Below are 57,671 nucleotides of genomic sequence, written 5' to 3'. Positions count from 1 at the left end.
ATGGATGAGGCCGTGGAACGGGTCGGCAAGGGTGAGCTTGCGCCTCGCTGCACCCATTGCGCAGGACTGCTCAAGCCCGCCACCGTTTCCTTCGGCCAGTCGCTTCCCCTGGAAGTGCTGGACCGGTCCCAGCGGGCCGCCCGGGCCTGTGAAGTCTTCCTGGCAGTGGGCTCCTCCCTGGTGGTGGAGCCGGCTGCCTCCCTTCCCCTTCTGGCCAAGCAGTCCGGGGCCAGACTCATCATCCTCAACCGGACCGAGACCCCTCTGGACGGCTTGGCCGACCTGGTGATCCGGGACGAAATCGGACATACCCTGCCCCGGTTGGTGGAACCGCTTTCCTGAAGCACCCCGTTTCTTGCTTTGTACGATCCGTACCGTCGCATTGGGCGGGGGTGCGACTAGGTGAGTAGTGGAGAGTGGAGAGTGGAGAGTGGAGAGCTGTTTGATCGACACGCAAAGCATCTTGTCGGTCTCGGCGCATTCCTTCAAATACGTGCCGCCCCAGCCCCGACGACGGGGCGGAGCATACGAGAGTGGAACATCGAACCTTCATGTCAAATCAGGAACAAGGACCCTTTTCCGTTTGCACGTTGTTCTCCCTATTGAACATCGATGCACAGGATGCACAGGATTAACGGGACAAGAGCTTCCAGCACGAGAGGCCAGCTCAGGCGATGATCCGGTGCGGTTTTGCGGATTCCCGGCATGAAGAGCTAGCCGTTTCCTGAAAAAAATCCTGTATATCCTGTGCATCGATGTGAATAAAAAATTTGCCCATGCTCGACTTTGAACCGGTTTCCAGCCACTAGGCGCCAGCGTTTGTTTCAGGTAAGCGCAGACAGTTCATAATCTGCCAGCTCGTCCCCGAAACCCACGGCTGACAACTCTTCACTCTCCACTCTCCACTGGTCCGAAACACCCCTGTTTCAGTCCGAATTAATCGCGGCGTCCGGGGGCCCGCAGGTTGGTCCCGGCTCATTCCCGGGGCGTCTGGTCGTTGAAGACCTGGGTTCGCTTGAGGAGACGGCGCTCCCGGCCGGGAAACCCTTCCCGGCGGTGCATGGTGCAACGGTTGTCCCAGACCACCAGGTCGTCGATCTGCCAGTGGTGTGTCCAGACGAAGCGCGGAAGCTCAATGTGGCTGAATAGAAGGTCCAGCAGTTGCCGGCTCTCGGAGGGTTCGAACCCGACAACGTACTTGGTAAGGTGGGGACCCAGGTAGAGGGCCTTGCGGCCTGTCTCCGGATGGGTGCAGGCCAGGGGGTGAGACACGGGATAGGGACGATTCTGCGCCTCCACCGAGTGTCGATGGACAGCTCTCAGCCCCCGCAGGCGCGCCTTGAGCGCGTCGTCCAGAGCGTCGTAGGCAGCGTATCCATTGCACCACCGGGTGGCGCCACCGCCGCCCTCGGGGAGCTCGACGGCGTAGAGAGTCGAGATGGTCCCGGGCTGGGGCAGGTAGGAAAGGTCGGAATGAAAACCGATTTCCTCGTTGCTGAGGGCTCCGATCGGCTGTCCGTTCTTCTTGAGATTGGAGATGAGGAAAATCTCCTTGACGGGGCGATCCAGCTGCTTGCGCACGTGCTCCACGGGTTTGCCGAAATGCCGGGTAAAATCTACCTGGTTCCGCTCGCTGATGCGCTGCTTTCTGAAGTAGATCAGACAGTGCTGCCGGAGAGCCTGGCGAATGATCGCCGCCGCATCCGCCGTCAGCGGCCTGGACAGGTCCACTCCCCGAATCTCGGCCCCCAGGGCTCCGCCGGTTGGAATGATCTTCAGTCCTTCAATACCGGTGACGGCCATGGCTCCGCTCCCAGCCCATATCCGATGGAATCGATACAAGCCCTTCGATTATACTGGAGCGGCCATCGGTGGCAACCACAAGAACCGCGAAAGTACTGGCTAGCATAGCCTTAACCCACTGAGTCCTTGACGTCGACCTCACCTGTTCCGGAGAAACCATGAACCACCGACTCGCTCAGGCCATCGGCCTGGTCATTCTCCTGGCGCTCTTCGGAGAGCCTGCTGTGGCCTCAAGCCCCGCAATCTCCCCGCAGGACCAGCCGGCGCCGGATCAGGAGACCGGGGAGTCCGACCGCGGCGAACAAGAGGAACAAACCGACCCGGCCACTCCAGACGACGACACCGACATCCTGCTGACCGATGAGGGCGACATCATCTACACCGAGATCGATGTGACGGGCACCGTGATCCGCGAAACTCCCATCGACTCTCCCAATTCCGTCTCTATCATCAACCGGGAATCCCTCTCCCAGCAGGGATCGCCCTCGGTGGTTGAACTGTTCAAGAACATGAGTGTCAGCGGCGGCGTGCTGGGCGAGTCCAACAGTTGGTACAACGGCACCTCGACCGGCATTGCCGAGACGGTGGCCAACGTGAATCTGCGCTCCCTGGGAGCCTCTCGGACCCTGGTCCTGCTCAACGGACGGCGCCAGACCTACCTGCCGGCCCGGCTTGCCGGCGGCCGCTTTGTGGACGTGAACGCGTTTCCGACCGTGGCCATCGACCGGATCGACGTCCTCAAGGAGGGCGCCGGCGCCGTCTACGGCTCGGACGCGATCGCCGGCGTGGTCAACTTCATCACCCGCAGTCAGTTCGAGGGCTTCGAAGTCACGGCTTCCTACGACCACTTTTCCGGTTCCAAGGACGGAATGCTGGGCGGAATCTGGGGCAGGAAGTTCGGCTCCTCCGCCCACGTGGTGGTGGCCATGGAACACAAGCGCACCGGCCACTTCGGAGCCGAGGAGACCGGCTGGTCGTTGCGCCCCTACCCGGGGTGGTGGTGGGGATGGTCGGGGACCGGCAACCCCGGCGCCTTCATCGTGCCCCAGACCGGAGCCACCGGAATTTCGGCTCTGGTGGAAGCCCCCCGCTTCATCGACCCGGGCTGCGACGCAATGGGGGGATACACGGACAACGGCTCCCGCACCTGCCGCTTCCGCTACCAGCCCTGGGACAGCCTGATCTACGCCCAGCAGCACAGTCGGGGGTTCGCCGAGATCAACGGGACCTTCGGTGACAACAGGAACTACCACCTGGAGATGCTCTACGCCGATGCCCGAATTCCCGACTGGGAGACCACCCCGTCCTTCCCGCCGGTGTCCATTTTCGACGGCCTGCAGGTGATCGGCGCCGATCACCCGGGCAGACGGGCGTTTGTGAGCCAATACCCGATGATGCCCAGCAGCGCCGGCGAGCCGCTGGACCTCACCGGAGAAGAGCCCTGGTACTTCTTCGGCCGCCTGGTCGGCAACTCCGGGCCCGGGCGCAGATCGCCCCGGCAGTCCCGCACCAGGCGTCTGGGAGGATCGGTGGGGGGAGAGATCGCCGAAACCGGCCTCTTCTACGATCTGGGAGCAACCTACTCCGACGCCAGGGGAGAGCTGAGCCACCCGGGGGAATGGGCCCATCGCAAGTTCCTGGCCTATCGGGGTTTCGGCGGCCCCAACTGCGGCGTCAACGTGGCGCGGGACCCGACGGCGCCCTCCGGGATGGCTCTCGGTTCCGTCCCCGAGGGCGTCGCTCCCGGGCGGGGCGACTGCTCCTACTACAACCCCTTCAGCAACGCCATCGGATTCTCGGCCCAGCCGGGCTCCCAGTTCAGAGACACTCAAAACCCCGAGTTTCGGCCCGAACTGGCCAACAGTCCCGAACTGCTGGGATGGATCAACGAGGACGTCACCTTCGTCAACCGGGCCAGCCTGTTGACGACCGACGCCACCCTGAACGGGACGCTGTATTCCAGCGTGGCAAGCTACGCGGTGGGCTATCAGTACCGGCTGGTGGACGTGGGAACGACCCCCAACGCCGCCGGCAACCTGGACATCAACCCCTGCCCGGTCCCGGGTGATACTACCTGTCCGGTGCAAACCGGCTCCTTCACCTTCACTTCCGGAGCCCATCCCTACGACGACCAGCAGGGAACGCACGTGACCTTCGTGGAACTGGCTCTCAAGTTGGGCGAGAGGGTGGATGCCCAGGTGGCCGCCCACTACGAACGCTACGAGTTCGCCGACAGCTTCGACCCCAAGACCTCCATCCGCGTGCAACTGAGCAACCTGGTGGCCCTGAGGGGCACGATTCAGACCTCCTTCCGCACTCCCTCGGTGGACGACCTCAACCAGGACCTGGTCACCACCACCGACTACGTGGCCGCCAGCGGGACCTGGAAGGCCATCAGCACTTCCGGGAGCACCACTCTGCTTCCGGAAGATGCGCTCACCTACAACCTGGGCGTGATCGTCAAGCGCGACCCCGACTTCGACTTCACGCTGGACTACTGGGGATTCGACTTCAACAACCCCATCGGGGTCCTTCCCCACGCCGCCCTGGCTTCCGCCTACGCCGACCCGGCCACTCGAAGCGCGGTGCAGGATCGCATCTTCTGTCCCGGCAACCGCAATGACGGCAGTTGCGAACCGGTGGACATCGAGAGAATCCGCGTGCACCACATCAACTGGCCGGGCATCAAGACCTCGGGGATCGACTGGCACCTGGGCGGCCGCAGGCTCATGGGACCGGGTGTGCTGGTTGGCCGCCTGGACGGCAATCACACCCTCGACTTCGAAGTGGAGGCGCTCCGCCACAACGACGTGGTACTGCGTCCCAGGGAGCAGGCGGCTGGCTACCTGAACCGGACCAATCCGCTGGCCCCTCCCCTGCCCCGCTGGAGAACGCACGGCAGCCTGGGCTACCACTGGAGGCACTACGGCCTGATCGGAGGGGTGCACTACATCTCGGGATACGAGGATCGGGACACCGTGGCCGCCTACAGTCAGATCGACAAGTTCCTGACCTTCGACATGAACTTCCGGTGGCAGATTCCCAATTCCGGAACGACGGTGACCGTTTCCGCGCTGAACCTGGCCGACCAGCGGCCTCCCCTTGTGAACACCGAGCTGGCCTTCGATTCCCTGACGCACAACCCCCGGGGGCGCAGGGTAAAGCTGACCGTCACCCAGCGGTTTTGACCGGGGCCGAATCCAGGCCCCATAGCCGTCAGCACTCTTGTCTTCCCGGGAAACGATCCATGGAACCAGGACTGGTCCAACAGGCCCGGCAGCATCCCGACCGAACCGCCGTTCTGGCCGAGGGCGCCTGTTTCTCCTACCGCGATCTGCTGCGGGCGTCGGCCGGTGCGGCGGGGAGACTGCTTCAAGGAGCCGCCGACCTCGAGGAAAAGAGAGTCGCCTTCCTGCTACCCCCGGGGTTTTCCCACGTGGGCACCCAGTGGGGAATCTGGAGAGCCGGCGGCATTGCCGTGCCCCTCTGCACCTCCCATCCGCCGCCGGAGTGGGAATACGTCATCCGGGACTCCGGAGCCCACCTGGTCGTCGTCCACAGATCCTTTGCGGAACGGATCCGTCCGGTCGCCCGCAGGTGCGACGTGGCCCTTATGGATGACGCCTCTGCGGAACCGGACTCCGCCTCGGTGCGGCTGCCCTCCATCTCTCCCTCGCGACGGGCCATGATCGTCTACACCAGCGGCACCACCAGCCGGCCCAAGGGAGTGGTCTCCACCCATGGAAACCTCGAGTCCCAGATCGAGACACTGGTCCGGGCCTGGGGATGGCAACCACAGGACCATATCCTGCATGTCCTTCCCCTGCACCACGTGCACGGCATCGTCAATGTTCTGTGCTGTGCTCTCTGGTCGGGCGCCACCTGCGAGATGCTGCCGGGATTCCAGGCCGGCGAGGTGTGGGAGCGATTCGTCCGGAGCCCCCTGACGCTGTTCATGGCGGTACCGACCGTTTATTCCATGCTGATCACCGCCTGGGAGGCCTCGCCTGCCTCCCGACGAAAGATCTGGTCTCAGGCCTGCTCCAAGCTGCGCCTGATGGTCTCGGGCTCGGCGGCGCTGCCGGTGCAGGTGCTGCAGAAGTGGCAGCAGATCAGCGGCCACCGGCTGCTGGAACGCTATGGCATGACCGAGATCGGGATGGCCCTCTCCAACCCCCTGGAGGGCGATAGGCGGGCGGGATACGTGGGCACACCGCTTCCAGGCGTCGAAGTGCGATTGGTGGACGACCAGGAGAAACCGGTCGAGTCCGGCACTCCAGGGGAGATTCAGGTCAAGGGACCCGGAGTCTTCGCGGAGTACTGGAGAAGACCGGAGGAAACCCGGGCAGCGTTCACGGACGGTTGGTTCCGGACCGGTGACGTGGCCGTGGTCGAGAAGGGCTCCTACCGCATCCTGGGCCGCCAGAGCGTGGACATCATCAAGACAGGAGGATACAAGGTCTCGGCCCTGGAAATCGAAGAGGTGTTGCTGACCCACCCGGACATTGCCGAGTGTGCCGTGGTCGGACTTCCCGACAGGGAATGGGGAGAGTGCGTGGCGGTGGCGCTGGTTCCCCGCTCCGGCCGGTCCCCCGATCCCGACCGCCTGCGCCTGTGGGCCAAGGCCAGGCTGGCTGTCTACAAGGTGCCCCAACATTTCCTGCAGATGGATGACCTGCCCCGCAACGTGATGGGCAAGGTCAACAAGCACGATCTGGCCAGGCACTTCCCGGCCGGCTAGCCTGCATTTACCTGAAACAAACTAGAGCCCATTGCAATATCGGCTGCGACTTGGTGAGAAATTCAGGTTCACCACAAAAAGCACAAAACGAATTTTGATATCGTTCCGCTCTCTTTGTGTTTTTGTGCCTTTTGTGGCCATTCCCGACAAAGATTCCGCCGCCGAATTTTGCAACCGGCTCCACCCGATTGATCCGCACGGCATGAAAGGGGACCGGCTTACCCGGCGTGCAATGCATCACGTCACCTTGGTTTTCTTATATGTAAAGGCATGTTTAACTTAAGTAAGGAATCAGGTGTTCTCCATGGTTGAATCCGCCGTCACTTCAAAAGGGCAAACGACATTGCCAAAATCCGTGCGGCAGGCACTCGGTGTCAGGACCGGAGGTCGCGTACGTTATGTCATCCTGGACAATGAGGTCCGAATCTTGCCCGTGCGGTCCATCGGGCGACTCTTTGCAGCATTGAGACATGACGGCCCTCACCGCACGCCGGAGGACATGGAACAGGCTGTTGCCGAGGGAGCCTGCGAGTAGGACCCGGCTTCGCAATGGTAGACTTTGGGTTTGAAGCACAATCAGTTGTCCGTACTCCCCAATCAAAAATCCGAAATCAACAATTCCCCTCGTGCCCCTTCGTGGATATCTCTTTTCCCTTAATCGCGTGTCGGTCCGAGTCTCCGCCTCGCTAGTCCATCCAACCAGGAGGTTCATCTTATGGCTCCCTCTATCAAGGTTCTCTTGCTTGCCACGCCCCCTCCCGACTTCTGGGAGCAGGAGGCAATGAAGTTGATTGCCCCCCGTCACCAGGTTGTCCGATTCGACCCCAAACAGGACCCGGCGCCACAATTGCAGGGAGTAGACGCGGTGTTGGACATAGGCGGTCCCACGGACAAGCGGCCGTTGGCCGACCTCCTGGCCGGTTCGGTCAAGTTGTGGCAGCTGGTCAGCACAGGATTCGACAACTTCGACGTGGACTACTGGCGTGAGAGGCGGATCCCGGTCGCCAACACCCCCGGCGGTTCCAGCGCCGTCTCCCTGGCCGAATGCGCCCTGATGCTCATGATCATGGTGTCCCGCCGCTGGCCGGAATCCCAGGCTCTTCTCCGGGACCGGGTGGTGGGCAGACCCAAGGGGCTGGACCTGGAAAACCGGCGTCTGGGCCTGGTGGGCTTCGGCGCCAGCGCCATCGAGCTGGCGCGGCGGGCCAAGAGCTTTTCCATGAAGATTTCGGCCATTGACATCCGGTCCATCTCCCGGGAGGAACAGGAGGAGTTTGGAGTCGATTTCGTGGGCGCACCCGACCAACTGGACGAGATGATCGCTCACAGCGACTACCTTTCGCTGCACCTCCACCTCAATCGGGAAACCCGGCATACCATCGACGGGCGCCGGCTCCGGCTGATGAAGCCCACCGCCTACCTCATCAACGTGGCTCGAGGTGCCCTGGTGGACCAGGAAGCCCTCTATGCGGCCCTGATCGAAAAACAGTTGGCCGGGGCCGGCCTGGACGTCTTCGCCGAGGAGCCCGTCGATCCGGATTCCCCGCTGGTTCAACTCCCCAACGTGGTGGCGGCGCCCCACATTGCCGGCCAGACCCAGGAGACGGCCGAGCGGCGAGCCGCCATGGCCGCTGAAAACCTGGACCGGGTGGCCCGCGGACTCGATCCGATCTACCGCATCGACCTGTAAATTGCCGAGGGATGGCGCCGAATGACGGGGCGGGAGAATAGTCGGGCAACCACAAGGGTTGCCCCTACCGTTCGATATCCGGCCAGGGGTGGCGGGAGGGATCGATGAGGCGGCTGGGAGCGAAGTAGGCGGGGGGATAGTCGTCGGGCTCGTCGTCCAGGCCCAGGATGCGGTTGACGATACAGCGGCCGCCGTTGAAGGACACCCCGCTGCCGGAGCCGGCCATTCCGCCGATGATGTGTCGGCGCTTCCCATCCAGCAGTCCGACGATGGGATATTCATCCGGCGTATAGCTCACGGTGCCGCTCCATTCGTTGGCCATGCGGAGCCGAAAGGGACCGAATTGCTTCTTCATCTCCGCCGCCACGAACCGGGTGAGAAAACGTGAGGGCTGGTTGCGGCCCGCCTCCTGATCGGGGACACGGGGACCGCCCGAACCGAAAAGGACCCGGCGGGCGTAACGTCCGGCGAAGTACCAGGAGCCGCTGATCCCCACGTGGGGCTTCATGTTTTCGGGCCCGCCGTCGCCGCTGGCTGCCTGCTGCTGCATGGGCAGGATGCAGTCGTGCAGCAGCGGATAGATCCTGGGAGTGTAGGACTCGGTGGCGTAGACCAGGTGGCGGGTCCACAGGGAGCCTCGGGTAGTGGACACGCGATAGAGCTCTCCCTCGTCCTCGACCCCTGTCACACGCGTTCGGGTCATCAGTTCCACGCTCGGCTTTCCGAGCGCGGCTCCCAGCAGACACCAGACCCACTTGGCCGGGTGCCAGGAAGCCGCCGCCCGCGAAAACCCGGACGGATGATCCACCCGCATGCCGCTGCGCTCCAGGACCTCCTCGGGACCGATGGAAGTCCAGTCGGTGAAACCGGTTTCGACCGCCATCTTCACCGATGCCTCCAGCCCCTCCTGACCCAGGGCATCCTGGCCCTGAACCCAGCCCGAACGGGAATAGTCGCAGTCGAAGCCCTCGCTCCGGATGGTCTTCTCGATCATTTCGGCGTTGCGGTAGGCCCCTACACAATAGACCCGGGCGAATTGACGGGCCAGGCGCTGCCGCTGGTCCCGTTCCAGATCGGGACGCAGGCTCGGCAATCTTTCCAGCACGGTGTCGTATACATACTTGAAGTAGCGGCCCATCACCACCAGCCCCTCGTTGCGTCCCGAGCTGCCGCTGGCGGGATCATCCATCTCCAGCACCAGCAGACGGCGGTCGTCCGGAGCCCTGCGGGCCCAGTGGTAGGCCACGGCTGCACCGGTGAAGCCGGCGCCGATCACCACCGTGTCCACCTCCTGCGGCAGTCGGGCCGAAGGGTCGCTTTCCCAGGGGTGATTGGCCAGGGGGTTGGCGTCGATCAACCACATGGGGGTCCTGGAAATCCTGCCTTCGATGACCAGATCCCGGTTGGCGTCCGGGATCGTGACCCACATCTGGCGCCAGGCCCACCAGACCAGCTTTGCCCACCTGACGACAAGGGAGTGGCCGGCAAATTGGGCGTCGGCGTAGATCCTGGCTGTCTGCAGATCGGCCGGACGCAGACCGAACAGCAGCTCCAGGGCAACACGCAGACGTGTGCCCAAAGGCACGGCTGCCTGCGAATGGGAGCGGGTGGTTGAGGTTGTTTCGGACATTGGGCGAAATTCTACCAATGGCTCGTGCCGGGCACAAGCCCGGCTGACGCCCACGGATAACTGCTGCCGCCGCTTCGCGGCTCCGCTGGATTCCCTGGGATGACGCCCGGGTTCAGCCCCAGTGCCTTGCGATCAGCGGGTCCAGGAATGCCTTGCTTTCGGAAAGGACCTTGCGGTAGTCCCTGGAATAGCCCCAGGCAAAGGCCTCGTACTCCATGGCGATGTAACCGTGGTAGCCGGCTCGAGCCATGGCGCCCAGCAAGCCGTCGAAGTCCACCTCCCCCTGGCCCAGTGGCGGAAAGACGATGTTCTCCGGATCGCCCGCCGCATCCTTGGCATGCATGTGAACCACGCGGTCCTTCAGGGTGTTGAACACCGTGACCGGCGAGTCTCCCCGAATGTGGTAGTGGGCGCAATCGAACAGGGCCTGCAATCCTTCCAGACCACTGGTGTTCAGCAGCTTCCGCATGGTCTTGAGGTTGTAGATCAGGGACCCCGCCGGACTGCCGGCTTCGATGGCCAGGGCAACGCCCAGGCGTTGGGCGGTCGGCAGCACCTGGCGCAGGACCTCGACGGACCAATCGAAGAACCACTGCTCATATCCGTAGGCATTCTTCCCTCCCCCGGCGGTGACCACGATGGGAGCCCCCAGGTCGGCTGCCATTTGGACGGAACCTTCCAGAAACCGGGCGTTGGCGGCCCTCTCCGCCGGATCTCGGGCACAGAGGTTGGTGTGGGCATTGAGGGCGGCGATGGCGATTCCGGCCTCTTCGGCCCGTTTTCGCACCTGCTCCCGCTTGCCGGACCCGTCTTCGGGGCTGAGGTGGGGGGTGGGTATGGGAACGAAGGGAGGTGCGATTTCCAGGCAGATGTCAATGGCCGCGTAGCCGTGCTCGGCCAGCACGTCCATAGCCTGCTCCACCGGCAGGTCGCTCAGCAGGTTGGAGTTGCAACTGATGCCCTTCATTGGTGGCTCCCTGACCGGCGGTCGATGTTCCCACGGCCGCGCCGGAACCCGAGCGCTTACAGGCCCACGATTCTGCGGGCTTCCTCCGGCGAGGCGACCTCCCTGCCGATTTCCGCGGCGATGCGCACGGCCTTTTCCACCAGCTCGGCGTTTGTCTTGGCATAGACCCCGGCCTCCAGGTAGGGACAGTCTTCCATGCCGATGCGCACGTGCCCTCCCACGGCAATGGTGTGAGCCACCATCGACCAGTACACCGGCGGCTCCATGCAGCTCATGCTCCAGTTGGCGTGGGGGGGAAGGTTGTCCACCATGTACTGCAAGGCCCGAATGGTGGGAGGAGTCCAGCTCTGGCCGTCCCAGCCGAAGAAGAGCGTGAGCCACAGGGGATCGGCCAGCAGGCCGGGTTCCTGCTCCCGCACCCCTTCGTCGGTCCAGAAATCGCCCGATCGAATCTTGCCGATAGCCCAGAAGGCGCCCGTGCTGAAGCATTCGATCTCCAGCTTGACGCCCCGCTCCTTGGCCAGGTGCGCGTACTCCCGCAGCTCGTTGATGGGATGGACGGAGTAGACGCTGAAGGGCGGATATTCCGGATCGGGCTGGAAATACTCGTCGTGGGAGTTGAAGTTGATGGAGCTCATGTCGGGCCGCAGGGTCTCCCAGAGCTCCAGCTTCTGTTCCAGGCGCATGCTGGCCATTCCAAACTGCATGATGGGATTGAACCTGGCGCGAATCCGCTCGGAGATGTCCCGCCAGCCTTCCATGTCCGGGATGGACAACTTGCGCCCGTCCGGTTGAATGACGGGATCGTGGGTGTAGGCGCCATGGGTGTGCACGATGGCGGCGCCGGCATCCAGGGCGCGCAGGTACTCCTCGGCCACGCCCCTGGCATCGGTGCAAGGCGTCAGGTAGGGATTGCGGGGATAGGACCCGGTGGAATCGGTGGTCACCGTAATGACGAGCTTGTCCATGGCAGTTCCTCATGAGGCCCCGCGGGAACAACCCTGGCGGGGAGAACAGGCTGCTCACTATACTGATTCCGGCTTTCGCTCGTAAACCGGATAGTTCCAGCCCGCGGGCAGGGTGGCCACCCAGCGCGGGGATGACCGGGCGAACGGGACCAACCGGGCAACCACAAGGGTTGCCCCTACGGGGCAGGCCGGGATAGCCGTGCGGACGGGCGAGGTCCGGGGTTTCCCCCGGCCGACCCCTGTGCGATAATTCCCGGTCTCCAAACGTTACCGGGAAAAGGGGAAGAGATGAACCAGAGCAGCCTGCGAGCGGGCTTGGCGCTATTGACGATTGCAGTCGCTTTACTCGGATGCGGTCCAGTGAAAGACCCGGAGCAGGAACGGATCGACCGGGCCGTGGCCGCCATCGACGACGCCGCCGCCAAGGCGGCCCGGGATCCCACCCGCCCGGTATACCACTATCGCCCGCCCGCCCTGTGGATGAACGATGTCTGCGGCGGCTTCCACTACCGGGGCTACTACCACGTTTTCTTCCAACAGGGTCCGTTGTCGGACGGCCACAACCGAGGGCGCGGCATCGGCTGGGGACATACCAGGAGCCGCGACCTGGTGAGTTGGGAGCACTTGCGTCCCGTTCTGATGCCGCCGGAAGGCGCAAGGCTGGAAGCCTCCGGCAGCGCCTTCATCCGAAAGGACGGCAGTCCTATCCTGTTCTTCGCCCATACGCCCATGGATCTCTCCAAGAACAAGCGCGAACAGTGGGCGGCCGAGCCGCTCGATGAGGACCTCATGGTCTGGCGCAGGTTCGATATCGGCCTGGCGGCAGGAAAGAGTGGGATCCCCGAGGACGTCAAGGCCAACTGGGCAGACATGTTCGTATTTCAGGTGGGAGACGGCGTCTTCGCCACTTTCAAGGAAACCGAGGGGCTGATCTGCAAGGCGAAAAACGATCGACTCACCGCCTGGGAAGCGGTGGGCAAGGTCGAGGGGGTCGATGGCGAATGCCCCAATCTCTTTTCGCTGGACGGCCGCCAGGTGGTGATCCGCTCCACCTATCCCATCAGCTATCTGATCGGCGACTTCGATCCGGACGCCATCGCCCTGGACCTCAAGACCCCGCCTCGCGTTCTGGACTACGGCTATGGCGGCGAAGAGATGCCGACACCCCTGCACCGGGGTGTCTACGGCACCACGGTGTTCACCGATCAGGCCGGTCGCACCATCCTGCTGGGATGGGTGAGCGGCTTCAAACCCGATCGTGGCTGGAACGGCTGCATGTCGCTGCCCCGCCTGCTGAGCCTGGACCAGGATGATCGTCTCATCCAGACCCCGGCGCCGGAACTGGAACGACTGCGGGGAAAACATCTGAAGCTGGAGAGTCTGAGCCTGGCCGACGAGTTGAAAGTCGTTGAGGGCGCCGCCGGGGATGCGCTGGAGATCAAGGCCGAATTCGTCCCGGGAGATGCCGGCGCTTTCGGCCTGAAGGTTCGTTGCAGCCGGGATGGGCAGAACGGCATTTCATTGCGTTACAGCGATGGGACTTTGAACGTGGCGGGAACCGAGGTGCCGCTGGAGGTCGGTTCCAGGACTCTCAAGGTGCACCTGTTTCTCGACAAGTCCGTCCTGGAAGTGTTTATCGACGAAGGACGCACCGCGGTTACGCGGGTCAACTACGCGCCGGCGGAGGATCTCGGTATCGCTGTTTTTGCCGAGAACGGCGCCGCCGTGCTGAAATCGCTGGACGTGTGGTCCATGAACTCCATCTGGTGATTTTTTTGAAGTTTGAAGTGTGAAGTTTGAAGTTTGAAGGAGGAAGGGTGAAGCGTAGAGGGTGAAGCGTGGAGGGTGCAGGGTTTTTGGATCGATGCGTCCAGCGTCTTGTTTGTCTCGGCGCAGTCGATCAGATAGCGCAAACGGGGCATTAGGCGCTTGCCCGACCTTGTCTTGGCTATAGGGATAAAGGTAAAATTGATTTTCCTTTTCCGGCTTGGATCAGTCGTTGGATGAATCGATCGTCGATCCCCGTGAACCAGAAGAAGTGACCGTGTCGGCAAGCATTCCTATCCGAAAGTCCACGGGCTTGGCCCTCTTGCTGCTGGGGGGACTCCTCTCGACAGCCTCCCGGTCTGCGGCCGCCGGTGCCGATGCCCTGCAACCCCCGGTTCTCAAGCCTGCCGAGGTCGAATTCTTCGAATCCAAGATCCGCCCGCTGCTGGTTGATCGCTGCTACGCCTGCCATTCAGCCGAGCCCGCTCCCATGGGGGGATTGCGCCTGGACACCCGAGAGGGATGGGTAACCGGGGGAAGCCGAGGTCCCGCCATTGTCCCCGGCAACCCCGCCGGAAGTCTGCTGATCCAGGCCGTCAACTACAAGGATCCCCAGTTGTCCATGCCGCCCGAGGGAACCCTGCCACCGGAGGAGATCGAGCTGCTGGAGCAGTGGGTGGGGGTCGGCGCCCCCGACCCCAGAAGCGACGCTTCCGGAGTCGCGCCGGTCCAGGACTCCATCGACCTGGAGGAGGGGCGCAGGTTCTGGTCGTTTCAGCCCCTGGCTCAACCGGCGCTTCCCGCCGTGCAGGACGGTGACTGGGTCCGTTCTTCCCTTGACCGCTTCGTGCTGGCCCGACTGGAAGAGAAGGGACTCAAGACGGTGGGACCGGCCGACCGGCGCACCTGGCTTCGCCGGGTCACCCTGGATCTGATCGGTCTGCCACCCTCCCCGGAAGAGGTCGAGGCCTTCCTGGCGGATACTTCACCCCAGGCTTTTGAGACCGTGGTCGACCGCCTGCTGGCCTCTCCCCACTACGGGGAGCGCTGGGCCCGCTACTGGCTGGACCTGGCCCGCTACGCCGAAGAACAGCGCGCCAACAACCATAGCCGCAAGGAACTGCCTTACGCCTACAAGTATCGGGATTGGGTCGTGGGAGCCTTGAATCGGGACCTGGGCTATGACCGGTTCATCATGCAGCAGATCGCCGGGGACCTGATGAGCGGTGTGGGCATGGAAGGGTGGAGCGCCCTGGGTTTCCTTTCCCTGGGTCCCATCTACGAATCCGATGGCGGTGGAAAGGAGAGCAAGCTGCGCCACCGCTACGACACCATGGATGACAAGATCGACACCATGTCTCGGGCCGTTCTGGGCTTGACGGTCTCCTGCGCCCGTTGCCACGACCACAAGTTCGATCCCATCCCCACCGAGGACTACTACTCCCTGGCGGGCGTTTTCTTCAACACCGAGTACGTGTCCCGCAAGTGGACGGTGCCCTCCAAGGTGTCCGATCGCTACGAGTACCTGGAAGCGGTCCTCAAGGACAAGAAGAAATGCGTCGAAGAGGCCAAGACCAAGAAGATCTTCTTCCAGGACGACGAGGTCGACGCCATGAAGGAGCAACAGAAGGTCGTCGACGCTCTGACTGCCAAGCTGGAAGCCTTCAAGGAGACGCTGCCCCCTGAGCCGACCCATGTCCACAGCGTCACCGAGGGTGGCTCGGAGGACATCCCGGTGGCCATCAGGGGAGATCCGGTGCATCCGGGCAAGATGGTGCCCCGCCGATTCCTGCGCGTCATCGCCGGGGACCGGCCGGCTCCCTTCACTCAAGGCAGCGGCCGGCTGGAGCTGGCCCGGACCATCGTCAGCGAGAACAATCCGCTGACGGCCCGGGTCATGGTCAACCGCATCTGGCAGCACCACTTCGGTCAGGGCCTGGTTCGCACGCCCAGCAACTTCGGATTCATGGGAGAGCCTCCCACCCACCCGCTGCTGCTGGACTGGCTGGCCGGCCGCTTTATCGACTCCGGCTGGTCCATGAAGCGCCTGCACCGGGAGATCCTGCTGTCTGCCACCTACCGCCAGAGCAGCACTTTCAACCGCGGCAATTTCGAGGTGGACGGGGAAAACCGCTGGCTCTGGCGCATGAATCCCAGGCGGCTGGACGTGGAGGCCTGGCGGGACGGACTGCTGGCGGCCGCCGGCGAGCAGGATCTGCAGATCGGAGGCCCTTCGGTCGAGAACATTCTCGGCAGCCGTCGGCGAACACTCTACGCCTCCGTCCACCGGGACATGCGCTCGGCCTCCGACCAGTTCCTGCGCCTGTTCGACTTTCCCAGCGCCTGGCTCTCCCGCAGCCAGAGAACCGTCTCCACCGTGCCTCAGCAGCAGCTCTTTCTGATGAACAGTCCCTTCATGGTGGCTCGAGCCCAAGCCCTGGCCCGGCGCCTCTCCGTGGTGGAGGAAAACGGCAAGCGCATCGATGAGGCCTTCCGCCTGGTGTTCTCGCGGCCCCCATCGGAAACGGAACGGAGATTGGCGCAGGAATTCCTGCAGGAAGACCCGGGAGTGGACCCGCCCAAGCGGCTGACCCGCTGGGAACAGTACGCCCAGGTGCTGCTGAGCTCAAACGAATTGATGCACGTGCGCTGAGAGGGACCGAATACCAACTCATATGGATGGGATAGCCAACCCCGCAAGCGTTGCGGCGTTGGAGCACACCGGCGGGGGCCTGGGCAAGAGAATAACGACCCAGGCGCAGCTGGAGGAAGTCGTCGAATCGGTGCAACGGCAGGCACGCGTTGCGGTGGATCTGGAGTCCAACAACTTCCACCGCTACCCCGAACGGGTGTGCCTGGTACAGCTTGCAACCCTTGACGCCGTATACATCATCGATCCGCTCTCGATCGAGGACATCACACCTCTCGGGGAGTTCCTGGCCAACGCCGCCGTCGAGAAGGTTTTCCACTCTGCCAACTCCGACCTGCGGCTCCTGGATCGTGATTGGAAATTCACCGTAAGCGGCCTGTTCGACACCAGTATGGCCGCCGCCTTCGTGGGATCCGAAAAGCTCGGCCTGGCAGCGGTCCTCACGGAATATCTGGGCATCGAGATCGACAAGAACAAGAAGTTGCAGCGGGCCGACTGGTCTCGCAGGCCGCTTACGGGAGCCCTGCTTCGGTACGCGGCCCTGGATGTGCTTCACCTCGACCGGCTTGCGACACTCCTGTACGAGGAGTTGGACAGGCTTGGCAGAACGGAGTGGGTAAGGGAGGAATGCCAGCGGCTTGAGGGCATTCGCTATGTGGCGCCGGACGCCGAGTGGAAATTCCTCTCGGTCAAGGGCAGTCGAGACCTCGACGGACGGGGATTGGCGGTCCTGCGATCGCTCCACGCCTTTCGCGAGACAGAAGCGCTGCGGTGTGATCGGCCGCCGTTCAGAATCTTTTCCGACGCGGCCATGGTGGAGCTGGCGGCCAGCCCCTACTCCGATCCTGCCCGTGTCAAGGGCCTAGGAAGATACGGAGACGGCCGTTTATCCCTGGGAGTGCGCCAAGCCATCCAAGAAGGGATCAGGACGGGCCCCGTCCAGCGCCCGCGGAAGCGCAGGGCGGGGTTCAGGGAGAATCGAACCCGGCTGCGTCTCCTGAAAGAGTGGCGGGCCGGAGAAGCGAGTCGCCTCAGGCTCTCTTCATTTCTGCTCTGGCCAACCGCCAGCCTGGCGCGTCTCTCCACCACCTGGACGGATGGGCTCGACGACGAGATGAAAAGCAAGGATGTTCGCCGATGGCAGCGTCAGGAACTTGGAGAAGCACTATGGACTTTCGTACACCGTTGTCCCGCCGGGAACTGCTGAGCCGGGTCGGCACGGGAATCGGTTCCCTGGGACTGGCAGCCGTAATGGACCAGGCCGGATGGCTCGGCTCCGACACCCTGCAGGCCTCGGAAGCGCGGCTCGGCAGCTCCCTGCTTCCCAAGGCCCCTCACTTCGCACCCCGGGCCAAGCGGGTGATTCACCTGCTGATGAACGGCGGCGTCTCTCACGTGGACACCTTCGACCACAAGCCCCTGCTGGAGAAATACCACGGCCAACGCCCGGCAGCCGTGGACATCAAGACCCTGCGCAAGACCGAGGGCTTGATGAAGTCGCCCTTCGAGTTCCAACGCCATGGCCAGTCCGGCCGCTGGGTCAGCGAACTCTTTCCCCACGTGGCCCAGAGCATCGACGACCTCTGCATCATCCACTCCATGCATACCGACCTTCCCGAGCACGTGGCCGGGCTCTTGATGATGAACACGGGGGCGGTTCAACCCAACCGGCCCAGCCTGGGCGCCTGGCTGGGATACGGTTTGGGCACGGAAAACCAGAACCTGCCCTCCTTCATCTCCCTGTGTCACAAGGGACGCCACCGTCCCGGTGAGCCTGGCTGGAACAGCAGCTTCCTGCCGGGCATCTACTCGGGCACCTTCGTGGACACCGGGAACCTGGACCCCAGCAAGGTCGTCCCCGACCTGCGCAACCCCTACCTGTCCCGTGCCGAGCAGCAGCGGCAGGTCGACCTGCTGGCCCGCATGAACCGCTTGAACCTGGAGCAGGTGGAACGGGACCAGGCCCTGGAGGCCAGGATTCAGTCCTTCGAGCTGGCCTATCGAATGCAGACGGCCGCCCCCGAGGCCTTCGACCTCAGCCGGGAGACTCAAGCCACCCGCGATCTCTACGGGATCACCGATGAACCCACCTACAGCACCATCGGCGGACGCCCCTTCGGAGGCTTCGCCGAGGGATGCCTGCTGGCCCGCCGGCTCTCGGAACGGGGGGTCCGGGTGGTGCAACTGGCCTTTGCCCCCGACATCGCCTGGGACGACCATGGCGACATCCTGTGGCATCGACCCAAGGCCAAGGACTGCGACCAGGCCATCGCGGCCCTGCTCAAGGACCTGAAGGCCCGGGGTCTGCTGGAGGAGACCCTGGTGCTCTGGGCCGGCGAGTTCGGCCGCACCCCCACCGCCGATCCCAGCACCAAGAGGCCGGGGCGGGACCACAACCACTACGGCTTCACCGTGTGGATGGCCGGAGGAGGCGTCAAGGCAGGGATGACCTACGGCGCCACCGACGATTTCGGCATGCGGGCCGTCCACGACCGGGTGCATGTCCACGACCTGCACGCCACCATCCTGCACCTGATGGGCCTGGACCACGAACGGCTCACCTACCGCTACTCCGGCCGCGACTTCCGCCTCACCGACGTCCACGGAAGGATCCTCCACGAGATCCTGGCCTAGCCTGGGCACAACCATCACGGGATTCACGGACAAGTCCCGCCTCCGCCCTGCCGGGCAAATCATTCGAGGAAGAAACTGACGACGCTTGTCGAAGACGAACCACGACTTACCTGAAACAAACGCTGGCGCCTAGTGGCTGGAAACCGGTTCAAAGTCGAGCATGGGCAAATTTTTTATTCACATCGATGCACAGGATATACAGGATTTTTTTCAGGAAACGGCTAGCTCTTCATGCCGGGAATCCGCAAAACCGCACCGGATCATCGCCTGAGCTGGCCTCTCGTGCTGGAAGCTCTTGTCCCGTTAATCCTGTGCATCCTGTGCATCGATGTTCAATTAGGTGGAAAACCATGCTAACGGAACAGGACCCTTTTCCCCGAAAGGCTATGAAGATTCGTTGTTTCACTCTCGTATGATCTGCCCGGCAGGGCAGGGGTGGTACTTGTCTGGAACGCCCCTGTTTCGCCCCCTATGAGCTGCCTCGTCGTATGGGACGGCGGCGCAACCAGGTGAAAAGTGAAAAGTGGTCAGCGGTTAGTGGATGGTTCATTGATCGACACGTTCAGCAACTGGAACAAACCGGTTTCACTCTCGTATGATCCGCACGTCCGGGCGGGGGGCCGCTAATCACAAAGACCGATGGACCTCCTTGGCCGCGATGACGTCAGGGGACGAAGCCCACCCGGGAGCGCCTCCTCCCATCACTCTTGCTATTCAAGGGGGCACGCGCCGGCTTTCCGGCCCGCAGCCCTGCCGATGCGGCAGAGCCGTCACGCTTGGTGGCCCTTCGTCGTTCTTCGTGTCGCTTCGTGGACCACTCTTTTTTCGTTTGTCTCAGGTCAGGGAAACGGGGACACTGTTGAATGGCTGGAAATGCCGGGCGGGACGATTCCGAATTGCCTTGGATATGGCCGAAAGTGCTTGATACCCTTAGTGTGACAGGGTCGGTAGCGAATGCGGGCTAGACGCCGGAACAAGGTTACTCCGGCAAGTCAACAACACCCACTTACCCTCACAGATGAGACACCCACTCCTTCAACAGTCGTTGTCCCGCCGGGAACTACTGAGCCGGGTCGGCACGGGAATCGGTTCCCTGGGACTGGCAGCCGTAATGGACCAGGCCGGATGGCTCGGCTCCGACACCCTGCAGGCCTCGGAAGCGCGGCTCGGCAGCTCCCTGCTTCCCAAGGCCCCTCACTTCGCACCCCGGGCCAAGCGGGTGATTCACCTGCTGATGAACGGCGGCGTCTCTCACGTGGACACCTTCGACCACAAGCCCCTGCTGGAGAAATACCACGGCCAACGCCCGGCAGCCGTGGACATCAAGACCCTGCGCAAGACCGAGGGCTTGATGAAGTCGCCCTTCGAGTTCCAACGCCATGGCCAGTCCGGCCGCTGGGTCAGCGAACTCTTTCCCCACGTGGCCCAGAGCATCGACGACCTCTGCATCATCCACTCCATGCATACCGACCTTCCCGAGCACGTGGCCGGACTCTTGATGATGACCACCGGGGCGATTCAACCCAACCGGCCCAGCATTGGGGCCTGGCTGGGATACGGCCTGGGCACGGAAAACCAGAACCTGCCCGCCTTTATTTCCATCTGTCACAAGGGCCGGCACCGCCCCGGAGAGCCCGCCTGGAACAGCAGCTTCCTGCCGGGCATCTACTCGGGCACCTTTGTCGACACCGAGAACCTGGACCCCAGCAAGGTCGTCCCCGACCTGCGCAACCCCTACCTGTCGCGCGCCGAGCAGCAGCGGCAGGTCGACCTGCTGGCCCGCATGAACCGCTTGAACCTGGAGCAGGTGGAACGGGACCAGGCCCTGGAGGCCAGGATTCAGTCCTTCGAGCTGGCCTATCGAATGCAGACGGCCGCCCCCGAGGCCTTCGACCTCAGCCGGGAGACTCAAGCCACCCGCGATCTCTACGGGATCACCGATGAACCCACCTACAGCACCATCGGCGGACGCCCCTTCGGAGGCTTCGCCGAGGGATGCCTGCTGGCCCGCCGGCTCTCGGAACGGGGGGTCCGGGTGGTGCAACTGGCCTTTGCCCCCGACATCGCCTGGGACGACCATGGCGACATCCTGTGGCATCGACCCAAGGCCAAGGACTGCGACCAGGCCATCGCGGCCCTGCTCAAGGACCTGAAGGCCCGGGGTCTGCTGGAGGAGACCCTGGTGCTCTGGGCCGGCGAGTTCGGCCGCACCCCCACCGCCGATCCCAGCACCAAGAGGCCGGGGCGGGACCACAACCACTACGGCTTCACCGTGTGGATGGCCGGAGGAGGCGTCAAGGCAGGGATGACCTACGGCGCCACCGACGATTTCGGCATGCGGGCCGTCCACGACCGGGTGCATGTCCACGACCTGCACGCCACCATCCTGCACCTGATGGGCCTGGACCACGAACGGCTCACCTACCGCTACTCGGGCCGCGACTTCCGCCTCACCGACGTCCACGGACGAATCCTCCACGAGATCCTGGCTTAGCCTGGAGAGAAAGTTTGGGGAGGTTGTTGAATTGTTGGAAATACTTTACTCGGCCTCAAGGCCATGACCGACGACAGGGGAGCTAGGAGTTGCAGTCTGGCGCATTCGACATGGATGCGAACATGGCAGAGTAGCCCACATATCGATATTCCTCCAGACACAATCAGTGCCTTCTGCAAACGCTGGGGAGTGAAGGAGTCGTCGCTATTCGGCTCCGTGCTATGCGACGACTTCGGCCCCGACAGCGACGTTGACGTGTTAGTCCGATTCGAATCCGAGCGTACTCCCGGGCTCCTTGGTATCATCCGAATGGAACGGGAGCTGAGCGAGTTGTTCGGCCGGCAAGTCGATCTTGTCACTCGGGGAGCAATCGACAACAGTAGAAACTATATCCGCCGAAAGGCCATTCTCGACTCCGCGCGGGTGGTCTAGGCCGCGTGATGACACGGCATACCTATTGGACATGCTGGTTGCCGCGCAGGACGCCGTGTCTTTCGCTGAAGGCATGTCGTACGCCGAATTTCTCAGGGACCGGCGGACTCAACTCTCCATTCTGAAGTCGGTGGAGATCGTTGGCGAGGCTGCCGCACGTTGAAGCGAAAACACCAGGAAAGCGCATCGGTCAATCCCGTGGCCGGAGATCATCGGCATGCGCAATCGCCTCGTTCATGTCTATTTCGACATAGATCTGCCGCTTGTTTGGGACACGGTGCGCAACCACCTTCCGGTTCTAATCACCCAATTGGAGCCACTGGTTCCACCCGAGGCCAGATAGTGCCGCCCCCAAGCATCGACCTCTGACTTCAACCCGACCAGATCTTTCTTGCTATCGCTTTAACTCACTGCCAAGTACTTGATTATAAGGAGGACGTTCGTGATGAAACGTACCATGCTCGGTCGAATAAGATCGCTTCGGCTCCTCACACTGTTATTGATTCCCCTCACAGGGGCCGCCCAGACTCTCATCAGCTATCCGGGGCCTCTGACTTGCGCGGATCAGTCCGTCGCAGCCAGGGCTGTCCGGACACCGAAGGATGCCGAGGTCTTCATTCAGTGCGCCTACGAGTATGTCCAGGAGATGGGCTTTGAAGAGGCACAGCGCGCCTTCCATGAGGACGAGCGTTGGAAGAGCGGCTCCACCTATGTCTTCGTCGCCGAACTCACACCGGTGCCGGGGGCGTCCCGCGCGTTCGTTCAGCCGCCCGACCCGTCCATGGAAGGGAGGCCGTGGGGGTTTCTGATGGACGACTTCGGCAACGACCTCATGTCGGAATTCCATCGTATCGGGTCGAACTTCGGCGGGGGGTGGATCTACTACGCCTTTACCAACCCGGTAACGGGGGAGACTGAGCCGAAGGCTTCCTATTTCAAGAAGATCGACTGGGAGGGCATCCCGGCCGCGATCGGGGCGGGGATCTACCGGCGCGACCTGCCCGGCACCTGCCGGAGCGAGGAGGTCAACGCCGCCATGCTCGACGCCGACCCTTCCGAGGCGCGGCTGCAGGAGTTTGTCCGCTGCGCCGCCATGGAGCTGGATACGAAGGGGTATTTCGCCTCGGTCAGCCTGGCCAACGATCCCCGTTGGCGTAGCGGCTCCATATACCTGTTCGGCCTGGACACCTACGGCTATACCTTCTTCAGCGGCTCCCCGGCAAATCCCATCATCGGGTCCGAGTTGTCCTCCATTTACATCGACAGCTTTATGGGCCGTAACGTTCTGGCGGCCGCCGATGCCTTCGGCGAGACCTTCCTCTACTACTCCAACCACAATCCGGCCACCAACCGGTGGCAGCGCAAGGTGACCTTGGTCAAGAGGGTCACCTCCTTCGGAGTGCCGGTGCTCATCGGCGCCGGCTATTACCTGGACTGAAACAGGGTGAGTGCGGGCGGGGGAGCGCCGCCAGCAGGGCGCACTGCTGCGCCCGGCCGGTTGGAACCGCCGGCAAGACAATCTCAGATCAGCTCGGAGATGGGTTGACCGGTGAGGTCGTCGAAGGAATTGGCGATCTTGATGGGACGTCCGACGGGGGTCATGTACTCCTTGTGCCAGTCGATCCCCATGGCCTTGTAGACGGTGGCGAACAGGTCCCCGATGCTGATGGGCCGCTCCACGATCACGGCTCCCTGCTCGTCGCTCTTCCCCACCACCTGGCCCGTCTGCAGGCCCCCGCCACCCAGGACCAAAGACCAGCAGCCCGGCCAGTGATCCCGGCCAAAATCGGGATTGATGTGGGGGGTTCGACCGAACTCGCCCATGGCCACCACCAGGGTGGACTCGTAGAGCCCGCGCTGGCTGAGGTCATCCAGAAGCGCCGACAGCGCCCGGTCCAAGGGTGGGGTCAGGCGGTCGCGGTGTCCCTTGTCGTTGGCCCGGTGGGTGTCCCAGGAGTTCCCGTGATAGCCGGCCGCGGTCACGAAACGGGTTCCGGCCTCCACCAGGCGCCGGGCCAGCAACAGGCTCTGGCCCACCGAATCCAGTCCGTAGGCCTCCCGGGTCTGGGTCGATTCCTTGGAGAGATCGAAGGCGGCTCCCACGCTCGGAGTCAGGATCATGTCCCAGGCCTTCTCCAGGAAGGCATCCATCCGCGAATGCTCCAGGCTCTCCACCCGATGGCGGTAGAGCCGGTCCACCGCCTGGAGAAAGGATCGGCGGTTGTCCACCACCGCCGGCATGAGCGACTTGGGCAGGCTCAGATTCGGGACCTGGTAGTCGTCCTTGGAGGGATCGGGAATAGTCATGGGAGCATAGTCCGGTCCCAGAAAGGCCGACTTGAAGTAATCCTGGTACTGGGTGCTCTTTTCCCAACGAGGCGCAATCACGTAGGGAGGCATATTGTTCCGCGGCCCCAGTTCCTTGGCCACGATCGCCCCCAGGGCCGGGAACTGCATGGCGGGGTTGTGCAGGTGTCCGGTGGCGGAGTAGTGCACCGCCTGGGGATGGTCGTTGCCGAAGGACTTGATGGAGCGGACGATGGCCAGCTTGTCCATCCGCTTGGCCAGACGGGGAAGAAGCTCCGAAATCTGAATGCCGGCCACATTGGTGGGAATGGGTCGAAAGGAGCTGTTGGGCTTGGGATCCCAGGTGTCCACCTGGCTGGGACCGCCGTCCAGCCACACCAGAATGCAGGCCTTGGCTTTCCCGGGGTTGGGGCGGGCAGAATCGGCCAGGGCCGCTTCCAGCCGCAGGGCCTGGCTCAGGTGGATGCCCAGAAATCCCAGGGACCCGACACCGATAAACTCCCGCCGGTTCCACTGCTCCCGGGTGGCAGATAAACAGCCCATTTTTTTCAGCATGGCGTTATGTCATCAGGCTTCAATATGGACGACCTCTCCGCGCTTCGGATCGTTCAGAGCTCGGAGCACTTTTGGAACCAACGGCTGAAGATATTCTATGTTATTTCTTCTCGTGATGAGTACGAATATTGGGATGTCCTTTTCGGTTATATTTTGCTGATATTCCAGTTTTCGGTCCAGTGTAATGAACGCATCGAACTTATCCCTGGCCAACGCCAGAAGTTCTCCATTGCTCTTTCCACTCCATCCCATCTCCCTGACAGTCTGAACGTTATGTCCAGCGAATGACCTTTTTAGCCGCCTCGGCACCTGTTCGTCGAGCAACAGTCTCATATGCGACGCTCTCCAACACCTCACTAGCCATATCAAGCACCCTTACCGCCTGCTCGCGGGTCACGCCTGGAAAATCATGCAGAAACACGTCCAGATTGTGCCCTCCCGCCAGATAGTCAAACAGGTTCTTGAGGGGCACACGGGTCCCGACAAAAATCGGCGTGCCGCTCACGAAGCCTTTCTTGCTGTGAAATACACCTTCCATGGACGCAGGAATTGTTTTGCTGGCTGGTGTCATGGGATCCTCCAGTAACGCTGCCATCTCTTCCAACCTCGATCCGTCAATGATTCTCCGCAAACTCCCGCGAAGTGATCAGCGCCCACTGCAGATCCCTGAGGGCCTGCTCCCGGCTGGGGGTGTGCGCAATCAAACGCTCCAGTTCCTCGATCTCCTCCGGAGCCGGGAACCGCGAGAAGGCCGCCAGATAAAGCTCCTCGACAATCTCCGCATCCGAGGCTTCCCGCTGAAACAGTTCATAGACCCGAGCCCCCTCGGTCCAGAGCTTGTCGTTGTAGGTCGATCCCACCAGCAGGTGCAGGGCCTGGGTCAGGTTGGACTTGACGTCCCGCTCCGGAATGGAGAACCGGTTGGGACGCCCGAAGGTATCCAGGAAGATGGACTGATAGATGTCCGTTTCCTTGAGCTGGACGGCGCGCGTTCCCCTGGGGGGCCCGCCTTTTCCCTTCTTCTTGTGAAGCCAGTTGCCAAAAGTCTCGGGGACCCCGGTCACGTCGCAGATGGCATCCAGCAGGATCTCCGCGTCCAGGGGACGGCTCAGGGCTCGGGAGTAGTTGAGGCGGTCGGCCCGGTTGGTGTGGTTGACGGCGCTCGACAACTGGTAGGTCCGGGAGTTGACGATCCGGCGGAACAGGTGCCTGAGGTCGTAGCCGTTGCGGGCAAAGTCTTCTGCCAATCGGCGCAGCAACTCCGGATGGGTGGGTGGGTTGTTGCTGCGGAAGTCGTCCACCGGATCCACGATCCCTCGTCCAAAGAAGTAACTCCAGAAACGATTGACGGAGGCCTCGGCGAAATAGGCGTGGGAGGTGATCCACCTGGCCAGCTCGCCCCGGGGAAAGCCGGGGCCACTGAAGGATACCCGCGTGCCGTTCAGCAGGGTGGGCGCCACCTCCTGGCCGGTACGGGGGTGGAGGACCCGCAACTCGGTGGGACTGGGAACGTCGGCAGCCACCTCGCGGCCGTCGGGACTGTCGAAGACCACCGACTCCGGATTGGCGCCGAGCCTGAACATGGACCCGAAAAAGGCCGCCATGCCCCAGAACTGATCCTGGGTCCATTGCTCGTAGGGATGGTCGTGGCACTGGGCGCAATCCAGGCGCCGTCCCATGAAGACACGAACCTCCTCACCCATCATGTTTTCGGGAGGAGGCAGCACCAGGTAGGGGAGATAGTGCCTGGAGGCGGGACTGTATCCCTGAGCGGCGATCCGCTCCTCGGCCACCCGGTCGTAGGGTCGGTTGCGGGCCACGGCGTCCCGTATCCATTCCCAGTAGGACTGGCTCCACTTGGGATTGATCCCCACCGGAAAGACGGCCACCCGGAACAGATCGGCCAAGCGGAAGGTCCAGTAGTCCACGAACTCGGGGGAGTCGAGCAAGACCTCGATCAGCTTCTCTCTCTTTCGGGGATCGGAGTCGGCCAGAAACTCCCGCACACGGCCGGCGGGCGGAATGCGACCGGTGAGATCCAGGCAGACCCTGCGCAGGAACTCGGCATCGCCGGACAGCGGGGAGGGAAGGATGTTGAACTTTCTGAGCTTGGCCAAGACCTCGTCATCGATGAAGTTGACGCGGGGAAGCTCCGGATAGTCGGGAATCCACTCGGCAACCACGCCAATCCTGGATTGCACTTCGTAACCGGCGCCGCGGACCAGGATATTGGACTCGCCGGGATTGAGAGCCCGCACCAAGCCCTGTCCGTCCAGTTCGGCCACTTCCTGCTGCTTGGATTCGAAGCGCACCCGGTGGGTCAAGTCCTCCCGGGTGCCGTCGGAGAGCAAGGCCGTCACGATCAACTGGCGGCTCCCTCCCTCCTGCAGCAACCCTTCCCGGGGAAACACCTCCAGTCCTTCCACCTTGGGCCGGGCCACACCGTTTCCCTCACGGAAAGGTGCTCCCCGGCCGATCCAGTCCAGGATCGCCCGGTAGTCCTCCGAGCCCTTCTCCAGCCGCAGCCCGCCCCCGTGGGCAACCTCCAGGGCGGGTTTCCTCAGCAGCAGGCTGCGTTCGGGCGCCTCGGTGTCAACGCGAGGAACGATGGGCTCGCCGGGCTCGTCGGTCAATACCTGGTAGACGCCGCCCTTGACGATCCAATCGTAGTCCCGACGGGGGTGCGCGGCGTTGATGGAAAGCCTGAAGCCGCCCTGGCCCTTGACCCCGGCGTGGCAGGCAATGTCGTTGCAGCCGCGGCGGGTGAGGATGGCGCCGATCTCTCTTTCGAAGCTGAATGGAGGAGGACGGGCCGAATCGATGACAGCCACGGTGGCCCTGGCTTTCAAGGACCCGACAGTCACCTTCAGGGTGGTCTCCCCGTCCCCTGCCGCCATCACCCGACCGGCCGAACCGAGTCGGGCCACCGCGGGATCGGCCAGGGAGAAGCGGGCCCGGGCGGTCACGTCCTTTTTGCGCCCCCCGGCAAGGGTGGCCACCACCGAGAACTGCTGGGAAGCGCCCTTCCACCTCAGGGTGGTCATTTCCGGCGTCAGGCGCAGGGAGAGGGGGTCCAACGCAGAAGGCTCGGCACCTGCCGTGGACTGGAGCGCAGGGATCAGCAGAATCCCGGCAGTCAGGGCCGAAACTATCAGGGGCCGGGAAAGGCAAGGGGCATGCTTGCGCATCGCATCTCTATCGATCAGGGGACACCCGCCTATTATCTCTTTCCGGGCCATTCTTTTCAACCGGCTTCAACGCCGCCCGGGTGGAGGTTGGGGCCGGAGCCACCACCATCAACAGCAGATCCTTCACCGGAGTCATGCGGCCCATGCGTCCATCTTCCACCGGTTGAGCCATCACCGTCACCGGGACCGGGACCGGCGTGGGTGGGGCGTCGGCCGCTGCCACCAACACCAGGGTCGCTTTCCGGCTCCGGGAAACGTAGCGCTCCTTGCGACCCTCGTTGACCGCGGGAGGAGCATCGGGCTCCGCCCGGGTGCCCGCCACCGCCGTCACGCCCGACGGCAACCCCGCCAGGCTCAAGGCGATGCTGCCCTCGAAGTGTTCCTCCTCGTCTGCGACCAGGCTCAGTGGAGTGGCCGTGCCGGCGACCAGGTTCAAATGGTCCTCCTCCACGTGGATCTGGCCCATGTGAGGCACCTGGGGACGGATCAGGACTCGGTAGGCCATCGAGGGACCGCCGAAGGCCGCCGTGATGTCACGGATCTCCAGTGTGAATTCTCCCGCCCGGGGGAAGGAGTGAATGACCTTGGGTCGGATCTGCTTCTCGATCTCGGTGTTGGCATTCAATATGGAGTGCACGTTGGTCAGGACTTCGGCGCCCTCGGCATCCACCATCTTGAGGTAGGGGTTGAAGACCGGCACCGTGGCGCGGGGAGTCTGGATCTCCAGGGCAACGCGGTCACCCACCTTGGCCGCAAACCGCACCCGGTCGATATCGCCCGGATGCTCGATGGTCCCTGCCAGCAGCGCCGGCAGCGTAACCACCATCGCCTTCGAGGCTTCGTCCGTGGCTCCATCCAGTTCGATGAGCGGAATGGACTCCGGCGCCGGGAGCTCCCGCGTTCCGGCCTGTCCCCCCGCAGCCGGCTCCCGATCGGACCGAGGCCGTGGCGGCGATGCCGTTCGCGCCCGCAGCGCTTCCATTCGATCGGTTCGAAGCTCCCGAGTCCAGCTTCGTTCCTGCCAGAGTTCCCCGCCCGAGCCGATGGAGGCCGAACCGGATGCCTTCCCGTTCTCCTCGTCCGAATCCCTGGCGATCCGCAGAAGGTAGGGGTGATCGGGACCGCCCTCCCCCATAAAGCCGCTGATCCGAACCAGGTATCGGCCGGCCTCCCCGAACCGGTACCTCAGGACAGGCTCAGTGCTCAACTCGGGATAGGACACCGGCTCGTCGCTGAAAGCCAGCCTGCGGGCGCGGTCGGGGCTGAACCAGCTCCCGTCGGGCTCATAGAGCGTAATGGCCATATCCGAGAGCGCCAGCGAGCGCACCTCGAACCGCAACCGCTCTCCCTCGGCAACGCTGAAGGCGTAGTAGTCCACCTCGGCAGGCTGCCCGATGTTCCCGTGAACCGCCACGGGCCACTCGGGCAAGGGCTCGGCCTCGGAGGCCAGATCGTGAGAAGGACGCCTCTCCAGATGGCCGGGCTCGGCGTGCACGTGAAAGGTCAGGGGAGGGGAAAGGCCGCGAGGAGTGATCGCCCTCAGGCTGCGGGGACCCGGTCGGGCGCCCGGATCCACCTGAATCCGCAGGTCGAGCAACTGCACCGGCTTGGCCCCGGCGTCCGACTGGGGCGTCTCTTCGGGCTTGGGCCCCTCCTCGTTTCGGAGGCCGAGCACGGTCGCAGCGATTCCACCGGAGTCGAACCAGAGCTCGCGGGCTCCCTCCAGCCCACGCCCCCTGAGAGTCCCCTGAAACTCCTCTCCAGGACGACCTCCCAAGGGAAACATCGAAAGGATTTCGGGCGGACCGGAAGAGTCGGCCTCGGCCGGACAGGGGAGGGGCTGAAGCAGGACCAGCAGGCCGGTGACCATCCATCCCCGGCTCAAGGGGCCGGTGGTTCTGCAGGAAAGGGCCACGACGATTCCTCGATCTTGGAAGGCCGGCGGGGGCCACCCGATCGGTGAACCGATCCGGGTGTCCTGTCTCAGAAACAAGGGTACCATCTCCGATGGGGGTTCGACAGAGAAACGGTTGGTTCGACCTGCCTGGTGCGGGCAGCGAGGCCATTTGCAAAAGGCTCCATGGTCAACTCCACCTCCCCCCGCCTCCGAAATCCATTGATACTCTTTCAAAGAGGGTCTACCCTGTCGGCGGACCCAAGCGGAGAAAACCATGGACCCCGCTCCCCGATTCAAGCAGGCCAGAGACCGCGGATGCGCCTTTCTGCTGCGCCATCAGGGCATCCGGGGAGAATTTCCCCGGAGCCTGCCGGCGCTGGACGACTACTACAAGGTCCTTACCGCCTTTCAGGTCTGCGGCCACAACGACGCCGCCAACCGCCTCTGCCAGTGGATTCGCACCCGGGGAATGACTCCCGGGGGCGATTTCGGGCCCAGGAAAGAAGCGGCCTCCGGTTACTCCTGCGCCTATTTCAACGCCTGGGTCATCCTGGGAGCACAGAGGCTGGGGCAGCTCGACCTTGCCACGCGGGGAGTCCACTTCCTGTTGAGGTTTAACGACGAGGAGACCGGAGGCTTTTTTTCAGACCCCACCGAGCGCACTCCGGAGACCAGGCAGGACCTGATGGTGGTGAGCCTGTGCGGACTGGCCTGTCTGTCCATGGGCAGGACCGAGGAGGCCTTCGGGGCCGCGGGCTGGTTGAAGAACCTGATGGAGGCGCAGCCGGATTTTCCGAAGCGGTTGTACACCGTCTACAGCAGACTGAACGGTCTGCATACCACGTTCGAACCGGATGAAGCTCTAAGGCATGTGGTGGCGGCGGACTCCCGCACCGACCAGGCCTTCTTCAACCCGGGAATCGCCGCCGGCTTCCTCTGCCGGCTGTTCCAGGTCACTCAAGAGAGGCAGTGGCTGAACCTGGCCATTGAATACATGCGGTTCGCTGAAGGGGCCAGTGACGAGCTCTTCCGACTGATCCGGGCCGGCAAGGTGGGCTGGGCCGCTTCCCTGCTGTTCCGCATCACAGGAGAGGAAAAATATCGGGCCATGGCCCTCAGGATCGGCGACAATCTGATCCGGCTGCAATCCAGGCAAGGGTACTGGTCGGGAGTAGGACAGCAGACACCCAACTTCGATTCCACGGCCGAACGCGTGGTCTGGATGGACGAGATCGCCCAGATTGGCGGAGGATGAGACCTGCCGGCCGGACTGACGCCATGAGACGGATCCTTCCGGTTCCGAACCCGGATTGACAAGCAGGGAGGCTGACCATGCTGATCATCGACGGGGATTACCCCATGGCCATTGGCGCCATGGACCTGAATCGCGACCTGACCCTTCCCCTCCCGGAGGTCAGGCGCACCGCTCCCGACCGCTTCGCCGAGAAGAGCCGACCGGATGCCGAGACCATGGCCTCCCTGCCGGAGATGCGCCGAGGCGGTATCGCCGCGGCCCTGGTCAAGGTTGTGGCCCGCCACTACCGGTCCGGGAGCCCGTTGTGGGGATACCGTGGCCCCGAGGTGACCTACGCCGCCGCCCGGGCTCAACTGGCCTACTACCAGATGCTGGAGGTGCGCGGCGCGGCCAGCATCCTGCGGACGGGTTCGGATATTTCCGACCACCTGCAGTCGTGGTCGAACAGTGAGTCTCAGGACGAACTGCCCGTGGGATTCATCCTCGGCATGGAAGGAGCCGACCCCATTCTGGAAACCGGTCAGATGACCCGGTGGTGGCAGGACGGAATTCGAGTCATCAGCCTCTCCCACTACGGACTCAGCACCTACTGCCACGGCACCGGCACCGGGACCTCAGGGGGCCTGTTCCCGCCCGCCAAGGCCCTCTTGCGGGAGATGGACTCGGCCGGAATGATCCTGGACGTCACCCACGCTTCCGACGCTTCGGTCCGGGAGGCCCTGGATCTGTTCGGGGGTCCGGTGCTGGCCAGCCACCAGAACTGCCGGGCCATCGTCCCCGGAGAGCGGCAGTTCCCCGATGACCAGTTGCGAGCCGTGATTGGGAGGGGCGGAGTCATCGGAGCCTCCATGGACACCTGGATGCTGTATCGGCCCGGGCTGGACTGGGGTGGTCCCATTCCTCCCCGGCGCAGCGTCTACTCCAAGGAGGCGGTGACGCTGGAGGACTACTGCGACCACATCGACCATGTCTGTCAACTGGCGGGCAACAGCCGCCATGCCGCCATCGGCGGGGACACCGACGGCCAGGGCGGAAGCGGAGGGGCTCCGGCGGAAATCGACACCGTGGCCGACTACCGGAAGGTCGCGGAAGTGCTGGAGCGGCGGGGCTATTCCACCGAGGCCATCGAGAACGTCATGCACCGCAACTGGCAGCGGTTCTTTGAAACCCACCTGCCCCAGTCCCAGGACGCCGGTCCCGACAACCCTGCCGAAGGAAGATGAGATTGCGCCGCCTTTTCCCTGCCGGTATCATTTTTCTGGCTGCCCTTGCGGGCGGTTGCGGGAATTCCGACCCCCAACAGCCGGACCCCATGCAACCCGAGACTTCCAAGCGCTACCTGGCCTATTTCGGCACCTTTACCCGGGGGGAGCACGGCGGCAAGGGCATTTATGTCAGCCGCTTCGAGGTCTCCAGCGGCAGGCTGAGCCCCATCCGCCTGGCCCTGGAAGCAGAGGACCCCTCCTACCTGGCCGTCCACCCCAACCGGCGCACCCTCTACTCCACCAACGAGGTGGGAGGCCGCCCCGGAACGGTCAGCGCCTATGCCATCGATCCGGCAACCGGCGGGCTCAGTCTGCTCAACCGGGCGCCGGCCCAGGGCAGGGGCACCTGTCACATCAGCCTCGCCGGCGACGGCAGCATGTTGGCCGTGGCCAACTACGTCACCGGCACCGTGGCTTCCTACCCGGTGCTCGGAGACGGCCGGCTGGGTAAGACGGTCAGCATCATGCAGCACCGCGGCGCCGAGGCGCCCCATCCCCATTCCGCCAACTTCGCGCCGGACGACCGCTTCCTCATCGTGCCCGACGTCGGCACCCACAAGGTCCACCTCTACCGGGTCGACCCGGCCAGGGCAATGCTCCAGCGCCACGACCCCGCCGAATTCCCGTTCCGGCCGGGCAGCGGCCCCCGCCACCTGGCCTTTCATCCTTCCGGCCGGTTCTGCTATATCCTCGAGGAGACGGGAAACGCGGTGATGGCACTGAAGTGGGACGAGCGGAGCGGGATCCTGGAGGAACTTCAGCGGATTCCCACGGTTCCGGCATCCTTCCCGGGGGAGACCTGGACCGCCGAGATCGTGGTCCACCCTACGGGCAAGTTCCTCTATGGGTCCAATCGCGGGCACGACTCCATCGCCGTGTTCTCCATCGACCCGGACAGCGGCCGCCTGAGCGCCGTCGACTACACCCCTACCCGGGGCAGCTACCCGCGAAACTTCAACCTGGACCCCACCGGCAGGTGGCTGATTGCACTGAACCGGGAAAGCAACACCGTCGTCACCTTTGCCGTCGACTCCCAGACCGGCAGACTCACGCCCACGGGGCAGGTGCTGGAGCTGTCCAGCCCCTCCTGCCTCCGCTGGGTGCCGCTGGGTGTAGAGTGATGGCAGTCACCCCACAGCCGTCCTGCCGAGTGGTCTGTTGAAGGGGGCTTCCGGCTGTCTCTGGCCTGGTGACCGGCCTGGTCGACTGACCGGAATCGATGGAAAGGAGTGATTGGCAGGAGACTAATGCACAGAGGGGTTTATTTCAGGGCTGGCATGGAAAAAGGACCGAAAGTGATTTGATGAAAGCTCATGCCTCCGCATCCAGCCCGATTTGGACCATCACGGTGTCCCGACCTTGGGCAGATCGATCCACTCCCACCACTCGACAATGACGATTCCACCGGCGCTACCGCCGCCGACCAGTGTAGCCTGAACCCCGTGTACGTTGGCTGGCCGCTTCCAGGTTCGACTCTCGGTACAAATCTCCATCTTCTGGGCCAGGTCCTGCTGCTGAACCGGCGAGGCGTAGCCAGGGTCCGGTTCGGGTGATTGTGCGGACCAGGCCCAGGCGGGGCTGCCTGCCACCACCGCGGCGATCGGGAGGACAACGCCGAGAACGCTCAGTCTATTCATGTTCGATCCCTGGGGCTTGTGAGGTGGACCTCGAGATTTTTCGGCCGAGCAGGCCCACCCGGGAGCGTGGGCGTCCCGCCCGCATGCACTCCCGTTCGGTGCCGCTCAGTTTCCCTGCGATGCCGCACCCAGACAGCCTGCCGGCGGGAACGGCATGGGCTCGGCCGAGGCAGAGTCGTGGCGCCCTTGCCGGCCGAACCGGGTGGAGGAGATGGCCGAGGCTGTGCCAAGACTCTTGCGGGCGAGACGCCCGCGCTCCCGGGTGGGCTTCATCCCGTGACGTCGTCGCAGCAAGGGAGGTCCATCGGTCTTTGAGTCCATTCGTGGTTCATCTTCAACAACCATCGGCAGTTCCTTCCTCCGATGAAGCGCCCGGCAGGGAGGGGGCGGGACTTGTCCGTGAACTCTGAATGAGAACCCCGGGCTAATCCTCTTTGGACGTCGTCTTCAAGGCCTGTTTGACGTCCGCAAGGATTTGAACCCTGAATTCCTGAAGTTTCTCGTTCAAGGCGATACTGAGGTTCTTCTCGATCCGATCGAGCGAAGCAGCAACCTGTTTGAATTTGGCGTCGTGCTCACTAAGTTTTCCCCCTAGTTGAGCCAACCTGATATGGCTCTCTCTAAGCCCTTGATCCAGGGTTTGAGTCGCGACCGTAGCTGCATCGAACACCAGTTCGGTCAATGCTTGCGCAAACTTTGCAGAGTTACCGATTGCTCTGGGAGGGACCATGAGGCTATATCCTTCTGTTTGGAGTTGGCTTTACTCTGAATGGCGCCCCGGATAGTTCCCCTTGGCCTTGCATATGCCGGAGAGACACCAGGCTAATGTATGGTCGAATCTTTCTGGTTCTCCTGATTTTCGGGACAGCACTCAATCGCCGAATTGACGGTCGGCGGACCATTCACCTCGCCAATCCGGCGTGGATAGCTGCAGCGCCCAAACAATCAGAAAACGTATAGACGGCTTGTTGCCGGCCATATCGCAAACCGGTTGGGCCTTCGCTTCCCTTGGCACGGCTTGGCTCACTGCCACCGTCCCGCCGGTTTCTGCAGCGGCAGAGTTGCGATGGCGGGACCGCTACGCGTCCGGCGGACCTGGCCCTTGTCAGGCCGGGCGATGAGCAAACCCAGGCCATTGCCCTGTGTCCCTTGAGACGTGGCCGGTTTAAGCCGCTCCGTCTTTTGACCTCGTCGTGACGTTTCGAGACACTCAGGGATAATCACGAGTCGGCAGGGACACGATCTCGCTCCGGGCCAGAGCGTGGGTACTCGAGAGCGGCCCCTGAAATCTGAAGGTGCTGCACTCTCTGTGCTTCCAATGGTTACCTAAACCCGCAACAATGCTCTATTATGTAGGTATTTACATGTCTATATTATGAATAGTAATGTTATAAGTATGTTATTACTATGAACTTACCCATCTGGACGTCATATTTACCCTTGGTGCAACTTGTCCCGTCTCGATTTCCGTCCTTCCCTCGAGACGGAGCGCAACGGTCCGGAACCGCGTTTGATTTCAGATTGGGAGGAGGATATGGAATCGAAGAGTCCCAACCAATTGATGCAGGAGATCCAGGAATTGCGGGACCGCATCTCCAAACTGAGCGCAGCCAGCCTGCGCATCAGTGCAAGCCTCGACCTCGACACCGTCTTGACAGAAGTTGTGGAAAGCGCCCGCGAACTGACCGGTGCCGTCTATGGTGGGATCTCGACGATCGGCGAGTCGGGGCAGCCAGAGGACTTCGTCTCTTTCGGCTTTGCTCCAGAGGAGCACCGCCAGCTGATGGACTGGACCGACGGGCGGGGGGTATGCGAACAGTTCCGGGAGCTTGACGGTTCGCTGAGACTGACCGACCTGCACAGTTACATCCGGTCGCTGGGCATTTGTCCGCTCCCGATATTACCGAAGACCGTTCAGGCGACGGCTCTCCGACACCAGGGCGCGCATGTGGGCACTTTCTTTCTGGGTGGAAAGTCAGGCGGACTAGAGTTCACCGACGAGGACGAGGAGGTACTGGTGTTGTTTGCGGCGCAAGCGGCGACGGCGATCGCCAACGCACGCACCTACCGTGACGAGCATCGGGCCAGGGCCGACCTGGAGGGTCTGGTCGATACCTCGCCGGTGGGCGTGGCGGTTTTCAATGCCAGGACGGGCCAGCCGGTATTGATCAATCAGGAGGCAAAGCGAATCGTCGAGGGCCTGAGCCCGGAAGAACACTCCGCGGAGCGGTTGCTGGAGATCGTGAAGTGCCGCCGCGCCGACGGCCGCGAGATATCGTTGGAAGAGTTCCCCCTGGCACAGGTGCTGAGCAGCGCGACCACGGTGCGCGCCGAGGAAATCGTGGTCGAGGTGCCCGGCGGCCGGAGCGTCACCACGCTGATCAACGCCACGCCGATCCGTTCCGCGGATGGCGTGATCGAGTCGGTAGTCGTCACCCTGCAGGACATGGCGCCGCTGGAGGAGCTGGAGCGGTCACGGGCCGAATTCCTGAGCTTGGTTAGTCACGAACTGCGGGCGCCGCTGACCTCCATCAAGGGTTCGGCCACTACCGTTCTGGACGCTTCTCCAGCCCCGGACCTGGCCGAGATGCTGCAGTTTTACCGCATCATCGAAGAACAGGCCGATCATATGCGGGGCTTGATCAGCGACCTGCTGGACGCCGGGCGCATCGAGGCGGGCACTCTGTCGGTCATTCCGGAGCCGGCCGAGGTAGCCGACCTGGTGGACCAGGCCAGGAACACTTTCCTGAGCGGAGGCGGCAGGCACACCATCCTGATCGACCTGCCTCCGGACCTGCCCCCGGTTAAGGCCGACCAGCATCGCATCGTCCAGGTTCTGAACAACCTCTTTGCCAATGCCTCGAGGTACTCTCCCGAGACCTCCCCCATCCGGGTCGCAGCCGCGCAGGATGGGGTTTACGTGGCGGTCTCGGTCTCCGATGAAGGCCGGGGCATTTCGCGCGAGCAGTTGCCTCACCTGTTCCGCAAGTACGCGCGCCTGGGAGACCAAGATGCCGGGATCAGGGGTTCGGGCCTGGGGTTGGCCATCTGCAAGGGGTTGGTGGAAGCCCACGGGGGCCGCATCAGGGCCGAGAGCGGCGGAGCAGGCCTGGGCACGCGCTTTACTTTCACCATTCCCTTGGCCGAGCAGGCCGGAGGGCGCGCTGCTACCGGCTTTGCCGGAGGCACCTCTCCTCTGCCCCGGCAAGGACCGGAGGAAAATCGCATCCTGGTGGTGGACGACGACCCGCTGACCCTCCGCTACGTTCGGGACGCCCTCTCGGCCGTGGGCTACTCGCCGCTCATGACGGGCGACCCACGGAAGGTGTCCCACCTGATCGAGACGAAGAAACCCCAATTGGTCCTGCTCGACTTGATGCTGCCCGGAACCGATGGCATCCAACTGATGGAGGAGCTTCCGGCCATGGCCGACCTGCCGGTCATCTTCATCTCCGGATATGGAAGGGACGAGACGATCGCCAAGGCCTTGCAGATGGGAGCCGCCGATTACATCGTCAAGCCCTTCTCGCCGACGGAACTGGTAGCCAGAGTCCAGGCGGTCCTGCGCAGATTTGCAGCGCCGTCCGAACCTTTCAGGCTGGGAGACCTGGCCATCGACTACGAGGGACGCCGGGTCACAGTGAGCAGTAAACCTCTGGAGCTGACGGCGACCGAATTCGATCTGCTCAGGGCACTTTCGGTCAACGCGGGACGGGTCCTCAGCTACGATTCGCTGCTGCGCAAGGTGTGGGGCAGACGCGCATTCGGCGATCCTCAACTGGTTCGTACCTACGTGAAGAGGCTCCGCCGCAAGCTCGGCGATGACCCGTCCAACTGCTCCTATATCTTCACCGTACGCCGGGTCGGCTACCGCATGGCCAGACCGAACGATCTGTGAGGGACGACTCCGGTGAGAAGAGGATCCGGAACTTGGGTCCACGACAGGGCCCGGATCTGCTCAGCCCGGCCCGCCTCCGCCGGGGTGGCGCCGGGACAAGTCCATGGGGCGTTGGCGACGCCGCCGGCTATCTGCTACCATGAGGCCCGCAAGGTCCTGTCATAGGGGGTGGGCATGGTGACTGCGGAAGAGCGGTATCTGTTCGATCTCAACGGCTACCTGGTGCTGAGGAAGGTCCTGCCGCCGCCGGTTCTGGCTGCCATGAACGAGAGCATCGACCGGCTGGAGACCCTGAGCGACCAGGAGGTGGAGGCCCGCAACCTGCCCCGGAAGTACCAGCAGGACAACGTCTATGCGCAGGTGGGTCCGGAGCCGCAACAGGGCCTGGCGGACTACTCCGGCAACATCCTTCCCTGCGGCGGCCCCTTCGAGGAGTTGATCGACTGGCCCGCTACCCTTCCCTACCTGGAAGAGACCATCGGGGTACCCATGCGGCTTGACGCGGCCAGCTTCATGTCGCGCCGGGGCGGTGGAGGATTCGTTTTCCACCACGGCTACGCCGAGATGCTGCCCTACAGCGAATATGCCTTTGAGCAGGAAGTTTTTCGCTGCGCCAGCATCAAGATATCCTTTGCCCTGACCGACGTGGGCGTGGAGGACGGCTGCTTTGCCGTCATCCCGGGAAGCCACAAGAGTCACTTTCGCAACCCGCTGGTGGGACAGATTCCCGATCCTGCCCATCCGCTGGTGCGGCCTCTGCCCTGCGAGGCGGGAGACGCCGTGCTCTTTTCCGAGGACCTGTCCCACGGAGCCGTGGAGAACCGGGGCTCCAGAGTGCGCCGAACCCTGTTCTATTCCTATGCCCCTGCCTTTCAGTGCGCCTGGGGCCGGTTGACCGAGGTGGCCCCCGGCTTTGAGTCGCGGGCCAATCCGCGCCGTCTGGAGCTGGTCCAGGGACCGGCGCCGTTCGAAAACGCACCCGCCGACCTTGTCACCGTATGAGTCCAGGCGGGCGAGGTCGCGCCGGTAAGGCAACACCGCTGCCGGACCGCGTCGCCCGGATACCTGGCGGGCAGGCGGCGGCCCCTCCGGAAAGAGCACCTTTCAGCCGTGGACACGACTCCAATCCAACGCCCCCCCACCGAGGAAGACGTCTTCGACCTTCAGACCGGAAGCGACCGCCAACTGCTCTCGTTGGAAGAGCAGCACTTTTTCGATATCGCCGGATACGCCCTCCTGCCGGAAGTGCTGAGTCCTAGCCGGGTCGAGCAGGCGCGACAACGCCTCGAGACCCTGGCTCGGACGTCCTCCGGCGGGGTCACCCGGCGACAGGGGGACGGCTCCGAGGCCGAACTGCTCAACATCATCGAAGCCGGGGGTGTCCTGGAAGACGCCATGGCCCTGCGGCCCGTGCTGCGCCACCTGCAGGCACTCATATGGAGAAGGCAGTTTCGGCTGATTGCTTCCCGGGTAAGGATTCGAGGGGTGGGAAGCCGCGGCCGCCTGACTCAGGGCGGAAAGGCCGACCCGCGCCGATACGCGCGCTACCGTTGCGGTCCCGAGGGAGAGTTCCGTTGCCTGCTGGTGACCTGCCTGATTGCGCTGGACGACGCCAATGAGGGAAACGGAGCCTTCTGCCTGATCCCCGGCAGCCACAAGAGCCACCTGCCCCATCCCTATGCCGACCGGGAGCTGGACAAGGTTCCTCCCTTGCAGGACCTGCCCCTGACGGCCGGCTCGGCGGTGATTTTCACCGAGAACGTCTCTCATGCCCTGAGGCCGCCCCGCCTGGAAAGCCAATCCTGGTTGGAGTTCCAGTACGGCCCCTCCTACATGGAGAACTGGCCCGGCTGTGAATTCTCGCCGGATCTGCTGCGGCGCACCCAGGCCGACCCGGTCAAGTCCCACCTGCTGTTGGCCCCCTACTACCACCCCGCCGGCTCTCAGAAGAAAATGGTCTGACTGTTCTTATGGCCCTTGGGCAGACTTGAGGGTCCGGTAGAGCAGCGCTCCCAGTTCGTCGTAGAAGGCGAACTCGGCCTGAGCCGCCCTGTCTGCGGCCGGCGGATGGACCCGCACCCGCAGGAAGCCGCCGGACTGCCCCCGCTGGGTGTACTTGTGGATAATCCTGCCCTCGGGATCGGTCGAGTTGGGGTCGCCGGGTGAAATGGCCGCGAAGGCGTTGGCGTCGCAGAGGGCTCCGCAGGCGAACTCCTCCACGCCACCGGGATGGACGGCATGATATTGCCAGTGGCGGTCGCCGCAAATGAGATAGAAATTCCTCTTGACCGGACGATTCCGGTCCAGCCATCCGAAGAACTTCCCGGCCTCGTGCTGAAAACCGCCGATGTTGACGTGGCTGTCCCGCTTGGTGGCGCCGTCGGGGCCCACCAGGGCCGTGGGTGAGATCAGGATCTTGAAGGGGGCGTCCGACTCCAGCAGCGTCCGCTTCAACCAGGCGATCTGCTCCTTCCCCCACAGGGTCTTGGCCGGACCGTCCTCCATACCGTTGGGGCTGCGGTAGTCGCGGCCCTCAACCAGCCAGATCTGGAGTTCCCGACTGATCCGGTGGGTGCGGTAGGTCACCGCCTCCTTGTCCGCCGGGTCCACCACCGGCACCTGCTCCCGAAAGATTTCGATGCCCAGGGCGTTGGAGGGCTGTCGGGCCAGCTCCGGATTCTCCTTGTCTTCCACCCAGGCGTGGTAGCCCTGCACGGGCGTGTGGGGATCGGAGTCGTTGAAGCGGTGGTCGTGGTCATCCTTCTCCCAGTAAGTCGGAACCTGTCGGAATAGCTGAATATACCGAGGCTGCACGAACTGCTCGTGCCATTTCTTCCGCAGCTCGGCCCGGGTTCGGGCGCGGGAGTCGGCCGGGTGGTCGTAGTAGACGTTGTCTCCGGTTCCCACAAAGAAGTCGGGCTTCATGCGCAGGATGGTGGCCAGGGCCGGATAGCCCAGGGGCTTGTCGTGGCCTTCGTACTTGGGACGCTGAAACTGGGGAGCGCCGTCCTGGAAGAAGGCGTAGTTCATCCCCGTCACCACCACAAAGCTCACCACCGCGCTCCTCTCCCGTCCGGCCAGGGTCCTGAAGGTGGCGACGAGACCGAGTTTGGTATTTTCCTGATCGACACCGTAGCGCAGCCGGTAGTAGTAGCGGGTTGCCGGAGTCAATCCCGAGATCCGGGTCTTGACGATATAGTCGTTCGCGGGCAACGCGGACAGCCACTCGGTCACCCTGGGATCGGAAAAATCCTCGGCCGCCGACAGCTCGAAACGGGCGACCCCGGGGGTACCGGCGAGATCTCCGTCGACCAGCGCGGTGCTCCGGGTCAAGCGGGATTGCAAAATCACACTGGTTTCGGTGACTTCACCCGCCATTTCCCCCTGTCCGTTGTGGACGTCTGCCGCGGAAAGGGTGCCGACAGTCAAAAAGAGAAGGACCGTGATGGTGTTGCCCAATGGTCTGGATCGCATGATGAACCCCTTTCGGACGAAACCCGGCTGAACCTGCCATCCCGAATTATACCTGGATTGGGAAATAGTCTTCACGGATGGAAGTGCCTCGCCCGTCTCGTGATTTACAGGGATAATTCACATGGTTGGCCAGGTCATACAGGATGGCTCTTGGGAGTCTGGCGTCCTGGAATCCCGGGAATCATTTGAATGAGTTATTCACATCGATGCACAGGATGCACAGGATTTTTTTGGGAATTTATTCGGGAATCCTGAATCCTGTAGTCCTGGGCATCTGCAGGCCCGCAACGGATCATCGCCGCGCCGACTTGCGGTGCCGGAACCTCACGTCCTATTCATCCTGTGCATCGATGTTCAAAATGGAACCAAACGATTGGACAATTGGTGTCAATTCGTGTTTATTCGTGGTTCTTCCTGCCCCTTCGTAAATGTCACTTTTGGACCACTCATAAATAAGTTCCAATCAAGAAGAGCAACCGCCCCGGACAGGACGGTGGCTCGGCTAACCGGTTGACTCCGCCTGCCGGGTTCTGGAGAATCAACCCTTCCTCGATCGTTTTCCTCCTGGAGAGCCAAGAATGACAGACGGCGACAGCCTCCCGTCCCCTGACGCTACCGGCAAAGCGGCCGCCCGCCGGCGAAACCTGGCCCTGTTGGTGCTCGGCCTGGTGGCCCTGCCCTCCAGTCAGGCCATGCTTCTGGTCTACGGAACCCGTATCAGGGAATACTTCGCCATCAACGCCGAGCAGTTCGGGACGCTGTTCGGCAGTCGAGGTCTGGGCCGCATCCCGGCCCTGTTGACCATCGGCCCGCTGCTGGCCCGTCTGGGAGTTCGGCGGGCGACGGAACTGGCAGCGGTGGGGGCCGGAATTGCCTTCCTGATCCTGGGAGTCGGAGGAACCCTGCCGGCCTTCCGTGTGTCCATGCCGGCCATAGGCTTTTTCCTGGGGCTCTCCGGCGTTGCCATCCCGGCATTCCTGATTTCGCTTTTCCCGGATCGCAAGCGGCGCATCTTCTCACTCATGCTGGTGGCTTCGGCGGCGCCTTCCATCCTGACTCCGCTGCTGGCCCATGAGTTGTTGAAGTGGTCGGACGAGCGTGGGGATGCCGCTTTCGCCACCATTTTCCAGACCCCGTTCGCCATTTGCGGGGGAGCGCTGCTGCTGGGAGGATTACTGTTGAGCCTGGCCAAGCTGAAGGAGTCCCGGGGCGAGCTGGAAAAACCCCACGGCATCCGGGTCAGCCAACTGCTGCGTCTTCGTTCCCTGGCCATCGTGCTGATGCTTTCCCTGCACGCCGCCGCCGACACCACCCTCTACACCTTCCTGCCCATGTTCATGGCCAGCCAGTTCACACGGCTACCCCTGCCGCCGGCCACGGCGGTTGCCGGCCACGGCGTGGCCTACGTGGCCACCCGGACCCTGCTGTCCTTCTGGCCCGAGGGGAAGTGGCACCGGGGCATTCTGTGCCTGGCGGGACCGCTGGGCGGAACCACCATCATCCTGACCCTCTGGTTCGGACCGGCCGTCTCGGTGCCGATTCTCTATACCCTGGCCAGCATGATGTTTGCCGCCGAATACCCGGTGCTGGTCAGCGAAATCTCCTCGGAGTCCATGGCCGAATTCGGCTCCATCGTGGCCGGCGGCATGCTGGTCGGCGAGCTGATCGGCTTCGCACTACTCAAGGGAACCGGCAGGCTGGCCGACCTTACCGGCGATTTCCGGCTGGCGCTGAGCGTAGCCGCCTGCGGTTTCCTGGCTTTCGGCCTGATCGCGGCCGTGACCGGACTGGGAAAACGGACCCGGGCACCGCAATCTTCCAGTTCCTAGCGGGGCTTCGTCTCAGACCGACAAGCCGCAAAAAGAGATATCCGCGAAGGGACACGAAAACCAAGAAGACTCACGAAGAAAAACTCATTGATGCGGTGAATAGGGGACGCGGCACCCCTCTCAATCCACCTCCAACCTCTTGGTGGCCCTTCGTAGTCCTTCGTGTCCCTTCGTGGATATCTCTTTTCCCGCTTACCGTCTTGTGGACGGCAACTCCCTCGGGCAGACCACCCCACCGAACCAGGCCGTCACCAGGAAGCAGGCCAGCGGCACCGCATAGGCAATCCGGATGCTGCCGGCCATGTCGGAGACCTGGCCCTGCAGGGCGGTCAGGACGGCTCCGCCCAGGATGGCCATGATCAGCCCGGCTCCACCGATCTTGGTGTCGCGGCCGAGCCCCTGCACCGACAGGCCGAAAATGGTGGGAAACATCAGCGACATGCACCCCGATATCCCCACCAGGGAATAGACCCCGACCGGTCCTCCCGCCAGTATCACCCCCAGGGTGCAGCCCATGGCAATCAGGGACATCAGGCATAGCAAGGCTCCCGGACTCAGGAAGCGCATCAGCCAGGTGTTGATGAATCGAGAGACGGTGAAGAGGATCAGCGCCGCCAGGTAGTAGCTGGCCGCCTGGTCCTCGTTCAGCCCCAGCTCCTGCATCACGTAGCGAATGGTGAAGGACCACACCCCGATCTGGGCGCCCACGTAGAAGAACTGGGCGACCACCCCCCAACGGTAGCGGGACACACGGATCAGCCTTCCCACCGTAGCCGCCAGCTCCATATCGCCGCCGGTGTCGGCAGCCCTGGGCCAGCGGGTGACGGCGATGAGGATCCATACCAGGGTCAGGAACAGGGCAACAGCCACGTAGGGCTCCATGACGGCGGCCAGTTCCTCGGCCTGAATCCGGTCAAGCTGCTCCCGGTCCATGGCGGCCCGATCCTCGGCGCCGGCCCGGTTCAGCTCGGAAAGAATGAACCACTTGCTGAGAAAAACCCCCAGGATGGAACCGATGGGATTGAAGGACTGGGCGAAATTCAATCGCCGGGTCCCGGTCTCTTCCGGTCCCATGGCGATGATGTAGGGATTGGCGGCGGTCTCCAGGATGGACAGTCCGCCCGCCAGGATGTAGAGGGCCAGCAGGAAATGGGCGTAGTTCATGGTCATGCTGGCAGGATAGAAGAGCAGCGCACCGCACACGAACAGCCCCAGTCCCAGGAGCACCCCGGCCTTGTAGGACCACTTCTTGACCAACAGCGCCGCCGGCAGGGCCAGGCAGAAGTAGGAGCCGTAGAAGGCGATCTGTATCCAGGAGGTCTGGAAGTCCGACAGGCTCATGATCCGCTTGAAAGCCGCCAGCAGCGTATCGGTCATGTTGTTGGCCAGGCCCCACCAGGCAAAGCAACTGGTGAGCAGGACAAAGGGCCAGAGCGTCCGGCGGGAGATCAGCACTCTCGAGGAGTCGTCCATTGCAGCCTCCAGACCGCCTTTCGGGCAGGGGTTCCGCGCTTCCCGGCGTTGAAACACCTGTCGGCAACCATTGCCGCTTGCACAGGGACCGGCAGCATGCAAGGCTACTGGACTCGGTCGGCCGGATCAAGAGTTCATGGCCACCCCGCAGGCAGGACGGGTGCTTCTTTCGAATTCCCTTTCGGAGGGGCCCCGGCCCGCCTAAAATCGTTGCGGCAAGATCGTCGGAGATTTCGGAGAATTATGGGACGATACCGGCAGGAACCGTCCCGGATGATTGCCGTGGAAGCGCAGATGCGAACGATAAGGAGGTAATGCATGTCACTTTTGTCGAAGGCGAGCGCCGTGCGGTTTGCCATCCCGATCCTGCTGGCCGTCCTCTGGGTCGTCGCTCCGGGAGAATCCGGGTCCAACCGGGAATGGACCTCCTCTTCCTTCCTGGATTTCGTGGACGGCACCCTTGCCGACGGCGGAGCCAACACCTACGTGGGGGCCGACGGCACGGTCCGGCTCATCAACCTCTGGGACCTCAACCATGACGGCCAACTGGACCTTTTTTTTCCGAGCAGCCACGATCACAATGAGAAAGTGGATCTGTTCATCTATTGGGGAGGTTCGGAATTCGACCCCGCCGGCAGGACCCGGCTGCCCAGCGACGGGGGCAAAGCGGTAACCATTGCCGATCTGAACCAGGACAGTTATCCCGACCTGGTACTGGTCAATCGCTTCAACGGCACCCGCAGCGACCTGGACTCCTACGTCTACTGGGGCGGCCGGGACGGCTTCGAGCCCGGACGCCGCACGCTGCTGCCGACCCGGGGCGCCGAGGCAGCGGCCGCCGCCGACCTCAACGGCGACGGATGGAAGGAACTGGTCTTCGCCAACAGCGGCTTGAGCTACCACGTGCCGGTGGACAGATTCAACCAGTCATTCATCTACTGGGGCGCGGAGAGCGGGTACAGCCCGGAGCGCCGAACCAGCCTGAAAACGGTGCTGGCCCGAGACCTGGAGATCGCCGATCTGGACCGGGACGGCTCCCTCGACCTGGTCTTCGCCATCGAAGGAAACCGCGATGAAGAGTCGGGCGCCTGGATTTACTGGGGGGACGGAAAAGGGGATTTTTCCAGGCGTCCGGTCACCAGGCTGTCCGGTGAGCGGAGCTCGGCAGTGGCCGCCGGCGACCTCAACGGCGACGGATGGCCGGAAGTGGTTCTGGCCAACGGCTTCAGGCTTCGGGCCCGGGAGATGGATATCTACAACATCGTCGATACCGTGGCTGTGGATTCGTATGTCTACTGGGGCGGTCCGGGGGGCTATGAGGCCAAAGAGCCCAGCCGGTTGCCGACGGTGGCCGCTAGGGACGTGCAAGCGGCCGACCTCAACGCGGACCGCAGGCCCGACCTGGTCTTCGCCAACGGGGCCGGAGGGGCGGCCTACGTCTATTGGGCATCGGCCGAAGGGTTCCAACCGAACAAGCGGTTGGCCCTCCCCACCTCGGAAGCCGCCGCCGTGGAAGTGGAGGATATCAATCGAGACGGCTTCCCGGACCTGATCTTTGCTCAGCGAGCGGACCGCCTGGCCCGGGATGGCGGCTCACTCATCTACTGGGGCAGCGACCAGGGATTCAGCCGGAACCGCAAGCGGACCCTTCCCACCTTGAACGCCAGCGGAATCGCCATCGGCGACCTGGACTCCGACGGCGCCCGGGACCTGGTTTTCGCAAACAAGTCGGACGGCAGCCGCCGGGTGCCCTCCCTCCTCTACTGGGGAGGTCCCGAGGGCCGCTACAGCCAAGAAGCACGGCTGGAGCTCGGCAGCGGCGGCGCCGGTTCCTACGCGGCGGCCGACCTGAACCGGGACGGATTCCCGGATCTGTTTCTCCCGGAACAGCCCCCCGCCATTTACTGGGGCGGACGGGAGCCCTATTCTCCCAGCCGCACTTCCAAGGTGGACTCCGATCCGGCGATGTCGGGCCGGTTCGCCGACTTCAATCGAGACGGCTACCTGGACCTGGCGCTGAGCGAGTGGCAGCCGGGACATGAGCAGACCAGCCTTCTCTGGGGAGGCCCCGGGGACTTTTCCCTGGACAACCGCTTTGTCTTCCGGGTGGGAGGGTTGCGCCACCACCACCTGGCCGACCTGGATCGCAACGGCTGGCCGGACCTCATCTTTACCAGCACCACCAACCGCGAGATCTTTATCTACTGGAACGATCCGCAGGGCTTCGACAACGCACGCAAGACCCGCTTGCCTACCGGGGTCGCCGCCACCGTCGAAGTGGCCGACCTCGATGGAAACGGCTGGCTGGACATCATCGTACCCAACCTGTTCGATCCCGGTCCCGATCCCGACAAGCCTCAATCCTTCGGGGGCTCTCCGCAGGGCGACACCTTCATCTACTGGGGCGGCCCCGACGGCTATTCTCCGGCCTCCCGACAGATTCTGCCTTCCATCGGGAACGCCGACGTGGCCGTGGCCGATCTGGACGGGGACGGTCGCCTGGACCTGGTGCTCACCAGCTATCACGCCGGCCACACCCGCAGCCATCCCTCCACCATCTACTGGAACAGCGCCCGGGGGTTCCAGCCCGACCGCTTCACCCGGCTGCCGACCAACTCGGCCTCGGGGGTCCTGACAGCCGACTTCGACCGCAACGGCTACAAGGACATTCTCTTTTCCTGCCATTCCAGGGACGGAAACCACCGCAACCAGGCCTTTCTCTACTGGGGCGGCCCCGCCGGATTCTCGCCCGACCGGCGCAGCCATCTGCCGGTATTGGGGCCCCACTACCTCAGCGTCATCGACATCGGCCACATCTATGACCGCGGCGACCGCTACGACTTCACCTCCCCCGCTTTCGACGCCGGTCCCGGAGCCGTTTTCTCCACGCTGGCATGGAAGGGCGACACCCCCTGGCGGACCGGACTGGAATTTCAGCTCCGTGCGGCCGATACGCGCCAGGGATTGGACGCCGCCCCCTGGCAGGGTCCCCGGGGTCCGGACAGCTTCTACCGAACCTCGCCGGCCGGGATCGATGGCCTCCCCCCAAAGGCCCGCTGGATCCAGTACAAGGCCACCCTGATCAGCCCGGACTCCGCCAACAGCCCGGTGCTGCGATCGGTATCGGTCGGGTATCGGCGACAGGGCGAATGATGCATTCGCCAAGGTTGAATCGCGCCCATGGCGACAGAGCTCATCGGCTACAGCGACAAGTTCAGCGTATCCCCTGGAGAAAAGCTGGCTTTCAAGGTCAGCACGGACCTGCCCCAATATGAGGCCGCCATCGTGCGACTCATCCATGGAGACGAGAATACCGCCGGGCCGGGCTACAAGGAGGAAGTCGTCCCTACCCCGATCGACGGCGCCTACCCCGGCCGCCGGCAGGAGATCCACTGCGGATCCTGGCTGACGGTCCCCGACCGGCCGGCGCTGAGGGGACTGAAATCGCTCACCCTGCAAGCATGGATCTTCCCGACGGGAACCGACCGAGGGGAACGGCAAGGACTGATCTCGAAGTGGTGGTCGTCGGATCCCGCCGGGTACGGGCTGGGATTGGGGCCCGGAGGAGACCTGGAGCTGCGGGTGGGCCGCCCGGACGGCGACAGCTACAGCCTCTCGACCGGACGGGCCCTGCGAGGACGTCACTGGTATTTCGTGGCCGCCACCATCGACGTCCCCAACCGAAGGGTCCGACTGTGCCAGCAGGAGTGTTTCGGACCCGGCCCCGACACCACTTCCTGCAGCGCCACGGACATGCTTCCCCGCCAGGCGGAGCTCGACAGCGACGCCCCCCTGCTGATGGCGTCCGGACGCGCTTGCCGCCTCGGCGGGCGCATCCTGGGAAAAGAACTCTATGACGGCAAGCTCGAACGACCTTGTCTCTTCAGACGGGCTCTCGGGAGCGAGGAGCTGGAGCAGTTGAGACGTGGAGCCCTCCCCCTCGAGGTGGGTCAGCAGGACCTGGTCGCCGCCTGGGATTTTTCCAGGGAGATGCACACCTCCCGGGCCAGGGACCTGGGGCCGAACAAGCTGCACGCCACTGCCGTCAACATGCCGGCCCGGGCCGTCACCGGGCACAACTGGAGCGGTCGGGAGACGGACTTCAAGCGGTCCCCCGAGGAATACGGCGCCATCCATTTCCACGGCGACGACCTGGAGGACGCGGCCTGGCGGACCGACTTCACCCTGGAGGTTCCCCCCACGCTCAGGAGCGGAATCTATGCGGCCAGGCTCAGAGGCGGCGATGGGGAGGATCACATCCCCTTCTTCGTCAGGCCCGGCGAGGGAGCAGAGCGGGCCCGGGCGGCCCTGTTGGTCCCCACCCTGACCTATCTGGCTTACGCCAACGAGAGGATGGACTACAGCCCCGGCCTGGCGGCCTTGATGGCGAGTCCACGGCCGCTCAATCGGGACCCGAGAGACCTCTACCTGGTGGACCACCCGGAACTGTCGGCCTCCCTCTACGACCATCACCGAGACGGAAGCGGTTTCATCTACGCCTCCCGATTGCGCCCCATTACCAACCTGCGTCCCAGGTACCTCAAATGGCGCCTGGGAGGGCCCCGCCATCTGGCCAGCGACCTCTACCTGGTGGACTGGCTGAATGCCAAGGGATTCGACTGCGATGTCATCACGGACGAGGATCTGCACCATCAAGGCCTGGAGCTGTTGCGGGACTACCGGGTCCTGCTCACGGGCACCCACCCCGAGTACACCACCGGTTCCATGTTGTCGGCCCTGGAGCAATACCTGGGCCAAGGGGGACGGCTGATGTACCTGGGGGGCAACGGGTTTTACTGGGTCACCAGTCTTTCCGAGGAAAAACCCCAGGTCATGGAAGTCCGGAGGGGCCACGCCGGGTCGCGGACCTGGGAGTCGGCTCCCGGAGAGGTCCACCACAGCACTACCGGGGAGATGGGAGGGCTGTGGCGACACCGGGGCAAGGCGCCCAACAGCCTGGTGGGAGTGGGCCTTTCCTGCATGGGCTGGAGCACGGAGTCGCCGGGCTACGCCCGCACTCCGGCCAGCGGCGACCCGCGGGCCGCCTTCATCTTCGAGGGTGTCGGTGACCACGAGATCATCGGGGACTTCGGCCTGGCCATGGGCGGGGCCGCCGGAGACGAGCTGGACCGGCTCGATTTCGATCTGGGGACCCCTCCTCACGCCCTGCTGCTGGCCTCCTCCACCGGCCACAACCACCATTACCAGCAGGTCATCGAGGACATTCCCCAACTCAAGAGCGAACGGCTCTACGGCGGCAGCACCCATCCTCCAATTCGGGCCGACATGGTCTACTTCGAGTCCGCCCGCGGAGGAGCCGTCTTCTCGGTGGGGTCGATGTCCTGGTGCGGCAGCCTGTCCCACAACGACTATGACAACAACGTGTCCCGGATAACGGAGAACGTCTTGAAGGAATTCCTGAGGTAAGCACCACCCCTGCCCGGCCGGCAGATCATTCGAGAGTGAAACAACGAATCTTCATAGCCTGTCGGGAACAAGGGCCATGTTCCGCTAGCAGGGTTTCCTACCTATTGAACATCGATGCACAGGATGCACAGGATTAACAGGACGAGAGCTTCCTGCACCAGAAGCCGATTTGGGCGATGATCCGATGCGGATTCGCGGATCTTTAGGACCGCAGGTCCACCGTTTCCAGAAAAAATCCTGTGCATCCTGTGCATCGATGTGAATAAACCATTTACCCCTTCGTGACGTTGAACCGGTTTCCAGCCACCAGGCGCAGGCGTTTGTTTCAGGACGGTGGGAGCCTTGACCCATTGAGATCGGAGTGAATTTCCGATAAGGTAGAGGGGTTCGAACAGGGCTTACTCCACTCAATCCACGGCAACCGTGAACCGCATGCCGGCAAGACTCCTTCCATGGCTGGTGTCGCTACTGCTGATGGGATCCGCGCCTTCCCCGGCCCCGGCCGAATCCGTCCCCGCCTTCGAAAACATCCGGCCCATTCTCGAAAAACACTGTCTGGCCTGTCACGACTCCCGGGCGCACCAGAGTGGCCTGGTCCTGGAGAGCCCCCGAGCTGCACTCCAGGGAGGCGCCTTGAACGGGCCCGCCGTCATCCCGGGAAAGAGCTCGGAGAGTCCGTTGATGCTCTACCTGACCGGCCACAAGCAACCGCGGATGCCCTTGAGCGGCAATCCGCTCAGCGATGAAGAGATTGCCTCGATAGCCGGCTGGATCGATCGACTGCCGCCAATTTCGGACGCCGGAAACCAGGTGCGGGGATGGCCCTGGACGGGGTTGAAGGAGCCCGAGGTCCCGCAGGTGCGCCAGGACCAGTGGGTGAAGAACCCCATCGATGCCTTCATCCTGGCCAAGCTGGAGAGCCGGAAGCTGACTCCCGCCTCGCCGGTCTCGAAGCGGCTGCTGCTGCGACGCCTCTATTTCGATCTCATCGGCTTGCCCCCGACTCCCGAGCAGATGCGTCGATTCACCAGCGATCCCAGCCCCGACGCATACCGGCAGGAAATCGACCGGCTGCTTCGAGACCCTCGCTACGGCGAGCGCTGGGCGCGGCACTGGCTGGACATTGCGCGGTATGCCGATACCGACGGCGGCTATGACGGTCCCCTCCCCCACATCTGGCGCTATCGGGACTACGTGGTCCGGGCCTTCAACCAAGACCGCCCTTTCGACCGTTTCATTCGGGAGCAGATTGCCGGCGACTCCTATCCGCACTACGGCAAGGAAGGCAAGCTGGGTCTCGGATTCCTGCATGGCACGGTCTACAGTGAGGACGGCGTACGGCGCGACGCCCTCAACGACATCGTCAACACCACCGCTTCGGCCTTCCTGGGACTGACTCTGGCCTGCGCCCGCTGTCACGATCACAAGTACGACCCCATCCCCATCCGTGACTACTATCGGATGGAGGCCTTCTTCGCACCGGTCAAGCTCAGCACCATGGAAGTACCCTTCAGCCAGTACGAGCTGCCCGGCCGTGACTCCAGGGCCTGGGAAGACGGCAAGGCCTACTGGGAAGATCTGCTCAAGCGCCAGAAGGAGTTCCGCGAAAAGACCACGGCCAGCTTCAAGGTACGCCTGGAAAAGGCCCGCTTCCTGCAGGCTTTTCAAGATCTCAAGGAACTGCCTCCCTTGAGCAACAGTCCCGTCAACGGAGACCTCAAACGGGCAGCCCTCGAAGGCGTCCTCCTGAATGAGCAGGAACAGGCGCTCTACCACCTGATGCGCAAGCAGACCACCGCCTATCGCAATCCGCACAGCCCCGACTACTACAAGGCCATGGCCCACTCGGCCTCGGCCTCCCTGGGCCTGAACTACGCAGCCGTGGGAACAGATGCCGGAGGCCTTCCGGACCCACCGACCACCTTTGTCCTGGAGGGAGGAGATCCCAAGAAGCGGGGCGAGGTGGTCCTGCCGGGATTTCTCAGTGCCCTGACCGGCCACTCGGAACCGGCCGGACTGGAAGAGGTTGGCCACGACGGAGTCTCCCGCCCCATCCGCAACCCCACCAAGGTTCTGGCCGAGTGGATCGCCAGCCCTGAAAACCCCCTGACGGCCCGGGTGATGGTCAATCGGATCTGGCAGCACCATTTCGGCCGAGGACTGGTCAGGACCCCCAACGATTTTGGACGCAACGGCTCCGGCACCGACTACCCGGAGCTCATCGACTGGCTGGCCACCCGGTTTATCCGGAGCGGTTGGAGCGTCAAGTCCATGCACCGGCTCATTCTGCAGTCCAACACCTATCGTCAGTCGATGCAACATCCTGAATTCGACCGTCTCCGGAAGATCGACCCCGAGAATCGCTATTACTGGCGATGGAACATGTTGCGGCTGGAAGCCGAGGCCATTCGAGACAGCGTTCTGGCGGTGAGCGGCCGGTTGAATCCGCTCATGGGAGGCCCCGGATTCTTTCCCCGGATCGACAAGGACTTGCTGGAAGGGGCAGTGACCTGGTTCGAGCCCTCCACTGCCGAGGCCAGAAATCGACGCAGCCTTTACATGTACCAGCAGCGCAGCCTGGTGTTGCCCCTGGTGAAGGTCTTTGACGGCACCCAACTGGACGAGAGCTGCGCCGCCAGGGAGGTCACCACGGTGACTCCCCAGGTATTCGTCCTCTTCAACAGCCGGTTTGCCCACGAGCAGAGCCGCGCGCTGGCCGGCAGAATTGTTGCAGAGGTTGGGGATGATCCCGGACAACAGCTCGACCAAGCCTTCCAACTTGCCCTGCAACGTGCCCCCACTCCCTCGGAACGAACCGACGGCCTGGAGTTTCTGGGAGCCGCTCGGCCGGTTTCGGGAGATCCGAGGGATACCGTGAGTCTAGCCGCGGGCGGGGGAGGTTCGATCGACGACGACCGGGGAAATCCCGCCACAGGGCGGAAAAAGGATGCAGAGGGAACCTTGGCCGATCTCTGTCTGGCCCTTTTCAACCTGAACGAATTCATCTATGTCGAGTAATTGCAATGCGGGCGGATGGGCTTCCTCATCCCCGGCAAGGAGAACCCTGAACATGGCTTACGGTCCGCCGAAATGGAACCCCGTCCCGAGCTCCAGGAACGGTCCGCAGACGGGACCCGTGGGACGCCGGCACTTCCTCTTGCAGGGTGGAGTCGGTTTGGGGGGATTGGCCCTGTCCTACCTGATGCAAAGAGAGACCCTGCTGGCCTCGGAATCTCCCGCCAGCCCACTGGCCCCCAAGCCCCCCCACCTGACGGCCAAGGCCAAGTCCTGCATCTTCCTGTTCATGGGCGGAGGTCCCGGCCACATGGATACCTTCGACCCCAAACCGGATCTCACCCGGCACCACGGAACGGTCGCCAGCGGCGGACCGGACCAACCCGAAGACGCCAAGCTCCTCTATATCGGCAGTCCCTTCCGGTTCAGCAAAAGGGGAAAGAGCGGCATCGAGGTCTCCGAGCTTTTTCCTCACTTGGGCGAGTGGGTCGACGAAATGTCGGTGGTTCGTTCTCTCTACACCGACAGCGACAACCACACCGCCGGCAGCCTGCTCATGAACCTGGGCCGACCCATGCCGGGCAGTCCCTCCCTGGGTTCCTGGATGGTCTATGGCCTGGGCACCGAGAACCAGAATTTGCCCGCCTTTGTGATCCTGCCCGACTACCGCTTTATCCACGGCCCCCAAAATTGGTCCAACGGGTATCTGCCGGCCATTTATCAAGGCACCCTGCTGAATCTGGTGGGGCCGCCCATCGTCGATCTGAAGCCGCCTGAAGGGGTGACCCGAGGCCGACAAGCGGCCAATCTGCGCCTGATCAACAAGTGGAATCGAGACCACCTGCGTTCCAATCCGGTCAAGGATGACCTGCAGGCTCGCATCCGCAACTATGAGCTGGCCTTCCGGATGCAGACCTCGGTCCCCGAGGCCCTCGACCTGGAGAAGGAACCCGAGAGCATTCGGGAACTCTATGGCCTGAACAACGCCGTCACCGAGCCCATGGGACGAAAGTGCCTGATGGCCAGGCGGATGGTGGAGCGCGGCGTCCGATTCATCCAGGTTTTCAATAGCAGTTGGGATTCCCACTTCGATCTCACCAAGGAACACTCCCGCAGGGGTCTGGAAACCGACCGGCCGATCGCGGGTCTTCTGCAGGACCTGAAGCAGCGTGGCCTGCTGGACGAAACCCTGGTGGTCTGGGGAGGAGAATTCGGGCGCACCTCTGCAAGCGGCCGCGGCCTGGTGAAGGAGACCATGGGGCGCGAGCACAACAAGGAAGCCATGGCCATGTGGTTTGCCGGCGGGGGCGTCAAGCGGGGGACCGTGGTGGGAGCGACCGACGAAATGGGACGCCGGGCCGTCGAAAACCGCTATCACATTCACGATCTGCATGCCACCATCCTCCACTTGATGGGGTTGGACGATATGCGCCTGACCTACTATCACGGCGGGCGTTTCAAACGTCTCACCGATCTGGGCGGTCACTTGATCAAGGAGATGATCGCCTGATGGAAACCGGAACGGTCACCCGGCGCGGCTTTCTGGCCATGGGTGCCGCCGGAGCCGCCCGTCTGCTGCGGCCTGCCGCTGCTCTCCCTTCCAGGACCGCCTCTCCCCGGAAACGCCGCCTCCTGTTCAACTGGGACGGCTCCATGATCCACTGCTGGGGCCGCGCCGCCCTGCCGCACTCCAAGGGCCCTCTGACCCGCGACCAGTTCACTTCCCTGGTGTTCGCTCCCATTGAGGGCTCGGCCGTGGATACCGTGCTCTTCAGCTTCGGCAGCGGAAACGTGGCCGAATACCAGAGCCGGGTGCTGGAGTGGCCGGGAGAAGCCGACAACTTCCAATTCCCCGAGGAAAGAACCTGGCACGCCGGCATCCCGGTGGACCCCAAGGATCAGTACCGGAACCCGAAGTCGCTGGCCGACGCCGGACACAATCCCCCGGCGGTTGTGGTCGAGGAGTGCCGCCGCCGAGGTCTGGAGGCCTTCGTTTCCCTGCGCATGAACGATTGCCACGATGCCCTTCGAGGGCGCGGGCAGTTGCCCAACCCGGAACTGCCCACCTTCAAGCGTCTCAATCCCGATTGGCTTTCCAATCTGCGTTGGTGGACGGCGCTCAATTTCGAAAAACCCCAGGTCCGCGAGCTCAAGCTGCGAGTGATCGAGGAATTTTTCGATCGCTGGGATTTCGACGGCATCGAGTTGGACTGGCTTCGCCACACCCTGAACTTTCCGCGGGGCACGGAACGCGAGAACGCCAAACACCTCAACAGCTTCATGCGCTCGGTGCGCCGGAGCCTGCGAGAACGAGGCCGGCGCCGCGGTAGACCCATTGAGCTGGGCGTACGGGTTCCGGAGCGCCTGGAGTGGTGCCTGGAAGGAGGTTACGACGTCCCCACCTGGATTTCCGAGGACCTGGTGGACTTTCTGATCCTGGGACAGGGATTGACCGAACTGCCGAATTTGAAAGAGTTTCGACAACTGATGACCCGCGCAGACCTGCCCATCTATCCCTGCCTCTACATGTATGGCAATGGATACCGAGTCAGTCCCGATGCCGTGATTCGGGGCAGCGCGGCCAACCTCTGGCGTGACGGAGCCGACGGCCTCTACACCTTCAACTGGTTCACCTACGGGCCATGGCGGAAGCCCCTGTTGAATGAGATTGCCGATCCGACGACCCTGCCCAGTACAACCAAGCACTACACAACCGTCCATCGATTCGACTCGACGCCCTTCACTCCCGTAACCGACGCCATTCGCTACAACACCGCCCTCCGGGATGCCCCGCTCCCTTTCGACCTGAACCCCAACGGCAAGGCAAAGACCCTCCGGGTTCCCATCGCGGATGATCCGAGATCCAGGACGAACCGCCCCCGGAAGGCTGAATTGTGGATCGGCATGCATTACCACAGGACGGGAGACGTCTTGAACCTGGTACTCAATGGGCAGCCGCTGGAACCCGCGGAACTGCACGTATCCAGCCACTGGCAGCAGGTGGGTTACGAGGTCAGTCCGCCGGCCGGACAGGGAATCCTGGGCTTCCCCGCCGGAGAATCGTACGACATGCGGTTCCAGGCCCTGCGGCTCGAACTTCCCGTCAACCGGCTCAGGAAGGGCCGCAACCGGCTGGATCTCAAGCTGTTGGCCCGCGGCGCCGGATCGGACAAACCCTTGCGAGTCACCCGGGTGGAGGTGTCGGCCGAGGCTTGACGGGAGGTCGGACAACCGCCGGCGGCAGCCGATCGACCCGTTCCGGCTCTTGCATTCGGGCAACGGCTGAAGATGGAGAGGAAGAACCGGAAATGAACACTTCAAGGCTCAGTCCCACCGAACTGGATCGGCATGCCGACAGGCTGACCGAAGAGGGCTACACCATCATCCCCGAGGTCCTTTCTCCGGCAGACCTGGAAGGGGCCAAGCGGGCCATCGATGAAACCCTGGAGGCGGAAGCCGCCACCGCCCGCAAGTACGGCCTGCAGAACGAGAACCTGCTGATGTGCTACAACGCCCAGGGCAAGCACCCTCATTTTCCGGGCATGCTGACCCGGCACCCCGAACCGCTGCTCGTGGCCCGCCGGGTGCTGGGGGACGACATGTTCGCCCACAACCTGGCCATCCGCAAACCGCTGCCGACCGGAAAGAAGGACTGGACCAAGCTGGGCGGCTACCTGCATGCCGACTGGCACCACTTTACGGTCAACCCCTTCATCGGCGGCAGGCACTATCCGCTGGCCGTCCAATCCGTCTGGTGCGTTTCCGAGTTCACCCGCCAGAACGGCGCCACCTACGTCTGGCCCCGATCCCACCTGTCCCTGGAAGTCCCCCCGGAACAGCCGCAGACCCTGCCGAAGGGATGGATTCGCGCCGAGGCCCCGGCCGGCTCGGCCATCCTCTGGGACTCGGCCCTCTGGCACACCAGCGGCGCCAACTGCGGCACCGCGCCCCGCTACTCGCTGGTGTACTACTTTCAGCGCTGGTGGGTCCGGGGATTCAACGACGCCTACCGGCTGTGCCCCCCGGAGGCCAGGGCTCGCATGACCGAGGAGGAACGGAGCATCTGGGGGTTGGAGGCCGCGGTCCCGCCCAATACCCACTTCCGGGGTATGACGCCGCAACAGATCGAAGCCCTCACGCCCGAGGAGAAGGCCGTCCTCAACATCGCGGCCTTTTGACGGAAGTGTCATAGACTTAATGACACCGACCGGTGCAGGTTGCAAGACTAGCACTGCAGTCCGGTCTGAACGTCACTTTTCGGGGGTGGGAATACCTGCTTGGGTGGGTCGATTTCCCCTTCCGCAGTTAGCCACCGCGTTGTACCACAGTTAGCCCCCCGGAATAGCCGCAGGTTCTCCACGATAGTTGGACTCGAGTTGAGGGCCAGGCAGGTCTCGCCCTTACCTGAAACACCGCTGTTTCGCCCTGTATCAGCCGCGCCGTCGCACGGTCCGGAGCCGAGCCTTACCCCCACCGCATCAGCCTTCGCCATCCGGCGCTGCTTTGCGGCGTCGCGTATGCCCCCCTCCGCATCAGCCTTCACCTGCGGCTCGGCTTCTGCGACTCCCCCTCAAGGGGGGAGTGATTCTTGGGTACAGACCGCATTCATCCTTTACATCATAAACCGCAAACATGGTTTACACGCTGATAGGGTATCGATCGAGGAGGATAGAGC

Annotated in this window: 40 protein-coding genes and 1 pseudogene (1 of these 41 running past the window's edge); 27 read left to right on the top strand and 14 right to left on the bottom strand. The window is 63.3% G+C overall.

The window, feature by feature from the left end; genetic code table 11:
* Nucleotides 1-342 carry the 3' portion of a Sir2 family NAD-dependent protein deacetylase gene (locus OXI69_16460; protein ID MDE2667736.1) on the top strand. The gene continues 405 nt to the left of window position 1, outside the view, so 342 of the gene's 747 nt are visible here — the last part of the coding sequence; the start codon falls outside the window, past its left edge; its stop codon occupies nucleotides 340-342.
* Between the two features lie 633 nt (nucleotides 343-975).
* Here the strand turns inward: OXI69_16460 and OXI69_16455 are convergent.
* Nucleotides 976-1,803 carry a TauD/TfdA family dioxygenase gene (locus OXI69_16455; protein MDE2667735.1) on the bottom strand — a complete coding sequence of 276 codons (828 nt, stop codon included), beginning with the start codon at nucleotides 1,801-1,803 and terminating at the stop codon, nucleotides 976-978.
* A gap of 158 nt (nucleotides 1,804-1,961) precedes the next feature.
* Here OXI69_16455 and OXI69_16450 point away from each other — a divergent pair, with 158 nt between their 5' ends.
* The 4 genes from OXI69_16450 (at nucleotide 1,962) to OXI69_16435 (ending at nucleotide 8,234) form a co-directional block, all read left to right on the top strand.
* The gene (locus OXI69_16450; protein ID MDE2667734.1) at nucleotides 1,962-4,991 is read left to right on the top strand and encodes a TonB-dependent receptor; all 3,030 of its coding nucleotides are present in this window, start codon (nucleotides 1,962-1,964) and stop codon (nucleotides 4,989-4,991) included.
* A gap of 59 nt (nucleotides 4,992-5,050) precedes the next feature.
* Nucleotides 5,051-6,544, top strand: a complete 1,494-nt coding sequence (locus OXI69_16445; GenBank protein MDE2667733.1) for an acyl-CoA synthetase — start codon at nucleotides 5,051-5,053, stop codon at nucleotides 6,542-6,544.
* 304 nt (nucleotides 6,545-6,848) lie between these two features.
* Nucleotides 6,849-7,079 carry an AbrB/MazE/SpoVT family DNA-binding domain-containing protein gene (locus tag OXI69_16440; protein ID MDE2667732.1) on the top strand — a complete coding sequence of 77 codons (231 nt, stop codon included), beginning with the start codon at nucleotides 6,849-6,851 and terminating at the stop codon, nucleotides 7,077-7,079.
* Between the two features lie 180 nt (nucleotides 7,080-7,259).
* Nucleotides 7,260-8,234, top strand: a complete 975-nt coding sequence (locus tag OXI69_16435; protein ID MDE2667731.1) for a D-glycerate dehydrogenase — start codon at nucleotides 7,260-7,262, stop codon at nucleotides 8,232-8,234.
* Nucleotides 8,235-8,298: 64 nt separating this feature from the next.
* On the opposite strand, the gene OXI69_16430 is transcribed toward OXI69_16435, so the two are convergent.
* The 3 genes from OXI69_16430 to OXI69_16420 form a co-directional block, all read right to left on the bottom strand.
* Entirely contained in the window at nucleotides 8,299-9,864 is a 1,566-nt protein-coding gene (locus OXI69_16430; GenBank protein ID MDE2667730.1) for an FAD-binding oxidoreductase, read from the bottom strand.
* A 112-nt stretch (nucleotides 9,865-9,976) separates the two neighbouring features.
* A complete protein-coding gene (locus OXI69_16425) occupies nucleotides 9,977-10,831 on the bottom strand; it encodes a sugar phosphate isomerase/epimerase (GenBank protein ID MDE2667729.1) in 855 nt (284 codons plus the stop codon).
* Nucleotides 10,832-10,887: 56 nt separating this feature from the next.
* Complete coding sequence (locus tag OXI69_16420; GenBank protein MDE2667728.1) at nucleotides 10,888-11,799, bottom strand: 3-keto-5-aminohexanoate cleavage protein; 912 nt, start codon at nucleotides 11,797-11,799, stop codon at nucleotides 10,888-10,890.
* Nucleotides 11,800-12,159: 360 nt separating this feature from the next.
* Here OXI69_16420 and OXI69_16415 point away from each other — a divergent pair, with 360 nt between their 5' ends.
* The 9 genes and pseudogenes from OXI69_16415 (at nucleotide 12,160) to OXI69_16375 (ending at nucleotide 23,214) form a co-directional block, all read left to right on the top strand.
* Complete coding sequence (locus tag OXI69_16415) at nucleotides 12,160-13,569, top strand: GH32 C-terminal domain-containing protein (GenBank protein ID MDE2667727.1); 1,410 nt, start codon at nucleotides 12,160-12,162, stop codon at nucleotides 13,567-13,569.
* A 274-nt stretch (nucleotides 13,570-13,843) separates the two neighbouring features.
* Nucleotides 13,844-16,219, top strand: coding sequence for a PSD1 and planctomycete cytochrome C domain-containing protein (locus OXI69_16410; GenBank protein MDE2667726.1), 2,376 nt, complete (start codon nucleotides 13,844-13,846; stop codon nucleotides 16,217-16,219).
* Nucleotides 16,220-16,241: 22 nt separating this feature from the next.
* A complete protein-coding gene (locus tag OXI69_16405) occupies nucleotides 16,242-17,423 on the top strand; it encodes an HRDC domain-containing protein (GenBank protein MDE2667725.1) in 1,182 nt (393 codons plus the stop codon).
* Nucleotides 17,384-18,850, top strand: coding sequence for a DUF1501 domain-containing protein (locus tag OXI69_16400; GenBank protein ID MDE2667724.1), 1,467 nt, complete (start codon nucleotides 17,384-17,386; stop codon nucleotides 18,848-18,850). The genes OXI69_16405 and OXI69_16400 overlap by 40 nt, the downstream gene beginning before the upstream one ends.
* Before the next feature lie 1,018 nt (nucleotides 18,851-19,868).
* On the top strand, nucleotides 19,869-21,344 hold the full coding sequence (locus OXI69_16395; protein MDE2667723.1) for a DUF1501 domain-containing protein: 1,476 nt from the start codon (nucleotides 19,869-19,871) through the stop codon (nucleotides 21,342-21,344).
* Nucleotides 21,345-21,458: 114 nt separating this feature from the next.
* Nucleotides 21,459-21,776 carry a nucleotidyltransferase family protein gene (locus OXI69_16390; protein MDE2667722.1) on the top strand — a complete coding sequence of 106 codons (318 nt, stop codon included), beginning with the start codon at nucleotides 21,459-21,461 and terminating at the stop codon, nucleotides 21,774-21,776.
* 31 nt (nucleotides 21,777-21,807) lie between these two features.
* Nucleotides 21,808-21,939 carry a hypothetical protein gene (locus OXI69_16385; protein ID MDE2667721.1) on the top strand — a complete coding sequence of 44 codons (132 nt, stop codon included), beginning with the start codon at nucleotides 21,808-21,810 and terminating at the stop codon, nucleotides 21,937-21,939.
* Between the two features lie 18 nt (nucleotides 21,940-21,957).
* Nucleotides 21,958-22,119 (top strand): annotated as a pseudogene (locus tag OXI69_16380) (DUF86 domain-containing protein).
* Nucleotides 22,120-22,221: 102 nt separating this feature from the next.
* A complete protein-coding gene (locus OXI69_16375; GenBank protein MDE2667720.1) occupies nucleotides 22,222-23,214 on the top strand; it encodes a cache domain-containing protein in 993 nt (330 codons plus the stop codon).
* 83 nt (nucleotides 23,215-23,297) lie between these two features.
* On the opposite strand, the gene OXI69_16370 is transcribed toward OXI69_16375, so the two are convergent.
* The 5 genes from OXI69_16370 to OXI69_16350 form a co-directional block, all read right to left on the bottom strand.
* Nucleotides 23,298-24,638, bottom strand: coding sequence for a DUF1501 domain-containing protein (locus OXI69_16370; protein MDE2667719.1), 1,341 nt, complete (start codon nucleotides 24,636-24,638; stop codon nucleotides 23,298-23,300).
* A 12-nt stretch (nucleotides 24,639-24,650) separates the two neighbouring features.
* Nucleotides 24,651-24,971, bottom strand: a complete 321-nt coding sequence (locus tag OXI69_16365; protein ID MDE2667718.1) for a DUF5615 family PIN-like protein — start codon at nucleotides 24,969-24,971, stop codon at nucleotides 24,651-24,653.
* The gene (locus OXI69_16360; GenBank protein MDE2667717.1) at nucleotides 24,910-25,176 is read right to left on the bottom strand and encodes a DUF433 domain-containing protein; all 267 of its coding nucleotides are present in this window, start codon (nucleotides 25,174-25,176) and stop codon (nucleotides 24,910-24,912) included. The genes OXI69_16365 and OXI69_16360 overlap by 62 nt, the downstream gene beginning before the upstream one ends.
* Nucleotides 25,177-25,252: 76 nt before the next feature.
* On the bottom strand, nucleotides 25,253-27,826 hold the full coding sequence (locus OXI69_16355) for a DUF1553 domain-containing protein (protein MDE2667716.1): 2,574 nt from the start codon (nucleotides 27,824-27,826) through the stop codon (nucleotides 25,253-25,255).
* Nucleotides 27,827-27,833: 7 nt separating this feature from the next.
* A complete protein-coding gene (locus OXI69_16350; protein MDE2667715.1) occupies nucleotides 27,834-29,741 on the bottom strand; it encodes a hypothetical protein in 1,908 nt (635 codons plus the stop codon).
* 256 nt (nucleotides 29,742-29,997) lie between these two features.
* Between OXI69_16350 and OXI69_16345 the strand changes: the two genes are divergently transcribed.
* The 3 genes from OXI69_16345 to OXI69_16335 all read left to right on the top strand — a co-directional run bounded on the left by OXI69_16345 (nucleotide 29,998) and on the right by OXI69_16335 (nucleotide 33,364).
* Nucleotides 29,998-30,978 carry a hypothetical protein gene (locus tag OXI69_16345; protein ID MDE2667714.1) on the top strand — a complete coding sequence of 327 codons (981 nt, stop codon included), beginning with the start codon at nucleotides 29,998-30,000 and terminating at the stop codon, nucleotides 30,976-30,978.
* Nucleotides 30,979-31,055: 77 nt separating this feature from the next.
* A complete protein-coding gene (locus OXI69_16340) occupies nucleotides 31,056-32,201 on the top strand; it encodes a membrane dipeptidase (protein MDE2667713.1) in 1,146 nt (381 codons plus the stop codon).
* Nucleotides 32,198-33,364, top strand: a complete 1,167-nt coding sequence (locus tag OXI69_16335) for a lactonase family protein (GenBank protein ID MDE2667712.1) — start codon at nucleotides 32,198-32,200, stop codon at nucleotides 33,362-33,364. The genes OXI69_16340 and OXI69_16335 overlap by 4 nt, the downstream gene beginning before the upstream one ends.
* A 222-nt stretch (nucleotides 33,365-33,586) precedes the next feature.
* On the opposite strand, the gene OXI69_16330 is transcribed toward OXI69_16335, so the two are convergent.
* The 3 genes from OXI69_16330 to OXI69_16320 all read right to left on the bottom strand — a co-directional run bounded on the left by OXI69_16330 (nucleotide 33,587) and on the right by OXI69_16320 (nucleotide 34,610).
* Nucleotides 33,587-33,880: a hypothetical protein gene (locus OXI69_16330; GenBank protein ID MDE2667711.1), complete on the bottom strand. Its 294-nt coding sequence runs from the start codon at nucleotides 33,878-33,880 to the stop codon at nucleotides 33,587-33,589.
* Nucleotides 33,881-33,985: 105 nt separating this feature from the next.
* The gene (locus OXI69_16325; protein ID MDE2667710.1) at nucleotides 33,986-34,201 is read right to left on the bottom strand and encodes a hypothetical protein; all 216 of its coding nucleotides are present in this window, start codon (nucleotides 34,199-34,201) and stop codon (nucleotides 33,986-33,988) included.
* A gap of 103 nt (nucleotides 34,202-34,304) precedes the next feature.
* Nucleotides 34,305-34,610, bottom strand: a complete 306-nt coding sequence (locus tag OXI69_16320; protein MDE2667709.1) for a hypothetical protein — start codon at nucleotides 34,608-34,610, stop codon at nucleotides 34,305-34,307.
* An 804-nt stretch (nucleotides 34,611-35,414) separates the two neighbouring features.
* On the opposite strand from OXI69_16320, the gene OXI69_16315 reads away from it, so the two are divergent.
* The 3 genes from OXI69_16315 to OXI69_16305 all read left to right on the top strand — a co-directional run bounded on the left by OXI69_16315 (nucleotide 35,415) and on the right by OXI69_16305 (nucleotide 39,740).
* Nucleotides 35,415-37,778 carry a response regulator gene (locus tag OXI69_16315; GenBank protein ID MDE2667708.1) on the top strand — a complete coding sequence of 788 codons (2,364 nt, stop codon included), beginning with the start codon at nucleotides 35,415-35,417 and terminating at the stop codon, nucleotides 37,776-37,778.
* A 174-nt stretch (nucleotides 37,779-37,952) separates the two neighbouring features.
* Nucleotides 37,953-38,780 (top strand): phytanoyl-CoA dioxygenase family protein, encoded by an 828-nt coding sequence (locus OXI69_16310; GenBank protein MDE2667707.1) that lies wholly within the window; start codon nucleotides 37,953-37,955, stop codon nucleotides 38,778-38,780.
* Between the two features lie 108 nt (nucleotides 38,781-38,888).
* Nucleotides 38,889-39,740 carry a phytanoyl-CoA dioxygenase family protein gene (locus OXI69_16305; protein MDE2667706.1) on the top strand — a complete coding sequence of 284 codons (852 nt, stop codon included), beginning with the start codon at nucleotides 38,889-38,891 and terminating at the stop codon, nucleotides 39,738-39,740.
* Nucleotides 39,741-39,746: 6 nt separating this feature from the next.
* Here OXI69_16305 and OXI69_16300 read toward each other — a convergent pair whose 3' ends face one another.
* Nucleotides 39,747-41,252, bottom strand: a complete 1,506-nt coding sequence (locus OXI69_16300; GenBank protein ID MDE2667705.1) for an alkaline phosphatase D family protein — start codon at nucleotides 41,250-41,252, stop codon at nucleotides 39,747-39,749.
* Between the two features lie 578 nt (nucleotides 41,253-41,830).
* Here OXI69_16300 and OXI69_16295 point away from each other — a divergent pair.
* Entirely contained in the window at nucleotides 41,831-43,081 is a 1,251-nt protein-coding gene (locus OXI69_16295) for an MFS transporter (protein ID MDE2667704.1), read from the top strand.
* A 192-nt stretch (nucleotides 43,082-43,273) separates the two neighbouring features.
* Here the strand turns inward: OXI69_16295 and fucP are convergent, their stop codons facing one another.
* On the bottom strand, nucleotides 43,274-44,554 hold the full coding sequence (gene fucP / locus OXI69_16290) for an L-fucose:H+ symporter permease (GenBank protein ID MDE2667703.1): 1,281 nt from the start codon (nucleotides 44,552-44,554) through the stop codon (nucleotides 43,274-43,276).
* A gap of 318 nt (nucleotides 44,555-44,872) precedes the next feature.
* Here fucP and OXI69_16285 point away from each other — a divergent pair, with 318 nt between their 5' ends.
* The 6 genes from OXI69_16285 (at nucleotide 44,873) to OXI69_16260 (ending at nucleotide 57,174) form a co-directional block, all read left to right on the top strand.
* Nucleotides 44,873-47,707, top strand: coding sequence for a VCBS repeat-containing protein (locus OXI69_16285; protein ID MDE2667702.1), 2,835 nt, complete (start codon nucleotides 44,873-44,875; stop codon nucleotides 47,705-47,707).
* A 27-nt stretch (nucleotides 47,708-47,734) separates the two neighbouring features.
* The gene (locus OXI69_16280; protein MDE2667701.1) at nucleotides 47,735-49,981 is read left to right on the top strand and encodes a N,N-dimethylformamidase; all 2,247 of its coding nucleotides are present in this window, start codon (nucleotides 47,735-47,737) and stop codon (nucleotides 49,979-49,981) included.
* A gap of 432 nt (nucleotides 49,982-50,413) precedes the next feature.
* A complete protein-coding gene (locus OXI69_16275; GenBank protein MDE2667700.1) occupies nucleotides 50,414-52,999 on the top strand; it encodes a PSD1 and planctomycete cytochrome C domain-containing protein in 2,586 nt (861 codons plus the stop codon).
* A 52-nt stretch (nucleotides 53,000-53,051) separates the two neighbouring features.
* Nucleotides 53,052-54,506, top strand: coding sequence for a DUF1501 domain-containing protein (locus OXI69_16270; GenBank protein ID MDE2667699.1), 1,455 nt, complete (start codon nucleotides 53,052-53,054; stop codon nucleotides 54,504-54,506).
* A complete protein-coding gene (locus OXI69_16265; GenBank protein MDE2667698.1) occupies nucleotides 54,506-56,212 on the top strand; it encodes a hypothetical protein in 1,707 nt (568 codons plus the stop codon). Before OXI69_16270 ends, OXI69_16265 begins: the two co-directional genes overlap by 1 nt.
* A 92-nt stretch (nucleotides 56,213-56,304) precedes the next feature.
* Nucleotides 56,305-57,174 carry a phytanoyl-CoA dioxygenase family protein gene (locus OXI69_16260; protein MDE2667697.1) on the top strand — a complete coding sequence of 290 codons (870 nt, stop codon included), beginning with the start codon at nucleotides 56,305-56,307 and terminating at the stop codon, nucleotides 57,172-57,174.
* Nucleotides 57,175-57,671: the final 497 nt, after the last annotated feature.

The sequence above is a fragment of the Acidobacteriota bacterium genome (assembly GCA_028875575.1).
Taxonomy (GTDB): Bacteria; Acidobacteriota; Terriglobia; order Versatilivoradales; family Versatilivoraceae; genus Versatilivorator.
This window is presented reverse-complemented; position numbering and strand designations above follow the sequence as displayed.

What these genes read in the sequence shown, in the direction of transcription:
- OXI69_16455 (MDE2667735.1), bottom strand. Translation starts at nt 1,803, where the DNA reads ATGGCCGTCACCGGTATTGAAGGACTGAAGATCATTCCAACCGGCGGA.
- OXI69_16450 (MDE2667734.1), top strand. Translation starts at nt 1,962, where the DNA reads ATGAACCACCGACTCGCTCAGGCCATCGGCCTGGTCATTCTCCTGGCG.
- OXI69_16445 (MDE2667733.1), top strand. Translation starts at nt 5,051, where the DNA reads ATGGAACCAGGACTGGTCCAACAGGCCCGGCAGCATCCCGACCGAACC.
- OXI69_16440 (MDE2667732.1), top strand. Translation starts at nt 6,849, where the DNA reads ATGGTTGAATCCGCCGTCACTTCAAAAGGGCAAACGACATTGCCAAAA.
- OXI69_16435 (MDE2667731.1), top strand. Translation starts at nt 7,260, where the DNA reads ATGGCTCCCTCTATCAAGGTTCTCTTGCTTGCCACGCCCCCTCCCGAC.
- OXI69_16430 (MDE2667730.1), bottom strand. Translation starts at nt 9,864, where the DNA reads ATGTCCGAAACAACCTCAACCACCCGCTCCCATTCGCAGGCAGCCGTG.
- OXI69_16425 (MDE2667729.1), bottom strand. Translation starts at nt 10,831, where the DNA reads ATGAAGGGCATCAGTTGCAACTCCAACCTGCTGAGCGACCTGCCGGTG.
- OXI69_16420 (MDE2667728.1), bottom strand. Translation starts at nt 11,799, where the DNA reads ATGGACAAGCTCGTCATTACGGTGACCACCGATTCCACCGGGTCCTAT.
- OXI69_16405 (MDE2667725.1), top strand. Translation starts at nt 16,242, where the DNA reads ATGGATGGGATAGCCAACCCCGCAAGCGTTGCGGCGTTGGAGCACACC.
- OXI69_16400 (MDE2667724.1), top strand. Translation starts at nt 17,384, where the DNA reads ATGGACTTTCGTACACCGTTGTCCCGCCGGGAACTGCTGAGCCGGGTC.
- OXI69_16395 (MDE2667723.1), top strand. Translation starts at nt 19,869, where the DNA reads ATGAGACACCCACTCCTTCAACAGTCGTTGTCCCGCCGGGAACTACTG.
- OXI69_16390 (MDE2667722.1), top strand. Translation starts at nt 21,459, where the DNA reads ATGCGAACATGGCAGAGTAGCCCACATATCGATATTCCTCCAGACACA.
- OXI69_16385 (MDE2667721.1), top strand. Translation starts at nt 21,808, where the DNA reads ATGCTGGTTGCCGCGCAGGACGCCGTGTCTTTCGCTGAAGGCATGTCG.
- OXI69_16375 (MDE2667720.1), top strand. Translation starts at nt 22,222, where the DNA reads ATGAAACGTACCATGCTCGGTCGAATAAGATCGCTTCGGCTCCTCACA.
- OXI69_16370 (MDE2667719.1), bottom strand. Translation starts at nt 24,638, where the DNA reads ATGCTGAAAAAAATGGGCTGTTTATCTGCCACCCGGGAGCAGTGGAAC.
- OXI69_16365 (MDE2667718.1), bottom strand. Translation starts at nt 24,971, where the DNA reads ATGAGACTGTTGCTCGACGAACAGGTGCCGAGGCGGCTAAAAAGGTCA.
- OXI69_16360 (MDE2667717.1), bottom strand. Translation starts at nt 25,176, where the DNA reads ATGGAAGGTGTATTTCACAGCAAGAAAGGCTTCGTGAGCGGCACGCCG.
- OXI69_16355 (MDE2667716.1), bottom strand. Translation starts at nt 27,826, where the DNA reads ATGCGCAAGCATGCCCCTTGCCTTTCCCGGCCCCTGATAGTTTCGGCC.
- OXI69_16345 (MDE2667714.1), top strand. Translation starts at nt 29,998, where the DNA reads ATGGACCCCGCTCCCCGATTCAAGCAGGCCAGAGACCGCGGATGCGCC.
- OXI69_16340 (MDE2667713.1), top strand. Translation starts at nt 31,056, where the DNA reads ATGCTGATCATCGACGGGGATTACCCCATGGCCATTGGCGCCATGGAC.
- OXI69_16335 (MDE2667712.1), top strand. Translation starts at nt 32,198, where the DNA reads ATGAGATTGCGCCGCCTTTTCCCTGCCGGTATCATTTTTCTGGCTGCC.
- OXI69_16330 (MDE2667711.1), bottom strand. Translation starts at nt 33,880, where the DNA reads ATGAATAGACTGAGCGTTCTCGGCGTTGTCCTCCCGATCGCCGCGGTG.
- OXI69_16325 (MDE2667710.1), bottom strand. Translation starts at nt 34,201, where the DNA reads ATGGACTCAAAGACCGATGGACCTCCCTTGCTGCGACGACGTCACGGG.
- OXI69_16320 (MDE2667709.1), bottom strand. Translation starts at nt 34,610, where the DNA reads ATGGTCCCTCCCAGAGCAATCGGTAACTCTGCAAAGTTTGCGCAAGCA.
- OXI69_16315 (MDE2667708.1), top strand. Translation starts at nt 35,415, where the DNA reads ATGGAATCGAAGAGTCCCAACCAATTGATGCAGGAGATCCAGGAATTG.
- OXI69_16310 (MDE2667707.1), top strand. Translation starts at nt 37,953, where the DNA reads ATGGTGACTGCGGAAGAGCGGTATCTGTTCGATCTCAACGGCTACCTG.
- OXI69_16300 (MDE2667705.1), bottom strand. Translation starts at nt 41,252, where the DNA reads ATGCGATCCAGACCATTGGGCAACACCATCACGGTCCTTCTCTTTTTG.
- OXI69_16295 (MDE2667704.1), top strand. Translation starts at nt 41,831, where the DNA reads ATGACAGACGGCGACAGCCTCCCGTCCCCTGACGCTACCGGCAAAGCG.
- fucP (MDE2667703.1), bottom strand. Translation starts at nt 44,554, where the DNA reads ATGGACGACTCCTCGAGAGTGCTGATCTCCCGCCGGACGCTCTGGCCC.
- OXI69_16285 (MDE2667702.1), top strand. Translation starts at nt 44,873, where the DNA reads ATGTCACTTTTGTCGAAGGCGAGCGCCGTGCGGTTTGCCATCCCGATC.
- OXI69_16280 (MDE2667701.1), top strand. Translation starts at nt 47,735, where the DNA reads ATGGCGACAGAGCTCATCGGCTACAGCGACAAGTTCAGCGTATCCCCT.
- OXI69_16275 (MDE2667700.1), top strand. Translation starts at nt 50,414, where the DNA reads ATGCCGGCAAGACTCCTTCCATGGCTGGTGTCGCTACTGCTGATGGGA.
- OXI69_16270 (MDE2667699.1), top strand. Translation starts at nt 53,052, where the DNA reads ATGGCTTACGGTCCGCCGAAATGGAACCCCGTCCCGAGCTCCAGGAAC.
- OXI69_16265 (MDE2667698.1), top strand. Translation starts at nt 54,506, where the DNA reads ATGGAAACCGGAACGGTCACCCGGCGCGGCTTTCTGGCCATGGGTGCC.
- OXI69_16260 (MDE2667697.1), top strand. Translation starts at nt 56,305, where the DNA reads ATGAACACTTCAAGGCTCAGTCCCACCGAACTGGATCGGCATGCCGAC.